55 protein-coding genes and 3 pseudogenes (1 of these 58 running past the window's edge) are annotated in these 57,671 nt (G+C 40.8%); 3 read left to right on the forward strand and 55 right to left on the reverse strand.

Translation table 11 applies throughout. The annotated features are described in order from the left end of the window. The 35 genes from PGW42_RS05050 to PGW42_RS05220 all read right to left on the reverse strand — a co-directional run. Positions 1–574, reverse strand: a 574-nt coding sequence (locus PGW42_RS05050) for a contact-dependent growth inhibition system immunity protein (RefSeq protein ID WP_270235122.1), incomplete at its 3' end; no start/stop codon positions are given. A 66-nt stretch (positions 575–640) separates the two neighbouring features. Beyond that, positions 641–9,997 carry a DUF6531 domain-containing protein gene (locus tag PGW42_RS05055; protein ID WP_270203442.1) on the reverse strand — a complete coding sequence of 3,119 codons (9,357 nt, stop codon included), beginning with the start codon at positions 9,995–9,997 and terminating at the stop codon, positions 641–643. A gap of 191 nt (positions 9,998–10,188) precedes the next feature. Further along, complete coding sequence (locus tag PGW42_RS05060; protein WP_240142694.1) at positions 10,189–11,313, reverse strand: sensor histidine kinase; 1,125 nt, start codon at positions 11,311–11,313, stop codon at positions 10,189–10,191. A gap of 145 nt (positions 11,314–11,458) precedes the next feature. Continuing rightward, positions 11,459–12,172, reverse strand: a complete 714-nt coding sequence (locus tag PGW42_RS05065) for a LytR/AlgR family response regulator transcription factor (RefSeq protein WP_015513340.1) — start codon at positions 12,170–12,172, stop codon at positions 11,459–11,461. 403 nt (positions 12,173–12,575) lie between these two features. Beyond that, positions 12,576–13,136, reverse strand: a complete 561-nt coding sequence (locus PGW42_RS05070; RefSeq protein ID WP_006426967.1) for a hypothetical protein — start codon at positions 13,134–13,136, stop codon at positions 12,576–12,578. A gap of 80 nt (positions 13,137–13,216) precedes the next feature. Beyond that, complete coding sequence (locus PGW42_RS05075) at positions 13,217–15,478, reverse strand: glycoside hydrolase domain-containing protein (RefSeq protein ID WP_007884642.1); 2,262 nt, start codon at positions 15,476–15,478, stop codon at positions 13,217–13,219. A 170-nt stretch (positions 15,479–15,648) separates the two neighbouring features. After that, positions 15,649–17,340, reverse strand: coding sequence for a lysozyme family protein (locus PGW42_RS05080; RefSeq protein ID WP_006426969.1), 1,692 nt, complete (start codon positions 17,338–17,340; stop codon positions 15,649–15,651). A gap of 29 nt (positions 17,341–17,369) precedes the next feature. Then, positions 17,370–17,720: a hypothetical protein gene (locus tag PGW42_RS05085; RefSeq protein WP_006426970.1), complete on the reverse strand. Its 351-nt coding sequence runs from the start codon at positions 17,718–17,720 to the stop codon at positions 17,370–17,372. Beyond that, a complete protein-coding gene (locus tag PGW42_RS05090; protein ID WP_199596345.1) occupies positions 17,720–20,050 on the reverse strand; it encodes a VirB4-like conjugal transfer ATPase, CD1110 family in 2,331 nt (776 codons plus the stop codon). Before PGW42_RS05090 ends, PGW42_RS05085 begins: the two co-directional genes overlap by 1 nt. Beyond that, the gene (locus tag PGW42_RS05095; RefSeq protein ID WP_007884640.1) at positions 20,043–20,483 is read right to left on the reverse strand and encodes a PrgI family protein; all 441 of its coding nucleotides are present in this window, start codon (positions 20,481–20,483) and stop codon (positions 20,043–20,045) included. Before PGW42_RS05095 ends, PGW42_RS05090 begins: the two co-directional genes overlap by 8 nt. Positions 20,484–20,486: 3 nt before the next feature. Further along, complete coding sequence (locus PGW42_RS05100) at positions 20,487–20,918, reverse strand: DUF4313 domain-containing protein (protein WP_007884639.1); 432 nt, start codon at positions 20,916–20,918, stop codon at positions 20,487–20,489. Between the two features lie 4 nt (positions 20,919–20,922). Next, positions 20,923–21,765: a hypothetical protein gene (locus PGW42_RS05105; RefSeq protein ID WP_172590441.1), complete on the reverse strand. Its 843-nt coding sequence runs from the start codon at positions 21,763–21,765 to the stop codon at positions 20,923–20,925. Between the two features lie 87 nt (positions 21,766–21,852). Next, the gene (locus tag PGW42_RS05110) at positions 21,853–22,170 is read right to left on the reverse strand and encodes a glutamyl-tRNA amidotransferase (protein ID WP_044927371.1); all 318 of its coding nucleotides are present in this window, start codon (positions 22,168–22,170) and stop codon (positions 21,853–21,855) included. A gap of 87 nt (positions 22,171–22,257) precedes the next feature. After that, positions 22,258–23,982, reverse strand: a complete 1,725-nt coding sequence (locus PGW42_RS05115; RefSeq protein ID WP_154301185.1) for a VirD4-like conjugal transfer protein, CD1115 family — start codon at positions 23,980–23,982, stop codon at positions 22,258–22,260. Between the two features lie 23 nt (positions 23,983–24,005). After that, complete coding sequence (locus PGW42_RS05120) at positions 24,006–24,260, reverse strand: DUF4314 domain-containing protein (RefSeq protein ID WP_080543130.1); 255 nt, start codon at positions 24,258–24,260, stop codon at positions 24,006–24,008. 40 nt (positions 24,261–24,300) lie between these two features. Beyond that, the gene (locus PGW42_RS05125; RefSeq protein WP_007884627.1) at positions 24,301–24,645 is read right to left on the reverse strand and encodes a hypothetical protein; all 345 of its coding nucleotides are present in this window, start codon (positions 24,643–24,645) and stop codon (positions 24,301–24,303) included. A 49-nt stretch (positions 24,646–24,694) separates the two neighbouring features. Continuing rightward, on the reverse strand, positions 24,695–25,669 hold the full coding sequence (locus PGW42_RS05130) for an ArdC family protein (RefSeq protein ID WP_044927355.1): 975 nt from the start codon (positions 25,667–25,669) through the stop codon (positions 24,695–24,697). A 5-nt stretch (positions 25,670–25,674) separates the two neighbouring features. Beyond that, positions 25,675–26,481 (reverse strand): PcfB family protein, encoded by an 807-nt coding sequence (locus PGW42_RS05135; protein ID WP_007884625.1) that lies wholly within the window; start codon positions 26,479–26,481, stop codon positions 25,675–25,677. A 2-nt stretch (positions 26,482–26,483) separates the two neighbouring features. Further along, the gene (locus tag PGW42_RS05140; protein WP_007884624.1) at positions 26,484–27,773 is read right to left on the reverse strand and encodes a relaxase/mobilization nuclease domain-containing protein; all 1,290 of its coding nucleotides are present in this window, start codon (positions 27,771–27,773) and stop codon (positions 26,484–26,486) included. A 6-nt stretch (positions 27,774–27,779) separates the two neighbouring features. Next, a complete protein-coding gene (locus PGW42_RS05145) occupies positions 27,780–28,088 on the reverse strand; it encodes a plasmid mobilization protein (RefSeq protein WP_024852688.1) in 309 nt (102 codons plus the stop codon). Beyond that, positions 28,067–28,237: a DUF3789 domain-containing protein gene (locus PGW42_RS05150; RefSeq protein ID WP_117482321.1), complete on the reverse strand. Its 171-nt coding sequence runs from the start codon at positions 28,235–28,237 to the stop codon at positions 28,067–28,069. Before PGW42_RS05150 ends, PGW42_RS05145 begins: the two co-directional genes overlap by 22 nt. A gap of 138 nt (positions 28,238–28,375) precedes the next feature. Further along, positions 28,376–28,699 (reverse strand): DUF7768 domain-containing protein, encoded by a 324-nt coding sequence (locus PGW42_RS05155; protein ID WP_015513330.1) that lies wholly within the window; start codon positions 28,697–28,699, stop codon positions 28,376–28,378. An 81-nt stretch (positions 28,700–28,780) separates the two neighbouring features. Then, entirely contained in the window at positions 28,781–29,584 is an 804-nt protein-coding gene (locus PGW42_RS05160) for a DNA-methyltransferase (protein WP_226793175.1), read from the reverse strand. Between the two features lie 20 nt (positions 29,585–29,604). Next, the gene (locus PGW42_RS05165) at positions 29,605–30,351 is read right to left on the reverse strand and encodes a hypothetical protein (RefSeq protein WP_007884619.1); all 747 of its coding nucleotides are present in this window, start codon (positions 30,349–30,351) and stop codon (positions 29,605–29,607) included. Between the two features lie 6 nt (positions 30,352–30,357). Beyond that, complete coding sequence (locus tag PGW42_RS05170) at positions 30,358–31,335, reverse strand: DUF3991 and TOPRIM domain-containing protein (protein ID WP_006426986.1); 978 nt, start codon at positions 31,333–31,335, stop codon at positions 30,358–30,360. Then, positions 31,335–32,495: a methionine adenosyltransferase gene (gene metK / locus PGW42_RS05175; protein WP_270203441.1), complete on the reverse strand. Its 1,161-nt coding sequence runs from the start codon at positions 32,493–32,495 to the stop codon at positions 31,335–31,337. Before metK ends, PGW42_RS05170 begins: the two co-directional genes overlap by 1 nt. A gap of 88 nt (positions 32,496–32,583) precedes the next feature. Then, complete coding sequence (locus PGW42_RS05180; RefSeq protein ID WP_055247154.1) at positions 32,584–36,960, reverse strand: SpaA isopeptide-forming pilin-related protein; 4,377 nt, start codon at positions 36,958–36,960, stop codon at positions 32,584–32,586. 73 nt (positions 36,961–37,033) lie between these two features. After that, positions 37,034–37,516 (reverse strand): gamma-glutamylcyclotransferase family protein, encoded by a 483-nt coding sequence (locus tag PGW42_RS05185; RefSeq protein ID WP_006426989.1) that lies wholly within the window; start codon positions 37,514–37,516, stop codon positions 37,034–37,036. Positions 37,517–37,528: 12 nt separating this feature from the next. Then, positions 37,529–38,485 carry an amidoligase family protein gene (locus tag PGW42_RS05190; RefSeq protein WP_006426990.1) on the reverse strand — a complete coding sequence of 319 codons (957 nt, stop codon included), beginning with the start codon at positions 38,483–38,485 and terminating at the stop codon, positions 37,529–37,531. 2 nt (positions 38,486–38,487) lie between these two features. Next, entirely contained in the window at positions 38,488–39,783 is a 1,296-nt protein-coding gene (gene dcm, locus PGW42_RS05195; protein WP_055247004.1) for a DNA (cytosine-5-)-methyltransferase, read from the reverse strand. A gap of 70 nt (positions 39,784–39,853) precedes the next feature. Continuing rightward, positions 39,854–40,405: a hypothetical protein gene (locus tag PGW42_RS05200; protein WP_007884604.1), complete on the reverse strand. Its 552-nt coding sequence runs from the start codon at positions 40,403–40,405 to the stop codon at positions 39,854–39,856. Positions 40,406–40,559: 154 nt separating this feature from the next. Then, positions 40,560–40,850: a hypothetical protein gene (locus PGW42_RS05205; RefSeq protein WP_006426993.1), complete on the reverse strand. Its 291-nt coding sequence runs from the start codon at positions 40,848–40,850 to the stop codon at positions 40,560–40,562. Continuing rightward, positions 40,847–41,755 (reverse strand): ParM/StbA family protein, encoded by a 909-nt coding sequence (locus PGW42_RS05210; RefSeq protein ID WP_044912250.1) that lies wholly within the window; start codon positions 41,753–41,755, stop codon positions 40,847–40,849. The genes PGW42_RS05205 and PGW42_RS05210 overlap by 4 nt, the downstream gene beginning before the upstream one ends. A gap of 187 nt (positions 41,756–41,942) precedes the next feature. Beyond that, positions 41,943–42,275, reverse strand: coding sequence for a DUF5720 family protein (locus tag PGW42_RS05215; protein ID WP_005341391.1), 333 nt, complete (start codon positions 42,273–42,275; stop codon positions 41,943–41,945). A gap of 40 nt (positions 42,276–42,315) precedes the next feature. Next, a complete protein-coding gene (locus tag PGW42_RS05220; RefSeq protein ID WP_227084812.1) occupies positions 42,316–42,612 on the reverse strand; it encodes a hypothetical protein in 297 nt (98 codons plus the stop codon). 225 nt (positions 42,613–42,837) lie between these two features. On the opposite strand from PGW42_RS05220, the gene PGW42_RS05225 reads away from it, so the two are divergent. After that, positions 42,838–43,074, forward strand: coding sequence for a helix-turn-helix domain-containing protein (locus PGW42_RS05225; protein ID WP_005341369.1), 237 nt, complete (start codon positions 42,838–42,840; stop codon positions 43,072–43,074). 328 nt (positions 43,075–43,402) lie between these two features. Here the strand turns inward: PGW42_RS05225 and PGW42_RS05230 are convergent. The 5 genes and pseudogenes from PGW42_RS05230 to PGW42_RS05250 form a co-directional block, all read right to left on the reverse strand. Beyond that, a pseudogene (locus PGW42_RS05230) lies at positions 43,403–43,654 on the reverse strand (flavodoxin); the annotation flags it as partial. 126 nt (positions 43,655–43,780) lie between these two features. Then, entirely contained in the window at positions 43,781–44,659 is an 879-nt protein-coding gene (locus PGW42_RS05235) for a LysR family transcriptional regulator (protein WP_055214918.1), read from the reverse strand. Positions 44,660–44,735: 76 nt separating this feature from the next. Continuing rightward, positions 44,736–44,882 carry a hypothetical protein gene (locus PGW42_RS05240; RefSeq protein WP_270203440.1) on the reverse strand — a complete coding sequence of 49 codons (147 nt, stop codon included), beginning with the start codon at positions 44,880–44,882 and terminating at the stop codon, positions 44,736–44,738. A 98-nt stretch (positions 44,883–44,980) separates the two neighbouring features. Beyond that, positions 44,981–46,015, reverse strand: coding sequence for an alcohol dehydrogenase (locus PGW42_RS05245; RefSeq protein ID WP_270203439.1), 1,035 nt, complete (start codon positions 46,013–46,015; stop codon positions 44,981–44,983). 55 nt (positions 46,016–46,070) lie between these two features. Continuing rightward, positions 46,071–46,814, reverse strand: coding sequence for a TraX family protein (locus PGW42_RS05250; protein WP_008369111.1), 744 nt, complete (start codon positions 46,812–46,814; stop codon positions 46,071–46,073). Between the two features lie 214 nt (positions 46,815–47,028). On the opposite strand from PGW42_RS05250, the gene PGW42_RS05255 reads away from it, so the two are divergent. After that, complete coding sequence (locus tag PGW42_RS05255) at positions 47,029–47,979, forward strand: helix-turn-helix domain-containing protein (RefSeq protein ID WP_270203438.1); 951 nt, start codon at positions 47,029–47,031, stop codon at positions 47,977–47,979. Positions 47,980–48,087: 108 nt separating this feature from the next. Here the strand turns inward: PGW42_RS05255 and PGW42_RS05260 are convergent, their stop codons facing one another. The 12 genes and pseudogenes from PGW42_RS05260 to PGW42_RS05315 all read right to left on the reverse strand — a co-directional run bounded on the left by PGW42_RS05260 (position 48,088) and on the right by PGW42_RS05315 (position 55,252). Then, entirely contained in the window at positions 48,088–48,786 is a 699-nt protein-coding gene (locus PGW42_RS05260) for a cytidylate kinase-like family protein (RefSeq protein ID WP_270203437.1), read from the reverse strand. Between the two features lie 2 nt (positions 48,787–48,788). Then, a pseudogene (locus PGW42_RS16240) lies at positions 48,789–48,836 on the reverse strand (class I SAM-dependent methyltransferase); the annotation flags it as partial. A 27-nt stretch (positions 48,837–48,863) separates the two neighbouring features. Continuing rightward, a complete protein-coding gene (locus tag PGW42_RS05270; RefSeq protein ID WP_015527132.1) occupies positions 48,864–49,565 on the reverse strand; it encodes a transglutaminase-like domain-containing protein in 702 nt (233 codons plus the stop codon). Then, positions 49,555–50,223: a class I SAM-dependent methyltransferase gene (locus tag PGW42_RS05275; RefSeq protein ID WP_270203436.1), complete on the reverse strand. Its 669-nt coding sequence runs from the start codon at positions 50,221–50,223 to the stop codon at positions 49,555–49,557. Before PGW42_RS05275 ends, PGW42_RS05270 begins: the two co-directional genes overlap by 11 nt. 14 nt (positions 50,224–50,237) lie before the next feature. Then, positions 50,238–51,149 (reverse strand): ketopantoate reductase family protein, encoded by a 912-nt coding sequence (locus tag PGW42_RS05280; protein ID WP_270235124.1) that lies wholly within the window; start codon positions 51,147–51,149, stop codon positions 50,238–50,240. Between the two features lie 19 nt (positions 51,150–51,168). Continuing rightward, positions 51,169–51,951: a ZIP family metal transporter gene (locus tag PGW42_RS05285; protein ID WP_044998575.1), complete on the reverse strand. Its 783-nt coding sequence runs from the start codon at positions 51,949–51,951 to the stop codon at positions 51,169–51,171. A 482-nt stretch (positions 51,952–52,433) separates the two neighbouring features. After that, complete coding sequence (locus PGW42_RS05290) at positions 52,434–53,300, reverse strand: TrmH family RNA methyltransferase (RefSeq protein ID WP_008369093.1); 867 nt, start codon at positions 53,298–53,300, stop codon at positions 52,434–52,436. Between the two features lie 44 nt (positions 53,301–53,344). After that, entirely contained in the window at positions 53,345–53,617 is a 273-nt protein-coding gene (locus PGW42_RS05295; RefSeq protein ID WP_270203434.1) for a hypothetical protein, read from the reverse strand. Between the two features lie 28 nt (positions 53,618–53,645). Beyond that, positions 53,646–54,158 (reverse strand): HD domain-containing protein, encoded by a 513-nt coding sequence (locus PGW42_RS05300; protein WP_270203433.1) that lies wholly within the window; start codon positions 54,156–54,158, stop codon positions 53,646–53,648. 108 nt (positions 54,159–54,266) lie between these two features. Next, positions 54,267–54,548, reverse strand: a pseudogene (locus tag PGW42_RS16245) (zinc-ribbon domain-containing protein); the annotation flags it as partial. A gap of 7 nt (positions 54,549–54,555) precedes the next feature. Further along, positions 54,556–55,098 (reverse strand): hypothetical protein, encoded by a 543-nt coding sequence (locus tag PGW42_RS05310; RefSeq protein WP_117558437.1) that lies wholly within the window; start codon positions 55,096–55,098, stop codon positions 54,556–54,558. A 13-nt stretch (positions 55,099–55,111) separates the two neighbouring features. After that, positions 55,112–55,252: a hypothetical protein gene (locus tag PGW42_RS05315; protein WP_181974551.1), complete on the reverse strand. Its 141-nt coding sequence runs from the start codon at positions 55,250–55,252 to the stop codon at positions 55,112–55,114. A 155-nt stretch (positions 55,253–55,407) separates the two neighbouring features. On the opposite strand from PGW42_RS05315, the gene PGW42_RS05320 reads away from it, so the two are divergent. Next, complete coding sequence (locus tag PGW42_RS05320; RefSeq protein ID WP_044998574.1) at positions 55,408–55,923, forward strand: helix-turn-helix domain-containing protein; 516 nt, start codon at positions 55,408–55,410, stop codon at positions 55,921–55,923. 50 nt (positions 55,924–55,973) lie between these two features. Here PGW42_RS05320 and PGW42_RS05325 read toward each other — a convergent pair whose 3' ends face one another. From PGW42_RS05325 to PGW42_RS05335, 3 genes are all read right to left on the reverse strand, one after another. Then, complete coding sequence (locus PGW42_RS05325) at positions 55,974–56,390, reverse strand: hypothetical protein (protein WP_008369083.1); 417 nt, start codon at positions 56,388–56,390, stop codon at positions 55,974–55,976. 22 nt (positions 56,391–56,412) lie between these two features. Further along, the gene (locus tag PGW42_RS05330) at positions 56,413–56,628 is read right to left on the reverse strand and encodes a hypothetical protein (RefSeq protein ID WP_055248899.1); all 216 of its coding nucleotides are present in this window, start codon (positions 56,626–56,628) and stop codon (positions 56,413–56,415) included. A 507-nt stretch (positions 56,629–57,135) separates the two neighbouring features. Beyond that, on the reverse strand, positions 57,136–57,671 hold the end of the coding sequence (locus tag PGW42_RS05335) for a hypothetical protein (RefSeq protein WP_117824752.1). The gene runs 982 nt beyond the window's last position; the window shows 536 of its 1,518 coding nt (coding positions 983–1,518); its start codon lies beyond the right edge, outside the window — the gene reads right to left on this strand; it ends in the stop codon at positions 57,136–57,138.

Genomic DNA, 57,671 nt, shown 5'->3' on the forward strand with positions numbered 1-57,671 from the left:
TATACAACTTATCATAATCTTCATTTCTATATGTCATATAAGAATCTGTATGACCATCACCAATATTTTTATAATGCTCATTTGGAATCGAATAACTAATTATTTTCCCCTCTAATGTTTCAAATCTTTCTGTTTCATCAATTCTAATTTCACATGGTTCAAACATTTTTTTTATAAACAAGCCCAATTCATAATCCGACATTTCTATAAAATTAATATAATCTTTTTCTTCCGTTTTTCGCGAATATCCCCCTCTATTATTCCGTTCCCATCTTCTAATTTCTAATTCATCTCCATTTTGTTTCAAATCAATTCTTTGATAATTCTTGGAAAATGTTGGAAAACTTTTATATTTTGTTTGTTTCCAAAAATTGTTTAATTGAGATTCGTCTACTTTTGGGGAACTTTCTGCAATTTTTATTCCTTTTCTAATTGCACAGCCTATCTTATCTATTGTTTCTTCAGCCATAATTTCAATTGTAGGTTCGATAGAAATATAACATCCCATAAACCTTTCAATGGCATTAGGCACAATTAAGAAACCATATTTTTGATTATAATATACAGAAATCATATCCGTTTTCTCCTCTCTATTACTTAAGGGGAATAAAATATTCCCCTTAAGCTATTTACTTTGCTATTATTTTCCTACTGTAATAATGAGTTTAACACCTTTATCAATACCATGTTTTGTAGCATTATTAACTGCATTTATCTGAGCTTCGCTTAATGTTACATTTGGAACAACTACTTGTAATTGTCTACCCACTATTTCTTCCGCATTAACAAATTTACCATTAAATGTTTCTCCTATAAATCCTGAAACTTTATTAATGTCCTTGACAATTACCTTTTCCAATTTATTACCATTTTGATAAGTCTTTGCACCTAAGTCTCGGCTTTTAACACTAGTCACAACACCATTTTCTACTTTATCTATGGTCGGGAAATTGTGTCCCAAGTTATTTCCCATAGCTTTGTCAATAATATCTCCTCGCTCTAATGGTGGTTTTTCCCAAGTGCCTTCTGGCAATTTTGTTTCGGTTACTTCTGCAACTAATTTTTTAAACGATTTATCAATCCCATCATTATGGGTACTTCCTGCACTCCTTACTACATTCAAAAGTTTCCCAGCCCCATAACTAAGGCCACCCATAACGCCACCTGTCACTGCTCCTGCAATACCACCGACTAACGTATCTTTTGCTACTTGTTTCAGACTATTTCCAGACAAACCTGAATTCACTGCACTATATGAAGCTCCACCAATAGCTCCAATAACTGCTCCTGAAACCATCGCCGTTCCTAAGCCACCCATTGCTGGCAATGCTGCCAGAACTGCTCCTGCAGCCAAACCGCCTGTTGCAGCAACTACAAGACCAGAAACTGTAACCGCAGTTATACCAATGGCTACTTTTTTCACCGCATTCCAGTCTACTTTTCCAAGCTTATCTGTAATACGATTTGTTGTCGTACACATATGTCGTACCACTTCTGAGCGGATTTCTGCCGTTCTTTCTGAAACATAGGATTTGAAAGATGTATAAGTTTTTCCAATTTTCTGTACCCCATTGCTTACAGAACGAATAAACTGACTTCCTCTGGATGTGATCTTTTGATATGTACTGCTACTGGTTACACGATTTTTCACAGATTGATATGTCTGTTTTGCATGTTTAGCTGCATTTTTGGCAGTTTTTGCTACCCCCTTCACTGTGTTAACAATAGTTTTTGCTGCTTTCTTAGCTGTATTTACTACTGTTTTGACTACCTTTTTCGCAGTATTAACGATTTTCTTGCCGACACTCTTGACTGCTTTCGCTGCTTTTTTAGCTGTACTCTTAATCCTGCTCCACAATGAATGTCCTGTCGGATCACTGTAATTCAGCGGATTATTGGTCGTATAATCGTAGCGGTTTCTGGTCAATGGATTTTCTGTCGTTCCAAGGTCACTATCTTCAGTTGTAAAGGTTCCGTTCTCTGCGTTATAGTATCTTGCCCGCAGATACTGAAGTCCTGTTTTTACATTTGTGGACTCCCCATTGTAACCGTAGTAATTGACACCGTCTGCTGTTCCTGATGTAAGGTTACCGTATGAATCATACTGATAACTGTTCGTCAGATTAGCTGTTTCGGTCAGGATTCCGGTCACGCTGTTTCTTCCGTCATATAAATAATAACTGCTTTCTTCCGATTTATCAACGCTTACCCGTTCTCCGATTCCACTTTCTCCATAAGTATAAGCCTGACGTACTTTCTCGTCTGCTCCATACTCTGCAAGGACTTCTGTATTCTCGCGATTGATATCGTTGATATACTCTGTCAGTGTGCATCCTTTGGCATTGGAACCGCCTTTTACCAGAGAGGCAAGCTGCTCTTTCGGGCTGTTTCCATCTTCGGTACGCTGGTTCGCCGGGATCAGGACTTCATCGCCATAGCAGTCTTCCCATTTATAGGTGTTATCAAGTTCGAATACCCGGTTGTTATCTCCATCGTACATGGCTGCCATCAGGACTGTTCCACCCTGTTTTACTACTGCCAAACGATTCTCTGCTGTGTATTCATAAGTAACCGGATCTGCACTGTTTGTCTTATCACATTCCTGGATCAGATTGCCATCTTTATCATAGCTGTAGGTTGTTCCCGGATCGCCCCAGATCTTTGCATTGGTGCGTTTGATGAGCTGGTTGGAATCGTTGTACTTATAGTTATATTTTGCTTTGCTGACACCATCCTCGATCTTCTCGTAAGAGGTCCGGTTTCCAATCTTGTCATAAGTATAATTATGGACTGTCTTTTTACCGCCCTCTGCTTTTTCTGTACAGCGTGTCAGTTCCCAGTTGTCATCGTATTCATAGGTACGTGTCGTCTGGATCTCTTTTTCCTGATGCTCACAGTCTGCTTTGTCTGTCTCTTTCTGTGTATCGCCCCAGTTGTACCAGTCTTCCCAGCTTGGCGTCTTTCTTGTTCCAGCTTCCAGTTCCGTAGCTGTTTCTCCAACTACATATCCCTGATCATTGTACTTGTACTCATAAGTACTGATTACTTTGCCGCAGGAACCACAGGTATTCACAATCTTTGTGATATGATCTTCTGCATCGTAAGATACTTCCGTCTTTGTTCCATTACTTCTAGTAACTTCTGTCACACGGTTCAGTGCATCATGCTTGTAAGTGGTTACTTTTCTATTACGGTCTGTCAGTTTTACCAGATTATCATTTAAGTCGTATTCATAGCTGATCTTTGTCCCATCCGGGTATACGATTGCCTGCAGATTATCTGCGTCATCATAAACGTAGCTGACATCCTTTTTCGAACCGCTTGTCACTTTGGTGATTCTTCCAAGTGCATCGTATTCGTAGCTGCTCTTGCCTGTCTGATCCTTCATGGATACCCGTTCCCCGGCACTGTTATATGCGTAGGTCACGTCCTTTTCGGATGTCTCGCCTTTTGCGTCCTGATAAGATTTCTCCAACAGGTCATTCAGTTTGTCGTAATCATACGTGGTTTTCTTGCCGCTTGCCTGTGTATGTCCGGTCAGTCTGCCTTTTTCATCATAGTCGAATTTCTCCGTTCTTCCTGCCGGATCTTTGATGGATGTCAGGTTGCCTTCTAAGTCATAAGTATAATTCGTTGTCTTATTTGCTGCATTGGTGAAGGTCACCAGGTTATCCATGTTGTCGTAACCATAAGTTGTTACACCGCCAAGGGCATCAGTTACTTTGGTCAGGTTGTCATTCTTGTCATATTCCAGATGGCTCTTTAATCCGGTCTTATCTGTAACAACCTGAATATTCCCATGTGCATCGTAATCAAATCCCGTTGTGAATCCACGCTTGTCTGTAATAGAAGTTACCCTGCTGTCCTTATCATAGGTATAGGATTCCTTCTGCCCCAGTGCATCGGTCTCTTCTGTTACACGGTTGTCTTTATCGTAGACTGTCTTTGCAACATAGCCCATCGGATCTGTTACAGATGTAACATTATAATTCTTATCATATCCATAGCTGGTCTTTCTTCCACCCGGTTTGGTGATCTCAGTAATATTTCCTGCCGGGTCGTAAGTGTAAGCAGTTATCTTACCAAGCGGATCAGCTGCAGAAGTCATCTGACCTGCCAGGTCATAACTGTAGGTATTGCTCCGTCCAAGCGGATCTGTCTCCTTCACCAGATTGCCATACTTATCATAAGAAAAGCTGGTTGTTCCATCCAGTGCATTGGTAGAAGACTTCATGTTATGGAGCTTATCGTAAGTATAAGTAGTGGTACTCTTTAAGCTGTCGCTTTCTTTTACCACGTTGTCCACTTTATCATAAGAGAAATTTTTAGTATAACCCAGTGGACTGGTCATACTCTTCAGACGTCCGGCTTTATCATAACTATAGGTATACTCTCCACCATTCGCCTGTGTCATCTTTGTGACATTGTCATTCAGGTCAACACTGTACTGTGTCTCATTTCCCTTTGCATCCGTTACAGAAATGACATTGCCATGCTTGTCGTAATCATATTTGGTAACTGCTCCCTTTGGAGAAATCTGTTCCGTCATGTTACTCAGGCTGTCATATTTGTATTCGGTAATGAGTCCCATCGGATCTTTTGATTTGGTAAGATTTCCAATGGCATCATAACGGTATTCATTTGTTTCTTTTAACGGAGAAGTCTCACCGATCTTGCGGTCCAGTTCATCATACTGGTAGGTTGTCGTATTTCCATTTCCGTCTGTCTGGGATACGAGATTGTCATTTTTATCGTAAGCATACTTGGTAACCGTACCGTTTTCATCGACAGCTTCCGTCACATTATCATTTCCGTCATACTTAAAGGTGCTGGATGCTCCCAGTGGATTTGTCTGAGAAATAACCCGGTCTTTCTTATCGTAAGCGTATTTATATGTGGCTTCCTCTTCTTCTGTCATGGATAACTGGTTGCCGACTTTATCGTAGGTAAAGGTTGTTTTATGACCTTCCGCATCCGTTACCGCTGTAATGCGGTCCATAACATCATATTCATAAGATGTGATACTTCCGTCTGCTTCAGTAAGTTTCAGGAGTCTGCCGTACTGATCGTACTTGTATGTTGCTGTCCTGCCAAGTTCATCGGTCTGTGTCAGTACATTTCCGGCACCATCATAAGTATAATCCATACTGTTTCCACCATTGTCGGAGGAATGGATCAGGTTGCCTGCTCCGTCATATTGATAGGTAATTACGAGTCCCTGTGCATCCGTACATTTTACAAGCTGTCCGATGGCATCGTACTCCATCAGCACCTTGTCCCCTGTCGGCAGTATTATGGATGTGTTATTTCCCTCTTTATCATACACATAACTATACGCATTGCCGAGGGCATCTGTCATCTTTGTGCTGTTGCCCTGTGAATCGTATTCGTAAGTGGTCTTTCCTTTCAGGGCATCCACCGTCTGTTCCAGATTGTCGGTGGAATCATATTTCATTGCTGTAATGTTGCCCTTTGCATCGCTTACCGATGTCATGTTTCCATTACCATCGTAAGTCATGGTACTGGTATTTCCATTTTCATCGGTAGAGGATACCAGATTTCCATTTAAGTCATACTTCATGGATACGGTATATCCAAGGGCATCTTTGGATGTAGTCAGATTTCCTGCCTTGTCGTAAGCATAAGTATCTGTTCTTCCCTCTTCATCGGTAGAAGATACCAGATTTCCTGCTTTATCATAAGTATATGTGGTAGTTCCACCTTCTGGGTTGGTTTCACTTAAGCGGTTTCCTGTATTATCGTAGGTATAAGTCCAGGTTCTTCCACTGTCATCTGATTTTGATACCAGATTGTCTGCCGCATCATAAGTATATGTGGTAACTGCACCTAATTCATCTGTCTCTTTAGCGAGTCTTCCGCAGTTATCATATTCCTTGGAATGGCTGCTTCCATCTCCATAAGTAATCTTGGTTTCATTTCCTAATGCGTCATATTCATATTTGGTTATATTACCAACTGCATCTTTGGACTGAAGCACCTGTCCAAGAGAATCAAACTTGGATACGGTTGCATTTCCATTTCCATCGGTATATTTTTTCAGATTTCCTGCTTTGTCATATTCATAGAGCTTTGTTCCAAAATCTTTATTACTCTCTTCTATGACACGTCCCATGCTGTCATACTTATAAGTAATTGTATTTCCTTTTGCATCGGTTGCTTTGACCTGCTGATAATTCTTATCATAAACGTAGCTGATCTGATTTCCTTTCGGATCTGTACCACTGGTCATGTTGTACATCTTATCATAAGTATAAGTGGTGGTATTCCCCAGTGCGTCAGTACTTGCTGTAATATTTCCCACACCATCCAGCGTATAAGCGGTCACACCGCCATCGGCTGCTGTCTTGGAAGTCAGATTGCCATTCGCATCGTAACTGTTCGAGGTTACATTTCCAAGTGGATCTGTCATGGTAACTGCACGATTCATCGCGTCATACGTGAATCCCCATGCTGCTCCATTTCCATCCACATATCCGGTCATGTTCGGTCCGTCATACGAATACGTTGTTGTGACACCTCTGCCGTCTGTCTGGGATACCATACGATGTTTGTCATCGTAAGTATAGGTAATGGCTGTTCCATCCGGTTTTGTAGATGTGACCATATTTCCATTACCGTCATAACTGTAAGTAACCGTTGCTCCGTTATATCCAGTTGCACTGGTCAGCTTATTCTGCTCATTATAAGTATAAGAGGCTGTCTTTCCATCCTCTCTTGTCTCCGTTGCTACATTGCCAAATGTATCATAAGTGTAAGTTTTTGTTCCGGCTGCTGTCGTTTCGGAAGCAAGCTGATTCTCTGCATTATAAGTCTTTTCACAGGTTGTTCCATCCGGATATTCAATGGATGTTGTGCGGTACTGATCATCATAATGATAAACGGTCTTATTTCCTTCGTTATCCGTTGTTGTAGTAGAACTCTTTCCGTACTTGAAAGTTGCCGTTCCTTTTTCTGCATCAGTCTGCTCTACAACTCTTCCTTCTTTATCGTAAGTATTCTTTACAACCGTATTGCCATTCTCATCTTTCCAGCTTGTCATACGGCTGTCATCATCATATTTGTACTCTTTTGTTGTTCCATTCGGATCTGTTACAGATATCAGATTTCCCTGCTCATCATATTTGTAAGAAACTTTTCCACCATCTGGAAGAGACAGTTCCTTGATATGCCCGAATTTATCCTGTTTTACCCCGAATGTTTTTCCGGATGGTGTTGTAATCTTACTCAGATTATAATCATCGTCATAATCTAATACTGTCTTAAATCCATTCACATCCGTTACATAACGTAAAATTCCATATTTATCAAATGACCAGACGCTCTGATCCGCATCTGTCAGTTCCCATCCGATGTAGTCATGGTCTGTATCTTTATAGCTGACTGCTTTTAAATCATATACATAACCATCCGGAGTAGTGTAGCTTCCATCTTCATTCTTATCAAAGATCAGATAACTTCCGTCCCCTCTCATATACAGAAGACTTCCGTCCTCCATTTGAGAAAGTGACTGGTCATAGTTAAAGCTCCATCCACGTCCGAACATGGAATGCTGGTCTGTTCCTTTGGAATTGTAGCTTCTTGTAATGGAGAATTCTCCATTCAGTTCATTCATCGTCGCATCGGACTGATCCATGTAGAAGTTACCAGTATTTAAGTTGACTGGTTCAAATCCAAATTCACAGTGCAGGCCTCTTCCCATCAATGCTCCGTCAATCCGCATCTTATCCTGATCGGTAAGCGGTGCAGGACTATATGGAACATTTGTCTGTGGGTTACGGATAAAGATCGTGTTATTTGCGACTACCAGTGCGTCCATAACCTGATTGTCTTTCATAATGTTCTTAAGCGGAACACCATAATATTTTGCAATCTTCGGGAATGTATCAAACTGCTTCACTTCATAGATCACAAAGCTGTCACTGGTCACTTCTTTTCCTGTTTCCAGCTTTCCATCAATCTCTTTCGATGCTTTTGCTTTGATCTTATAAAGCTTGTCCTTCGTCAGCCCTGAATACAGTGCACTCTGCCAGTTGGAATCTTTGCTGTAATACTTATTCGCCTCCGGGAACTGCTTATTGTATTCAGTACTGTCTGGATAGGAATACAATGGTTTTGCATCTGTTTCGTGATGTTCTTCATTTTCCTCATCTGGAAGCAGATAATATTCTACTGTAGATTTGCTCTTTGCAATTCCGTCTACAAATACGGCATCAAACTTCAGCTTTCCATTTGTATTCTTTTCTGTCATCGGGCGAAGCAGGATCGTTGTTTCATCCAGTGACATATCTCGCAGATATGGATCTTCAGCCGGTGACCACTGGATGCTGAGTTTCGGTCCATAAACGGATGCCCTGTTATTCAGTACCTCACACTGCATAGAAGCTCCAAGGTTATTTGCCTCGGCAATGGCTACCAGTGCAAATCCGTTATTCGCATGAGTTCCCTGCACCCAGTCATTGACCAGATCTTTGACGTCATAATTGATATAGCTGTTCCTGCTGGTACTTGCATTCTGTACATCCTGAAACGTAAGATTTACTGGTTTTGTTTTCCATGTGATGGAGGTGTTCCACGACTGATCTACACGATAAAGTCCAAACTGGGATGCACCACCACTGTATGCAGTTTTCTGACTGACTGCAAATGTTGCACTGTCAATTTTGGAATCTTTCGGAATCTGACTAAAATTTGAATTTACTTTGATATAAGTCCGGCAGTTCTGGTGTGCAGTACCAAATCCTGCAAGGTTCCCAGACTTAATACCATCATCAAATCCGACATACGGATAATTGTTGTCACCAATCTGACTGGTAGGACTTCCCTCTTCCACACCGATCATGTTAAAGGAACTCTTCTGAATCTCTACTGGTGTCGGATCGATCCTGACCGGATACTGACGTTCTTCTGCCGAAAGCCAATCCCTATCTGGTTTTACGGTCAGGATTGTTTTTCCATCTTCTTCCCGAAGTTCCAATGTGATCAGGAAACTGATTTCCCCGGCAGCATCTTCCATTGATGGCGTCTCCAGAAGATACTTCGCATCTTTGATTGTCTTCCCTTCCGGATAGATATAGACCTGATTGTCTTTTACTTCTGCCTGATACCCCGGAATCTGCAGCTCGTATTCATAGACTTCCCTGTCTGTTGGCTGCTGAAGTACGATATCTTCCTTAATGCTGGAATCCAGTACTGTATACTGAACATCTGCGCCCTCGTAAACTTCATTATAAAGGATCGCATTGTCTTTAATAACGGAATGTGTATAATCTCCATCTACCGGAATGATCCCGATTCTGGTCTTTCCATTTTCAATCGTTACACCATTCTCTTCTGACATCTGTTCCGGAAGAAGGATAGCATAATCGTTTGCCTTGTTCTGATAAACTTCTGTTTTCTCTTCCTTTTCTTCAGTTGCCACTACACTGCTGGCTTCCTGTGCTTCTTCGGATGCCGGAGTATCTGCTTCTTCTGGTTTTACAAGTGTATTATCAACCAGCTCGGTATCTCCATCCTCATTCTTATAAGTTCCGACATAACCTCCATAAACGGTTGTATACTGCTTGTCCCCTGTCTTATAAGTCTTGGAAATGGCATCATAATCAATCAGTTCACCTTCCGGTTCTTCTGGAATCGGATAGTAATCCTGTGGTTCTTTCAACTCCACTTCTTTTTCCTGCGGATTTTCTTCTGTTTCTTCCGCTGGAGTTGTCTGTTCTTCCTGCGTCTCTGTATCTTCTGATGGCGTCGTTTCATTTTGTACGTCCGCATCAGACTGCTGACTCTTATCTTGTTCTCCAGATGTGGAATCTGTAATCCCTGCTTCCTCTTCCGTCAAAGCCTCTGGTCTGGAGAAATCTGCATTCTTCTGTACATCCTCAATGGCCTCTTTTGCCTGTACAAAAATAGGCTCTGTTCCCTGTAGTGCCATCAGGAGTGCAAGTACTAAGGCTATAGCCGACTTTCGAAATCTCTTCATAGTCTCTTTCTCCCTCTTGTAATCTTTTTCTATAATTCCTTTACAAAATAACCGCTACCCTCCTTTTTTCTGACTTTGGCACTACTATAATCTAAAAAATCACAAAATTTTCATAAATGGTAAAAATGCCCCTTGAGGTGGCAAAAATAGACGAAATCGGTCGAAAAAAATAGTAAGACACCATCGCCTTACTATTTTTCATCTAATTTCATATATAATAATATTTTCACTTGAAAGGATTTCTCCGTATGGCAGATCTCCATCTGACCATGATATTTTTCTACTACGAGTTTCACATTTTGTAATCCTATTCCATGTCCTTCTTTCCTGCTTTTCGTTGTCAGATAAATTCCATTCCGCACTTTTGGTGTATCTTTTATGCTATTCTCAATCTGGATATTCATGATTCCTTTTCCATAATACATCTGAAACGATAATCTCCTTTCATCTGAAGCTGCTGTCCCACGAATAGCATTATCCATAAGATTTCCCACTATTATACTTATATCAAATAATTCTTCCCCTATATGATTCGGTATTTCTACAGAAATCTCCGGATTTTCAATTACTGATTTCGAATCTTCCAAAATATAATTCAGCAGATTATTCATATTACGGTTTTCTGTATATAAATGATGACATAAGGCTGTTCCGGCTATATTCTCCATTTGTTTCAGATACGATAGAATCTCTTCATTTCCTCCCGTTTTTGCCATTGCCCCTATTGTTGTAAGATGGTGCTTGTAATCATGATGTATCTTATTCAGCCTGTCCTGTGATTTCATCATCATCTCCAGTTCTTTTGCATACTGGCTCATCTGAATTTTCATCTCTTCCTGTTTTGCTGTTTCAATATAACTTTTCTGAACCTCATCGTGCAGATAGAAAATAAACACATTGATAAACAGTAAGAATAATACAATCGTAGACCGCACACCTCTTCTGTCTGGCAGCAATATCCTGATACAGACTATAATGCTGATCACCGGGACAGAAAGCATAGCAAGCCAATGACGGTTCTTTATATAATAACTTCTCTTTACACCTACTTTTCTTTCAATAATGACTTCCAGTAAAAAGAATATAAAATTTCCCATTACAATAGTTCCCGGTCCCATGTGATGATGCACCGGATTTCTTGCTACCGCATACCGTTGAAAGAACACGATTGGAATCCCATCACATAAAATTCCCATAATATATACCATAAGTGTATTCCAGACATGATGTTGCCAGTCTGCCTGATATGCCACTGTTATAATTAACAGAGCTATCAGCTCAAAGATCAGATCTCCGTACATCGTTCCCCACTGCATGCTTCCCCAGCATGAAAGCAGATATGCACAAAAATATGCAAATAGCTTTTGTGTATCCTCATTTTTGGATACAGGATGGTATTGTAACGGAACACAGTATAAATCCAGAATAATTTACTTGTCAGATAAGTGATCAAATGGATATTCATAATCTTTTCTTCTCCGTTTGTAATAGTCTTTCCCTGACCTTCTTGCGATTTGCTTTACTGATACTGAGACGTGTCTTGTCTTTCATAACCACGTTGTCATATTCGTAATGCTCCACGTGTTCCATATTGATGAGATAGGACTTGTGAATCAGTAAGAAATATTCTTCTGTTACATCCGCTACATCCTTTAATTTTCCTCGATATTCATATTCTTTTTCCGATGTCACGATATGTACTCTTTTTCCCAGACTATAAAAATACAGGATCTTGTCATAAGAAATCTTGTGGATTCCTTTTGTATCCGTATATTCAAATATTTTCTTCCGTTCTTTTAACAGTTCCCGTAATTCACCTATCACCCGGAAAAGTTCTTCCTCTCGGATTGGCTTTACAAGAAAATCAAATGGATGAATACGGAATAATTTCATAGCATATTCCTGATATGTTGAAATATAGGTAATCCGCAGTTCTTTTCCATAATTTTTCTTTCGTATCTCCGTTCCGATATCAATTCCATTCTCATGTTCCAGACAAATATCAAGGAATAACATATCGTAGGATTCTTCTTCCAGCCTGTTAAGAAGCTGCTCCGCAGAATAGTATATTTCTATAGATATCTGACAGTCATTCGCTTTCCCATAATGGAGCAGCTTCTGTTCTAACCAATTACATAGGATGATGTCATCATCACAGATTGCAAGTTCTAGCATATTTTCTTACCCTCAGTCTTTCGTAACACGACAAATGGGGAAAAGAATCCCCTTCAATTCTTTTCCCGAATGGACATCACTAATTTTGTGTCATTTTTCCGATGCAACAGCACCACTTCCTTTGCTGTCTTATTTTGTCCTCTATATAATAAACACTTGAACAAGAAAAAACTGTCGCCATTTTATAATTTATTTATATTTTTTATGTTTTATTTATATTTTATCCAAATATTACAGCGATAACTAATAATGTCACCCCCTGCATTATTCTTTTTATTTTTAGCGTCATTTGATAAAACATCAACGTTTTTGATGGCAAAAAGGGAACCTGCAAAACCAGATTCCCTTTAAAATACATGCTCTTCTCTAAAAGGATGATAAATCCACCATCCTCTGCTTATTTTTAAAAACTTTTTCCTTTTTTACAATACTTATAAATATTAAATGGTTTTTCTTTTTTTTCAAATAAAATCCCTGTTGTTTTAATAATTTTTATAAGTTCATCCGACTCCATATCTGTCGTTTTAAATATAAATATTTTCTTTTCATTTGTTATGAAAAAAAAGAAGTTTTTATATAAGAACATTCTATCAATATTTTTAAATTCATAAATTTGATCTTCATCTATTTTAATTGCGTTTTCATCGATATCCACCGTTTCATATCCTGATCTACCCCAGACAAATTCATGAACATTTTTTTCAAAATTTTTACCAATCATTTGATACCAAATAATCCAAGCCACACAAGCCACACAAGTTCCAATCCCTATTCCAAACATCAAATAACTTTCCGACAGATAACAATTAATCGACAGTAAAAATTCTACAGGTGTAAAAATATAGATAATCATTCTACTTTTCTGTCTTGTTTTAAATAATTGATTAGGAATTATAAACCCAAGCGAAAGCATTCTTTCTAATTCTTCCCTATCCTCATCTGACACAATTGATTTAATATGCATTCTTCTTAATCCCCCTTTTGCCAGAGGTCCTCTTTATAAAATCGAACCTCTGGCCATTGTCTCTTTTATTCTTTTACAATTTACAGCGCTTGAATCAACAAACCAAAAACAGTACCTGCTCCAGCTGAAAATAAAGCAATAATTGACGGAATTGCATTTACAACTAATGCACCCGCAAGAACTAATATTACGGCTCCTGCCAGTATATTACTATGCTCTTTTGTGAATTCTACAACATTAAATTCAAGACCACTATTAGAATTTAATGTCATTGTAAAAATCAAAGCAACCGATATTGTCCACTCTTTTTCCTCTTCTGGCAGCAAATCTGATGTACTAAATACAATGGAAAACTCTACACTATTGGCAAAAACATTATTTATTTCAAAAGCAATATTACCAGATTTAACCGATAAAGCAATTTTTTCTATCGTATTTCCAAAGTTATCTGCTCCCTCTATACCTGTATCTGATAAATTTGATGAAATCTCCATAATTTGATTTTTGCAAGTTTGTGTCAATTCTCCATCATTTCCTATATCCACTTTTATATTATATATTTTACCAGTTGAACTTTCAAGCGATGTGGATATTTTAGTAGAAATATCAATTGCTCCTTGAGGACTCATCATTGTTCCCAGTGAAATTTCCTTATCATACTCCACACCCACATCCATAATTTTATTCAGATAACCAAGCGGCTCCATTACATTATAGACATATTGATTTCGTGCTATTTTTACCTTTGCCCGAAGATTTTCTTGCGCTATTTCCTCATCTGTTTTTGTCGATACGGCATCGAACTTTTTAAATCCAGTATCTCTCCCTGAATATGCATCTTTATCCAGTGGGAACGAAGGTGATGAAGAAAATGAGTTCAACTCACAAAATTGATCAAATGCCCAGTTCTTCGGCATCGAATATCCCAAATTACAGCTAAATCCAGTTGACATATCTGCCACAAATGATTTACTTGCCAATCCTGCTTCATAAACTTTAGTACATACATATCTTGGTGCATAAATGCCGACTTTATAATTTTTATCATTTGTCGAACTGAAAAAGATCATGTGAATCTGTTCAAAATAAGGTATAATAAATGTATCAATCTGATATGAATAACAATCAAAATCCACTGCAAAGTATATAGTCGTTCCACTTGGTATACCGATTCTCTCGGCTGCTAAAATTGCTGTCTGTGCATCAACACTTCCCTGGGACGGATCCTTAAAATAGTTTAATTCATATCCTCCATCCTGATATATCGGAAATACCGATAATCCTGCATTTTCAATGTTTTTCACTTCTGTTGATGTCAAATATTTCGGTGTATGTTCTTTTCCAACAGAACCTGTCAGATAACGTCCTACATGAGTATACCCTGCATTTTTTATATCTAATGCCTGTTGTTTATTTAATACTGTTGCACAGTCACACGCTTTTGCTGCCCTGTTTGTATCGCCTTTACTCGTAAGCAATGATTTCATAGTAGAAACATTTACTTTTCCTTTTGTTACAAGTCCAATTCCTGTCAGACCATAAAACTCCTGAAATTCTGACACCTTTGACTCTGTAGTCGAATCAAACACGCCATCGAATCTTCCCGGATTATATCCGTTAAAATATAGTCCGTATTGAGCAATCTTATTAAATGGAACATATTTCGTCGAGTTCTGTCCGTTCTGTAATGTACCCGGAAACGCATTTGTTGTTGCATCGCCAAAATTAACTGAATTCAAATCTGTAATTAATTCAGTTGTAACTCCTTCAGCCGCCTGCAATGCACCAACTAAAGACAAAATTGTCTGTCTTGAGGCAATTCCATCACAAGGTCCAACACCAATAACATCTGACCAGTCACTATTTAATTGCTGTTGAATAAGAACAATATTGGAATCCCCACCAGAAACCTTTGTAAACCAGTTTAGGGATAACAATCCAGACCAAACTTTCCAATCAATTTTGCCCGTAACTTCCAGTCCTGCATTTTCCTGCATCTTTTTAACTGCATTTACTCCTGATGTATAATAAATTCCAGTAATTCCTCCAGCAGCATATCCTTTGCAAAACAGAGCACACTGAATCAAGCATACATTAACCTGCGGAGTATCATTCGGATCCATTTTTGTAATAATGGCTAACTTCTTCATGGTATTAATAGTAAGTGGTCCAACCGTTCCTGTAATCGTTGAGATTCCATTCTGAATCTGAAATGCACGAATGATTCCCTGCATCACGGCTGTTCCGGTCTTTCCATCTTCATCCAGTTTTACCCAATCCTTATGTCCACCAAACATCGCATTTAAATATTTTTGTGCTGCTTTTACATTCTGATCACTCATATTCACTACCTCCTAATTCAAGTCAATTATAAAGATTTCTAACTCTTTATATGTCTATCACTAAAAGTTACAATAACAATTTATCAATCAACTGTGCCTATTTTGTGACTATTTTCCAAAGGATTCATTAACTCCCTTATAAAATCCTTAACAAATTATGAAAGAAACCATCAATTTATCACCCCATATCCCATTATAGAACTGTAATCTACTGCATAATTTCTCTGCCGTACCTGATCACTGGAATTTCCCTCAATCGTGTAAACTCTTCCACCTTCACACTTTTCTACTATTCCTACATGATCCGATGTTCCATCATGATCCCAGTCAAAAAAGATGATCATTCCAGCTGTCGGAGTTGTTCCGCCACTCTGCCACTTATTCTTTCCCTGAAACCAGGACACTCCATCACTGCACAATGAGAATTTAGGAACATTCCCACTTGCAATCAGACCGCTCTGATCCGCACACCAGCTTACAAAACAGGCACACCATTCTACCCGACTGTCAAATCCGTACCAGCTCCAGAACTTCTGACCGCCACTGTTTCCAAGCTGCCCCATTGCAACCGACACAATCTGCTGATTACCAAACAAACCAGCAAACAGGCTGCCACCGGAATAATACCGCATCACATGGGGAACGTATTGGGGATCTCCGTAACTGCTCCATCCATGCGAAGCTGCCTGTTCCTGTGAAAACTGCAATGCATTGGCTTCTGTATAACCGCCTCTTTGCAATGCCCATCCTATGTAGCCATTTCCATAGTTATATCCCTGCCATGCAAGTTTCAGCTTGTCCAGATCCTGTGGACTGCTGCATCCTGCCTGTCTGATACAGTCTGCAAAGGTCTGTACTCCAACCTCTATCGAATAATCCGGATCAGTAATAGAACCAGGAGTGTGTGGGAATCTTGTATTATATGGACTTTCCGAACACTGCATCGGGTCTGTTCCCCTGCCTCCAGATTCCTGCATCATGATGGCCTGTATCGCAGACACATATTCCGGAATGCCGTATTGGGATGCATACTGCTGTATCACAGAAGTATACGCAAGCACTTCTTCACTTAGGGATTCGGAGCTTTCCGAATTACTGCTGAAAGCTGCTCCTGCAATGATTCCCACAATCAGAATAAATACCAGAAGAAATGCACTACCTCCGGCAGCAATCCATTTTCCCATTTTTTCAAGAGCTACTACCCCTTTTTGAATCGCTGCTGTAATTCCCTGTACGGATAACTTTGAACCCTTTCCAGTTACCTGAAGGACTGCTTTTCCACTTTCTGCCGATGCCTGTGCTGACTTTCTTGCCATCTGGGCTGCTCTTGCTTTCTGCATCGCCTGAAGACTTTTTTCCATCTGCTGTTTCTGCATGGATGCCTGTGTCTTTATTTTTTCTTGAGACAGACCGGATACTTTTACCACTCTCGGTGCTGCTTTCACCTGCCGTTTACCATTCTCCTTGGCAAGTGCTGCCTGCTCCGGTTTCAACTTGATTAATTTCTTTCCGCTTTCTGCCCCCTGCTCCATTGCTTCTTCGGCAGCTTTCGCTTCTTCCTGTCTGCTTTTTCTTTCCTTTATCTTCCTGTAGGTCACTCCAGCAAGTTTTTTTCCACCTTGATATGTGGTTTTCCCTATACTTTTTCCTGCCACACTCGCCGCTCTGTACTGTACGGATTCTATTTTTTCAGTTCCATACTGTGTTGGGGATTCTGACTGCCCACTGCTTTTTTCATGTAGTTCCCTTGGCTTTTCTTTTGCTTCCAGAACCGCTGAGCGAACCAGTTCTTTCGGAAGTCGGGCAGCCGGATTTCGAATCTTCGGATTCTTATCCCTTACCCGTTCCTTGATATCTTTCATCCGGTCACCCTCTTTCCGTATCTCTTATCTCATCGGGCAACATCCCGATGTTTCTTTTTTTCCTGCTGTTTCTGCAACTGCTCCACCTGTCTGATTGCCTCATTTACCAGTGGATGTTCGTTGTAATATGGCACAAGTTCCAAGTCTCCCCTGTCTTTTGATGACAACGGTAATGGATATTCCATGTCTGAATAAATTGATTCTGGATCATGAATAGAAAACTCAATAGCCGGACACATATTGGCAGATGTTCTACAATATTTCTGGTACTTTTTATATGCCTCTTCCAGCGTTCTGCATTTTGTATATTCTCCTAAATCATGGAACTCACCGCACTCTGCAGCATAAAAAGTTATCGTTACTTCTTCTTTTTTCTTCATTATGATTCTCCCGGTTTTGTTGTCATTAGTTTATAAAGGTCTGTATTCTTTGGGAACGTATTCTCAAATGGTACGATATTCCCAGAGCAACGGATTAGGCCACTGCCAACCGATACATTTGTAATATAGGACAGTTGGTTTTCGGAAATATTCAAAAGAGCTGCCAATTCTTCCCTGTCTGTACTTGCCTGATTCAAAAGAATCAAAAACTCACTGTTTGCCAACATCAGTCTTGCAGTGTCCGATTTCAGAAGTTCCTCAACATTTTGGGTTAAACCTGTCACGAATCCATTGTATTTTCTGATTCTCTTGTACAGTCGGTAGAAGAAATTTGCACTGTATTCATAGCGGAATAACAGATAGAACTCATCGGCAAATATCCATGTCGTTTTTCCTTCTTTCCAGTTCTGAATTACCCTGTTGAAAATACTGTCTAAGGTAACCAGCATTCCCAGTGGCATAAGCTGTTCCCCCAGTTCCCGGATATCATAATCCATGATCCTGTTCTTCTTATTCACATTGGTCGGCTGTGCAAAGGTGTTCAGGCTTCCATTGATAAAAAGTTCGGATGACAGTGCAAGTCCCCTTGCCTCTTCTTCCGGCTGTAACATCAACTGTCGGTACATATCTTTCAATGTCGGAACTTCTCCGGTATAACCACTTCGGATATAATCCCGGTACACATCTGCAGCACAGCGGTCCAGGATTGACTTTTCTTTTGCTGACAGGTTTCCTGCTCCAACCAACTGTTCAAATACAGACAGAATAAACTCCGATTTTTCAATCAGTGGATTCTTTTCATTGCCGTAGGCTGCGTCCATATCCATTGCATTCAGGTGATTGTCTGATGTCGCAGATACTTTTACAACCTGTCCACCCAGAGCCTCTACTAATTTTGTGAATTCGGACTCCGGATCAAGAATCAGGATATCGTCATCGGTACTCAATGCCAGATGCACAATCTCTTCTTTTGCCGAAAAGCTCTTTCCTGATCCACTGACGCCCAACCGGAAACTGTTTCCATTCATCAGTTTCTTCCGGTCGGCTACCAGAAGGTTCTTGCTGACTGCATTCTGCCCATAATAGATACCGCCCGGCTGCAGGATTTCCTGTGTATGGAACGGGATTAAAACAGCCGTTGATTCCGTTGTCAATGTACGCAGGGCATTGATCTTTCGCAGTCCGTAAGGAAGCACTGTATTGAGTCCGTCCACTTGCTGCCACTTTAATGTTGCCATCTGGCACAGATGCTTTCTTGCTATCGACAATAATAATTCCGTATCGGAATCCAACTGTTTTTTACTGTCTGCCAGATGTACCATTGTCAAAATTCCGAACATCATACGCTGGTCTCTGGTTGTCAGATCATCGAGCATTTCCTTGGTTTCTTTTCTCTGAAGTTCCATATCGTATGGTACGATTGCCGAGAAGTTATTATTAGCGTTCTGCCTTCTCTGCCAGTTGGTCACGTTGGTTTCCACACCAAGCAGTCGGTTCTGGATTTCCCTTACCGCTTCATCCGTAGGGACTGGCAGGATATCAATCGACAATATCAGATTCCGGCTGAAGTCACACAGTTCTGAAATCATGTCATCTTTAACATAACTTGCATAATCCTGCATATACAGGACTCTTCCGTACCTGTCACCGATTTTAAAATGGTCACGTTCAAATTCCATAGAATCCGGACACATCCAGTCCTTGAAACTTGTTCCCTTCTTGGCAAATTGTTTCAGATCAAACGGAAATGCCTGTGGGACATCTCCCTTGAAGAAGTCCCTGAAAATCTGGAGCCGGCTCTCTGCGTCCAGTCCTTCTGCTGTGGACGATAACTTTGCCAGATGTGTTACGATGTCTGTTCCGATACGTGCAAAATAGGTTCTTGCATCGTCAATCGATCTTTTATGTACACTGACAGTCAGATACCGTTCCTGATAGATGCTGTTGTTTGTTCCTGTAATCTTAGACAGGAGCATTTCGTTGTATTCTTCCCGATAGTGGTCCAGTCCATCTTCCTTCATTGGAAGCAGGATTGATTTTTCAAATTCTTCTTTATTGATTCTCCGGTTATTGATGGTAATTTTGGCAGAAATGCCGGAATCCAGTGAATTTAAGAGTTCGGAATAATCCAGAAACATTTCTGTCTTATTGTCCTTACTCGCAATATAATAGTTGATATCTGTAAAACGATATGTTTTTGAGAATTTCGTTCCCTGTTGAAAAATTCCATCCGGCCAGATTCGCTGGATGGGAATTGCCTGTTGGACTGATTTCGGAACTTTGAAGCGTTCCTTATCCATCCGAAGTGCCTGACTTAAGGTTTTAATCAAAGGCATCACTCCTTCCCTTGCGTTTCTTTCTCTGTTTTGCTTCTGCTCTTTGCTCCCGCTCTTTTATGATTTCCGCTCCATCCTTTTGATTCTTTTCTCCCAGCGAGATGGTCTCCTGCATGCAGGAGTAGTGGATATCTTCCGACTGAAACACCAGTTTCTTCGGATACAGCAATTCGGATTTGATCACTGCCCATAAAAACTGTTCGGCTGTCATACCATGATATTTGAAAAAGCCACAGGCAGCAAATGGAGTAGCACCAAGCACACACAGCCATCCGGTTATTTCCTGTCCGGTAATTTCACGCATTCCAAAGTAAATTCCGATTGCTGTAAGAATCGCAAGAACAGAACACACACATTGTCTCAGGTCCAGTCCCATAAACATGGATTCCTGATAGTCCCGGATTTCTTTATTCATCTTGACTTCCATAACTTATCGCTCCTTTCCTCTGCTTTGTTTCTTCGTTTTCTGTGGTTTTTCTTTCGGTACTTCTATCCCGGCAAATCTACAGTGTTCTGCAACGCCTTCCGGATCAAATTCCGCAAGTCTTGCTAGATCAAACGCTACCTTCTGATAGGTTGCATATCCTGATCTTCCTGTTTCATTCAACACTTTTCCTAGTTTATGTTCCTTGATAAAATGAAGCATATCCTTGGTAAAATCTCCTGTTATAAAAGCCTCATTTGGCTCTAAGAACTGATAGGGCAGATTAATGGTTACATCTCCAAAATCTTCCCATTCTCTCCCTTCCTTATGGCAGAGTCCTACATATAAATTTCCATTGTTCCGATAAGAGCTCACTCGTATTGCTACTGTCTCACGTCCAAATTCCCAGTTATATCTTAATGTTTTCTTTATATCCATATTTTTAACCTCCAAGTCCCATCATTTCTCTGACAATACGGTCAGATGCCTTAATTGCTCCAACCAGCACCAGTAAATTAAATACCAGTTCTCCGACATAGTTCCACACGATTGTAACTGCACTCAACTCCGTATCTCCGACAGCCGGAGGGCTTGCTGCATAAGCAGAAAAGATAATACATGCCAGTGCAATAATTGCCCCTTCCAGACATACGCCTACATAAGAACGGATAAAGTTCTTTCCAATGGACTGCGTGGGTTCTCCTGCAAATGAGGAAATCGGAATCGGGGCGATTGCCGTATACATATAGATTTTGAACATTCTGCCATACACTGTCAGGATCATTACAAATGACAATACAGTGATCAGCAGACTGCCAAGCAGTGTAACAATCCACAACGGAATGGATTCCAGCATTCCCACGCTCTCAATCTTATCTACAATCTCCGTTGGCAGTTCCGTCACGCTTCCTGCCATACTGGAGCCACTCATTACGGTTGTCACGATTCCCTGCACAATGGAAAACAGTGCCTGCATAAGTTCCATCCCGTATGTAATTGCTCCCTGAGCAAGTGCAAACCGGATAAATGCTTTTAGCACATGTTCCGGCTTTTTCAGATCTGTAAAACTGCCACACGTTTTAATGATTCCGGCTGCGAAAAATAATACCAGTAATCCATAAGCAATGGCTGTCAGTGCATCATTAATATTTACCATAATCCGCCAGATGCCGCCGCCCTTAAAAGTTGCCGGATTTTCGGTCAGCAGAGTCCACAGTTCTGCCATCTTTTCACTCCATGTGGATAGTGCTGAGTTTAGATTCTGTACAATCCAGTTATCACTCAAAAACTCTCACCTCCTTAAACATATTTTTGAATACAGGAGTACCTTCCGGCACTCCTGCTGTTTCCTGATATATTTTTTCAAAGAGGCTTACGCCATAATCAAATCGAGGATTTCTTTGGCGAACGTAATAATTACCCCTCCGGCCAGTGTCAGAAATCCATTTGCCCTCTGGCTTGGATCATGGCTTTTTAAAGACAGACCAACCTGCACAACACCAAATCCAAGCAAAATCAAACCGATCGCACGAATCAGAGAAAAAATAAAGGTAGACAGGTTATTGATAACGGACAACGGATCTCCGGCTGCGAATGCGGTCGTTGCTCCAACCGTTACGGTCAGTACCAGTGCCATATAAAGGCTCATCCACTTTTTCTGTTTTCTCCCCATCGGCATCGGGGTTATCATTTTTTCAGTTGTATTCTTTTTTGTTCTATTTTTTTCTCCTGTGAGAAGTTTCTTCAATACACATCACTCCAATCCATCAAAAAACTGCTATTCACCAAGGATGTCCTCGGTAGACAGCAGTTCGTAATCGTCTAATCTGTTAATGTCAATCTTTAGGTCGTCGTGAGCCAGTGGTGTTTTCGCATAATCATAAGGCGATGCACCACCGTCCTCTGTGTATCTGAAATTCACATGCTTTTTTAAATCATATTTATCGTCCATGATCGGACGCTCCCCACGAATAAACAAAATCGCTTTGCGGTTATCTAAAAGCCGTATTTCATCCGGTGTTAAAAGTTCCCTTCCTGTCTGCTGATAATTCACCGAATAGCTGCCGCTACGCCCTTTTGTCTGTCCGTAGGTATTGGTATCCAATGTCTCTTTTCCCAATAATTCCGAGACATACTTATGTCCTTCTTTTTCATTTCCACCCAGATATAAAAATTCATCGCAGTTGCCGATCAGACTCTCATACGAGTCTTTAAATAAGGCTTTCATCTGTGCAATGTTCTGGATGATGATACTGCAGGAAATCCCTCTGGAACGCATGGTTGCCAGAATCTTGTCAAAATCATCCGGCAAGGCTACGTTTGGCCATTCATCCATAATGCAGTGTACCGGAATCGGAAGCCTTCCTCCGTACTTCCGATCTGCCACATAATACAGTGTCTGAAACAGATTACTGTAAATCATGCCGACCAGATAATTCATGCTGGTGTCTGCATCCGGAATACAGCAAAACAGTGCTACTTTTTTCTCCCCAATACTGTATAAGTCCAGTTCGTCCGTACAGGTCAGGTTGGCGATTTGTTTCAGATTGAACGCTGCCAGACGGACACCAACCGATATCAAAATAGACTTTGCGGTCTTTCCGGCCGCCTGCTTATAAATGGCATACTGCTTGACCGCAATACTCTCTGGGTCCCGCATTTCCAGTCTTTCAAACAAAATGTCCAATGGTGACTGGTAATCCTCATCATCTTCTTTGACCTGTGCGCTTCCAAGCATTTCCATAATCATCGGGAAGTTCTGTTCTTCCGGTGGAGCTTCATGCAGTAAATACAGCATAAGTGCCTGTAAAAGTGCAGTCTCTGACTTTTCCCAGAACGGGTCCGAGCTTTGTGCACCTTTCGGTGTCGTGTTGCGGATCAGGTTGTTAATTAGTTTCAGCACATCCTTGTCATCCCGGACATACGCAAACGGATTATAACACCAGGAAGTCTCCGGATTGATCAAATCAAAAACCCGGACTTCATATCCATTCCGTTCCAGAACACCTCCTGTTTTGCGCAGAAGTTCCGCTTTCGGATCTGTGATCACCATCGAGCAGTTGCACTGCATGATGTTCGGAATCGCATAGGTCCGGCTCTTTCCTGCCCCGGAACCTCCGACTACCAGCACATTTAAATTTCGTTTATGCTTATATCCATCCAGTCCCATGCGGAAATGCTGTGTCAGAAGCAGATTATTCGTGTACTGCTTTTCGCAGTAACGTCTGCAGATTTCGGACACGTTGCCCCATTTTGCGGAACCATGTTCCACGCCTCTTCTATAATTTCTTTTTTGGGATTCATAAATACCAATGCCTAAGAAATAGGCTGCTGTGAATATCAGAATACATTTGAACGTATACGGTGTATACGTGATAAAAAACGGCTGTTCGAGTTTTTCGCTCAGCGTTTCTAAGATTTGAATAAAATTCTTATCCGGTGTAATGGCACAAGCGGTAATCGCTGCCGCCCACCAGACAAATGGCAGAAAGACAAGATACAGAACCCAGTCCTGCTTTTTTGTACTTATCTCTGCAAGTCAGATTCTCTTTTCTTGCGTGGCTTTTCTTCTGGATGTCCCTGTCCTTCTTTCTTATGAAAGGAATCCACTCCCGGTATCAGTGAGAGACTTCTGCCGTTGTCCCACTTAACACCAAGCTGGCCTGCATCATCCACATACTGCACAGTTCCTTCCAGTCCCTGCGGCATACCCGCTTCTCCATCCATCGAATTCAGACAGATTCTTGTTCCTGCCGGATACTGTTCTCTAAGTCTTGCCACTTTTTCTCTTGAATAAATGACCAATCAACCACTCCTTTCTCTACCAGAACATGTGTCTGCTAGTATTCGGTTTTGCAACCTGAATAATAACTTTATCTATTCCATCACTGTATCTTCCGGCTGCAAGATATTTACTTCTGAGTCTGTTCAGTGCCTTACGGATCTGCCTTTGTTCCCCGGCTGTAATCTGCAGTCGTTTCTGAGCGAGGTCGTATTCACTTACTTTTTTCAGAAGAGCTTTCGTTTCTTCCAAACATTCATCCTGCTCACTCTGCGCCTGTAGCTCATCATTCAGTGCCACCACGAACATATTTTTCATAATGTTATCCATCTTCAAATAGTATTTTGTCATCTGGCTGACCTCCTTTTTTGTTACACCAACCATATCACAAGACCTCCGTAATAGCTACTCCAACCGTCCAACTTTTTCACTTTTATCGTTCCGGCTGGTTCTTTGCTTTTTTCTCTTTTCCAGATGCTTTTTCATCCTTGGTTTCCGGTGTTTTTACAGGGTCTCCGATTGCGAACTCATCGGTTACATACTCCTGTTCCTTTGCACCAAAATTCCGTTCGATATGGTTTCGGATACTATAGGAAGCCTGACGGACATCATTTAAAAAGTCTCTCAGTTCCTGTGGATCTTTCTTTCCACATTCATTTCTCTGTGCAATATACTCCAGATTGAATCCGGTAACATCCACACCATAACGTTTCGCAATCACATAGGCTGCACAATAAGCCTGTGCACTGACTTTCTGTCGGCTGTAGGTTCCGGTATGCTGGTCCAGTGCTGCACACGCCAGTTCTCTGTTCAGTGCATGGAATGTCGTTACTTCACTCATTCCGTTGCGGATATAAATGGTACGGTATCTCGGATTGTACTGGGCCTGCACTTTGTCTGGCAGATCATCCTCAATCTGCACACGTACCGACTGGTCTTTTAAGACAGTTCCTATCAGTTCTGTCAGACTTCGCTGAGGGCGTTCTTCCAATGGCTTTCCAGACATCTGACTGATGTCAAATCCTTTTCCAATCGTATACCCTCTCCGCATTTCTCCGTCTTTTTCGTATTCAGTGGAAATCATATAAGTAATGCCATGTTCCCCGACTTTGACCGAACGGTGTTCTTCTCTCCAGCGTTCATAAGACCTTACCACCTTAAAATCTGGATGCTGTCCGTAAATCAAAAGCAGATTCGGTGTTCTCTGGGTATTACACTCTGCCATAAAGTCCAGAAAGCCTTTCAGTTTTTCTCCATCCTGAAAAACTCCCTGTGCCTGTGAATCTACTTCAGCCCATACCTCTTCTCTTTCCTGCTGTTTTTTGGCTGCATATTCTTCTTTCGTCAATTTCTGTTCAGGAACCTGCTGTTCTTCCGTTCCCCCTGAAATCATATCTGTTAAATCCATATACATTACCTGCCTTTCGTTTTCATATTCTTACGTTTCTTCCGGCTCTCTCTGGCATTTTTCCGTCTGTCCGGCCTCTTACGTTTCTCTTCCTGTTCCTTGCGGATATCTCCGAGTTCTTTCCGCACAGATGGTTTTTCATTCTTTTCTTTCCAGCTAATTTCCCGATCGGAAGAAGTATTTCTGTTGCGCGAGAAAGGTTCGGATGGATTCTTTTCTTCCCCCTCCTGCGCCTGTGTAAAATTTCCTTCCGGGAAAGCCTCATCCCCGATCTGGAACATTTCTTCCGCATCGTCCAGTTCAAATTCTATCTTGCCTTCCGGCAGGACAACGGTCTCTGTCCGTACATTCTCCCCGGTTTCTTTTTCCATCTGGTTTTCTGCCTTTTCCGGTGCAGTCTCTTTTTCCACTGCTTCCGTAACCATAGAGCCTGATTCTGCTTTTACAAAATCCAGATTCATCCGGTCTAATACCCGATTCATCTTCGCTGCATCATCTGCAAATACCATGACCTCTGTCTGGTCCGGATTCACCTTATCTTTGATGACTACATATAAGATACCTCTCGCCTTGGCTTCTTTTGCAAATTCTTTTAAACGGTCACCCGGAACGGTAAAAAATTTCATCGGGCGCTGTTCCTTTAACATTCTGGTAAGTCTTGTTTTCCCTCTTGTCTTTTTCTGGTCCTTCAAGGCGGCAGCAATAAAGACTGCCACATGCTTTGCTACATTCCCGGTGATCTTCAGCGAATACTCCATCCCTTCCAGACTGTACCGTACCACCTGATCTGCCGGTTCTGCTCCGTAATTCATACTTATCTCACCTCCTGACTTTTCTGCATTCTTTCTTTATCTTCCACACGTTTTTCATTCTGGCTCTGTTCTTCCGCTTCCTGAAGTCTCGCTTCGATTTCCAAGGAATGTTTCTCAATCTGAACGGTCATACGAACTTCCTTACGGAGTCGCTTCAATTCCTCATTGATTTCGGACAATCGTTCTTCCCCAGTCTCCCTGCCCCCATTCCGATACAATCTTCTGCGTTCTTTCATAAGTTCCGCAATCTGCTTTTGCAATGGCTCTCGGTACGCGGCAAGCTGCTCTCTGGTTATGATGTCATGTTTCAGTAGAAATTCAATCTGTTCAATCCTGCGGTCCAGTTTCCGGATATCCTCTCTGACAGCGTATGGACTCCTTTTCGGTCTTTTTGGCAGTACCCCCATTTGATATAAATAGGAATAATACAGTGCCTGAATCCCGGTCAGTTTCTTTTTGGGATGAATCTGTACTGCCTTTTGATAGACTCGTTTCACCTTTGGCTGTAGTATCTGCCCACGTATTTCCTCTTCGGAATAGTTTTTTCCGAGAGAACGCAGACGGATATACCGCTCCATTCCCGGAGCTTTTAAAGAAATGTATTTCCTGTTCAGTTTCCATGTATAACCCCGCTTTTCCATCTCTTTTAGGAATTGTAACCAGGAGTAGCTTTCCTGTACCGATTCCCTGATATCCAAACGGATCGCCATTCTCCATGTCGGTTTTCCTTCCTGTTCTGCTTTCCACTGTACATAAGGGATTGATTTTTTCTGATTGGATTCAATGATAGACAGACCATATTTTCTGCACAGGTCATCGGAAATCTTACGGATCTCCGTATAATAACTCTTAGCATTACTATGGTACTTATGTCCGTCCACCATGCTTACAGAATTCCAGACAATATGATTATGATAGTGTCTGGTATTAAGATGTGTTGTTATGACTACTTCAAACTGTCCTTTTAAGAGCCGGTCTGCCAGTTCCTGCCCGATGAGATGTGCCAGTTCCGGTGTCACCTCACCTTCTGCAAAACTCTGTACCAGATGGTATCCTTCCACACCGCCCATCTTATGGAATCTCTTTTTCGTTGTCAGCATATCTTCATACGCATTTTCATTGGTGCATCCGATGGTATCTTCGAAGACCGCCTGTTCCGTCTTTGTCCGGTTCATGGCATAATCAATGGCAGCCTCCAGAGAGTCTGCTTTCTGTGTGGTTTTTTCTTTGTCTTTCACATATTCGATGGAACGGTCCAGGCGGTGGACGGGGATAACACTTGTATAAGCCATCTGTCATTACCACTCTTCCTTTACCAGATGCCATGTCTCTTTGGTAAGCCGGAGCATTTCCTGTACACTCTGCTCACTTGCCATTCCCGAAGCATTCGCAACATGGGCAAGCTGGTTCGCATTATTGCACAGACCCGCTATCTTCCTAAGCAGTTCCGGGTGATGTTCACAAGGTTTTGCGTGTACCTGTGCTCCTAAGATCAGCGAACGCATAAACTCTTCCCGACTCAGTCCGCTTTTTTCCACCTGTTCCTCCAATTCCCTGAGTTCCCTTGCATTTAACCGCACCGGGATCACATGGTTTCGTTTTCGCATTGCATCACCGTCCCTTCTCTTTTCTCTTTCATCATATCGCCAAGCTCCTCATCGGATTTTTTCGCTGCAACCATGCAACAGGTCACTATCACTCCTATAAATCCTCCGCTCATCAATGCGATTACAATCATTACTCCATTTCTTAACATGACTTGATCCTTCCTTTCCATTTCCGTCTGTGTCCGGGGGATTGGGGTTCTCCCCAAAGTGCGTTTGGATATCCAAACGCTATGCTTGCAAAACGAGTACCGCCAGTTTCTGTAGCACCGGATTGACTCGATTCTGATTTATTTTGATTCTTTTATCTGTACCAGTCCATCAAGTGTCGTACAAATGATATGGAGTCTGTCTGCCATACTGATTTCGGTATTCATTGTTCCTGTCACTTCTTTCCCACATACGACTACCATCCGGCATCTCCGTAAAAGGATATGGGACATTCTTCCATATCCCTGCATATCTTCTGCATCAGACTCTTCCAAGAATGGTGAGAATACAAATCTCGGACAGATTGGTACATACCCAAGTTCATAGATTTTTCTGCAATATTTCTGCACTTTTACCCGGCTTTCTTCTGCTGAACAGCACACATAAGCCAGCGCCTGTTCCATACGCTCCATCTCCTTCCTGCATCCAGTTGGATGCCACTCATTTTCTCTATAAAAAACAAGATGTCCAATTGGACATCCCGGCTACTTTTCATCCTCTTTCTGCTCTGCTTCTAATGCAATTTTCACTCTGTCACTTCCCAGTTTGTAGTAGGCATCTGTTACCTCAATTCCCACTGCACGATAACCTGTCATAACCGCTGCAAGGACAGTTGTTCCTGCTCCGACAAACGGGTCCAGGATCAGCCCTCTCGGTTCACAAATCTGGATAACATCTTTCATAAGCTGCAACGGTTTCTCTGTCACATGAATCCGGTTCTGCGGATTGCCATATCGGAAGACGCCCGGCAGACAAGATACCGGACGGTTGATCGGCATCGGTCCGTTACTGCCCCACACAATATATTCAGCCTGCTGGCGGAAACGGCCTTTCTGTGGACGGGAGTTTCCCTTATCCCACACCGCTGTTCCTCGCCAGATCCATCCTGCCCACTGCAATGCATCGGTAATCGATGGATACTGACGCCAGTCAATGAACAGACAGATCGGAGCACCTTTCTTGCAGGCTTTCCGCACATCATAGAGCCATTCAGCCATCCAGTGCGTCCAAGATCTCTGGTCTTTGTTATCCCCATCGAAATCCGGAAGTGCATTGGCAGCACTCATACTGCTGTATTTCTGATTTGTAGTACGATTTCTTTCATTCTGTTTTGTTCCACCGGATGCATACGGCGGATCGGTAATAACTGCATCAAAGATTCCCGGCTGGAATGCTTTGACCAGTTTTAATGTATCTCCATGTAATATTTTCCAGTTTTCCCCTTCAGTATATTCCTCCGGGTATGTTCCCTCTTTCATAAGTTCTTCCAAACTCAGTCCATTTGTCATAGGCATCATCCTTTCTTTTCTCAGCGTTCCGGCTGATTTTTCTTCTTTGTCTTTTTATTTTCTTTGGGCGGCGGACTCAACTCAGTTTCTACATATTCGCTGATAATCAAAAGTGCTTTGTAATAGTCCCCACTTTCCAATACCCTTTTACGCATTTCTTTTGCTTCTGCTGTCTGTTTATTCTTTTTCAAAAGAGTTGAGGCATCGCCCATAATGGAAAAAATATTCCCATCATGTCCAAGGAGCTGTAACTTGGGACGTTGTTTCTCAGGCTTTGTCGGAATCTGCTCTGTTTTCTTTTCATACATTTTCGGCTGTTCCATATTAGGATGCCAAAAATGCACATTCATCGTTCCACCATCTACCTTGATATCCCTCTGTTCAAATCCTTCACCCCACCCGTCACTGTACTGCCCTGTAATGTATTCGGTGAATTCCTGTAGTTCTTCCTGACTTAAAAATTCATTTAATTCCAGTTTGGTACAGCCGTACAGGATTCCGTCTTTGTTTTCTATCGTAACAACTGCACTTTGTATCTTTTCCTGAATGGACTCACTTCCGTCAAAATACTGCATGAGATCATCTTCCCCATAGCGTTCCAGTTCTTCTCGGATGACTTCTTCATAATCGGCAAGTTCTGTTCCATCTAATGGCATTCCATATTCATCACTCTCCGACCACTCTTCTTCCCATTCGGATTCTTCTGAATAAAGATTTCCAGTCAGCTCCGTCAACAGATGTACGTGCATCGTTCCTTTTTCTTCCATTCTCTATCACCTTCTTTCTAATGGTCTGTCCCTGCATTTATTTGTCTGCTTTTTTTCTTTCGCAAGGTCTGCATAATCTGCCCCTTCTTTTTCCGGCAGATTGCAAATAATCTGATACGTTCCCTCGTAATGTTTTTTCATCTGTTCTTTCGCCCATCTCCCGGCAAAGTCATTATCGGTGCAGATTTCAATTTCTTTGATTTCCGGATGGTTCTTCAGAAACTCTTCCAGTGCATCCGGCAGCTTTTTAAAACGTTCACTCTGTATCTGTGTGTTTTCTTTCGGAGCAGCGATTCCTCCAAGGGAAAGACGATATTTATCCCTCTTTCCTTCTTCCAGTGTCATGTGGGCCAGTGCATCAATACACGCTTCATATACGACAACTCGTTTTGTTTCTCTTTCAGGTGGAATACAAAAGCTGTACTTTTTTTCACTCCCGGTCTGCTCCATCTTGAATCCTTTCCCGTTTTTTTCATAGATTCCTCGCAGGAATGCATATCTTGCTTTTCCGGATTCATCTTTTCCAACAAAAACAGCGTTATGGTACGGGACACTTTCATAAAGGATTTCATGCGAAATGCAATACGTGATCACTTCATCGCTGATTCCTCTGTGGTTTAAATAAGCCCTGATTCGTCTGCAATTACAATATCTCTCCGGCAGCTTAAAGGGTGGTTTTTCCTTTTTCGCAGACTGTGTCGGAATAAAAGACGGACTCTCTTCGCACAACAGTTTTACGGCATCTGTAAATTTCATTCCATCTACTTCAATCAGGAACCGCAGTGCGGACACGCCACCGATATCTCTGGATTTCCAATGCCATTTGCTGGACAGTTCATTGATTTTAAAACTGTCATGGTCCGTCAACTGCCATTCATTTCTGGTTCTTGTCTTTTGCAACCGCTGTGCCTGATGCGTCCGCAAATACTCATACGCAGTCATATTTTTTGCTGCCTGAATCTCTTCTTCCGTTACCCAGGGCATTACAGAATTGCATCCTGAAGATCCAGTACCTTATCCGTCCGCTCCCAAGGAAACTCCTTTCTTCCAAAATGACCAAAAACTGCCGTCTGCCGGAAAATCGGACGGTTCAGTCGAAGGGATTCCATGATCTGAACAGGTGTCACTCCAAACACCAGTGGGATTGCTGCCGCCAGACAATCATCCGCACACACTTTCCCTGTATCAAAGGTATCCACCTCAATCATAACCGGCTCTGCTACTCCGATTGCATAAGCCAGAGACACCTGACACTTGCTTGCAAACTCAGCAGCTACTATATTTTTTGCGATATACCTTGCCATATAAGCTGCCGAACGGTCTACTTTCGAACAGTCCTTTCCTGAAAATGCACCGCCGCCATGCGGAACCATACTTCCATAAGTATCCACCATCAGCTTTCTTCCGGTCAGTCCGGTATCTGCATCAAACCCTCCACACACAAATTTTCCTGACGGATTGATCAGAATCTTCGTATCCTCATCCGGCGGCAGTAATCTGAGTGCTGAGCGAAGCACTTTCTCTCTGATTTCGGCATCTAACTTCTTCAGGCTCTTTTCTGCACCATGCTGGCAGGAAACAACAACACTTTCCAGTCTCACTGGCTTTCCATCTTCATATTCTACGGTTACCTGTGCTTTTCCATCCGAAAAGATATCTTTGATATATCCGCTTCTTCTGCAAGCCGAAAGTTCACGTGTGATCCGGTGTGCCAGAACAGTCGGCATTGGCATAAGCTGCGGAGTATCATCACACGCATATCCGACCATAACACCCTGATCTCCAGCTCCCCTGCTTCTATCTCTTAATTTTGCGCCGATATTATCCCGAAATTCTTTCGACACACTCACTGCTTTCGCAATATCTGGACTCTGCTGGTGTACAAACGTATCCATTTCTATCCCATCTGTACAATATCCACACTCTTCTAAAACTTTTCGGATCACATCAAACACTGGTGGTTCATATCCGCTGGTGATTTCTCCTGTTACAAACACATTTCCTCTTGTAGCAAGGACTTCACACGCCACTCTCGAAGATGGATCGTAACGCAGACATTCATCTAAGATTGCATCTGCTATCTGATCGCATACTTTGTCTGGGTGTCCTTCTGTTACTGATTCTGCTGTATAAAAACGTCTCATCATTCTTCTCCTTATATACAGACAGGGCAGAAGCTGCTTTATGCACATCTCCTGCCCTGTCAGATTGGTTTATCCTGTAATTCTTATTTTATTTTTCTTCTGTTTCTTTTTTGTTGTCTGTCATTTTTGACTTCTTTCTGCGGTATACAGTCACTCCTGTAGCTGTTCCAGCAGATGCCAGTGCAAGCAGAACAAACGCCCATATTTTCTGGTTATCACCTGTTTTTGGTGCATTTGTTTTTTCTGTTGTTTTCTCCGGTGTTCTGGCATCTTTCATTTCTACTTTCTGGACTTCCATTGTATCTTTCAATGTAAATGTGACATCTTCCGCAATCTCGTAACCATCCGGTGCTGTGATCTCACGCAGAGTAAGTTCTTCATTGACTGGGAGTTTTTCAACGGAATGTGGTTTTCCATCTGTAATCCACTCTTCCAGAACAGTTCCGTCTTTGCGGATAATCTGAAGCTTTGCCCCTTCCAGTTCTTTTCCGGTTGTAAGGTCTGTTTTTGAAATTTCCACTTTGGAATATTCATCTTTCATCTCAACCTTTGTCACACTGCCATCTTCTTTGACTTCAAACATCACATCGCTGGCAGACACATAGCCATCTTCATAAGGAGCCAGTTCCTCATGTAAGGTATAACTTCCTTCCGGCAGTCCGTAAATGACATGTTCTTCCTTACTGCTTACCCATTCTTCCACAACATTTCCGTCTTTATCAATGACCTGCAGTTTGGCTCCTTCCAGCTCATTTCCGGTAGTTGCATCTGTTTTTGTAATGCGTGTTTCTGTCGGCTGATTCTCAACTTCTTTGTTCAGTTCAATCTTTGCAAGATTCTGATTTTCGTAAGTTGCATCTACATTCCATACTTCCTCATTTGGAAGATATCCAGCTTTTCTGACTTCCTCTTTGACATAGTATTTTCCATGTGGAAGATCACTGTCGAAAGTAAGTGTTCCCTTTGCATCCGTTGCTTTCTTTTCCAGCAAGGTATCTTTCTCTACGAGAACCTCTCCCTGATTAGAAAGAATATCTTCTGCAGCATACAGTCCAAAAATAACACCTTCCAGCTTTTCGCCTGTGACAGAATCTTTCTTTTCTACTGATACGAAAACTTTCTGTCTTTCATTTTTATAGGTAACGCCTTCATAAACAACTGCCTGTGTATCATCCTCTGCTGTCAGGGTAAATTCTTTCTGTTCTGTATTTAGGACAAAATTCTCTCCTGCTACAACTTCTTTCAGATAATACGTTCCCAGTGGCAGATTGTTGATAACTGCTGTTCCATTTTCATCTGTAGTCAGTTTGGCTACCAGGTCATCTTTCTCATATCGGACAACTGGATTTCCTGCTTCGTCCTTTGCTCCGTCCGGTGAATAGATGGTATCTTTGGCATATATTTCGAATTCAGCGCCTTCTACTCCGGTTTCTTCATATTTAAAGCCTTTATAAATACCTGTTTCTTCTTTTCCAGATACGGCATTTCTTACTTTTGAAACCAGTGCTTTTACTTTTGCCAGAACAGAATCTCCGGTTACTTCGGTAAGCTGTTCTCCCTTTTTCGTCAGGAGCAGGCTTCCTACCTGTTCATCGTTTTTCTGTTCTACCTCTACAATCGCAGCTCCTGTATCTGGATCAATCTGATGTGCAGTGTTTGAGGATACTGTAATTACAATACCACTCTGTGGATTTTCTTTATATGTTCCTTTTGTAGTCTGTTCTAATGGTGAAATAATCGTTGTTCCATCATACAGGGACTCCTCGCTTCCCTGTCTTACAAATCCTTCCGGTGCTTTCACTTCTTCGATTCGGTAGGTAGAGCACTTCAGTTCCTGCGGTGTGATCAGATATCCTTCCTCGTTTGTTTCGAATACACTGATCTTTTCTTTCTTCGGATACTGAACAACCTGTTCCACATATTTCTTATTTGTCACATCGTAAATCTTATAAGAAGCACCAGCCTTTAAAACAGTATTTCCAGTCTGTGCATCCTTCTTTACAATTTTCAGCAAAAATTCAAACGGGCGGTCATCAAATACTCTCCACTGCATTGGCTCTCTGCTGTCATTTTCCACATTTACAACAAATGGATCAATGGTTTTCAAATTCTCAGGGGTAGTACTTTCCACTACAACATAACTTCCATACGGCAGTTCCGGGCTGACTGCATATCCTTTTGTATCAGTGATCAGTTCTGGTACTGGTACGGCTGTTCCATTCTCGTAAGTAACTGCAACCTGCTCTTTGCTGAAGTCATAATTTTTGAAATCGCTTGCTGTATAGCTTTCTCCATTGGCTGGCTTCAGTTTTCCATTTTTTACCTGTGTCAGGTCGCTGATCAGATATACCTTAAATCCTGCTCCTGCAACCAGGTCTGTTTCTGTCTGCTCTCCATCTTCACTGATTTTGATTAACTGGAATGCCTGTTTCTTTACCTGCTCTTTTACCGTAAGGTCTCTTGTCACTTCGGCAACATCCTGACCTTCATAAGTTACTGATACCTCGTATTTGGTAGTATCCAGTGTATATCCTTCCGGTGGAGTGATCTCTTTTACATACATTTCTCCAAGGTATAATTCTGAAAATTCCAGTGTTCCGTCATCTCCGATGACTCCCTGTGCAATCAGGCTGTCCTGTTTATACAGAACCCCTGTTGTGCCATCCGGATGCACGATGTCCTCTTTTGCATACAGACCATACACAGCACCACGAAGAACACTGTCCCCCTGCGCTTTAAATGCAAGTGTTTCTTTATCGATCTTTGCGATTTTCACCTTTCCGGTGACTCTCTCATCTGTTGCTGTTACAGTCATTGTCTTTCCGGCAGTAACAGCCACTTTATATACTTCTGTATTCAGTTTGTATCCTGTCGGAGCAGTGATCTCTTTCACGTACACTGTTTTCAGTGCAGAATCAAAATAATCGCTGACTGCTTTTCCGTCTGTTCCGGTTGCTGACATTGTCATCAGCAGATTTTCACACTTCTTATCAGTATAAATACCATAAACTGCTCCTGACAGTGGATTCTGTGTATTGACATCTTTCTTCATAAGTTCAATGCGTGTCATATTCAGCCACTGTACACTGAAGCTTACCGGCGCTGCTGTTTCGCTTTCAAATACACCGATATCCTGCTTGGAATCTCCGGTTGTCAACACCAGTGTTCTCCATGTCTTTCCGACAGAACCATATAAGTTGCCGGAAGCATAACTGCCTGTCAGTAATAAATCTGCGGACAGATAGAATGTATCTCCACCATAAATCTGGATTTTTCCATTTGTAACACTTGTTCCTTTGGAAAGATTATGTGCTGTCACATTTTCTGGTACACTCAGTGTCACATAGTTTCTGTGATCTCCAGACAGTGTGATATTTGGTGTTTTCTGGATGTTTCCATCCCGTACTGCATTCAGCTTTGTGCTTGAAAGGCTCAGTTCACCTTTTGGCGGTTCTTCCTGTCCAAACAGATAATTGATATATGCGATAACCCCTGCATTTACAAGGTCATTATAATTACACCCTGTAAATCCGGCTTCTCCTGCATAAGCATAGCTGGCTGCAATGTGTGTATACACATACTTTTCATCTTCCGTTTTTCCAGACAGATAACTTCCTGTCAGATCTCCTGCCCCGCCATAACCATAATAAAGGACTTTCTGCAGATTTTTATTGCTGTCCAGTACCTGTGCTACATAACTTCCACTCGGTGGGGATGCTTTCTGGGACTGAAGGCAGTATGCAATTTTTCCATTGACTGTAAACAGGCAAGTAAGATAATTTCCAATATAACTTGGATAATAAATAGTTCTCCCCTTTGTCAATGTAACTGTGGAACCGCTGCTTGTAGCTCTTTCAGCCGCAGACAATACCATCACATTTCCCTCTTCGATGTCCTCTTTCAGTTCTTTGATTGCCTGTGCAGATGCATCTTCTTCGGATGTTTCAATTTCTACATCTGTGTAGTTCTGCACAGGCGAATCCGAATCATCTTCAGATTCTGTATCTGACTTCTGTTTCTCTCCACCATTTTCTTCGGAATGTGCCTGTCCTTCGGTATCCGTCAGAGTCACTTTACGGGTGATGGTATAGCTGTCACTCTTATCTTTTGGAACGACCATATAAGTGGCAATATATGTTCCTGCTTTGTCTGAATGATACTCTCCACCATTCTCATCTTTGATACTTACAAGCGTAACATCTTCTTTTTCTGCATCATAATGGATTCCTTCCATACTGGTTTCCACTGCAAATGTATCATCTGAAACTGCTTTTGTGATATCATCTGCTGTAACTGATGTATCTTTCTGGCTTGTTACCGCCTGTTCAGATGCCTGTACTTCCGTCTGCTGTTCCGAGCCTGTCTGTTCGGCCGCAAACGCATTCGCACTGCTCAAGGTACTGATGCCCATCAGGACAGCCAGTCCAAAAGCAGCAATTCTGGTCTTTAATTTTCTAACCTTCATGTGCTTTTCCTTCCTATTATAAATAGATTTTTTCAGTAAAATACCGCAGAAGATGTTTCCTCTGCGGTACGTTTTATCTTGCATATCGATTTTTTTCTTTTTTTACTTCCTGTCTGGTACGTTTTACCGCTTCCATGACAGACTCCGTTGGAATCTGGTTATCCTTACATCCTTCCAGAATTCCATCCAGATAAAATTTCGATGGCTTTGCCGGAACATCTTTGTGCGGAGCGTTCATCATATATACAAACACTTCTTTCTCCACACCATCCTGATTTTTTACCCGAATCGATTCTTTCCCATAAAAACTTGGGAATCCTTCATAAAAATCCAGACTCTTCTCACACGCTTCTGTGATTTTCCATAAGACTCCTTCGACATAGCTTCCTTTTTCCGGCAGAACCGTTGCTACCCCATTGCCCGGAGCCCTTCCCCGAAATGCCAGCCGATAATTTTCAAGCCGGACGTTTTCCACAACTTCCGCAGCCGGACACCTGTACTTCATCTGCTCCAGATTCATGTTGCTGCCATAAGCGAAGTAATATCTATCTTTCATTTTTTCTCACCTCTATCTGACTCCTTCTGTCCTTTGATTTTTCTTCAGACACTCATACGTGCTTTTATCATATCTCCACGCAAGATCACCATCCAGATTTGCCAGCAGATGTTTTCGAACATTTTTATATTCGTCTCCAATTAACCCAAGTCTCAATAAAAATGTACGAAATGTAAATGCCGGGTTTTCTGATATCAGTGTCTTTTTCATCTGTGTCGATCTCTGATTGATTGCCTGTGCGGAAATGGCTAATGCCAGTGTAATATTTGCTCTCACCTTTCCTGCATGTAGTGTGCTTTCAAAACAACGCCATTCCAAAGTTCCCTTGGAAAACACAGCATGAAGATTCAGAGCATAATAACGGGTATGATCATAATGGGTATGACTTCCATCCCTGCCTCCATACCAGACATTTCTTACTCGGTCCATTGTGATTGATTTATTTGGTATTTTTCGGATTTTCTCCAATACCTCCGGTCGCACCCTCTGACAATAACTATTTGCTCTTCTCTCCTGCACTTTCAGTGCTTTGAACAGGATATCTTCCTTTGCATACATAATTGTCAGTGCATTTTTCAGACTCTGCGGTGTATGATTCGATGCATCTACATGAACATGCTGACCACAGGACTCATTTACAAAACCTCCATGCTGTCGCAGACATCGTACTACTTCCTGTAACTTTCCCATTTCATCATAGGATAATTTCGGTGATACCATTTCTGTTGAATATTCTCCACCTGCGTCTACAATTCGACCGTATACTTTCCGTTGTGTATAAATGCTCCCATCAGACATAAATTTCCACTTTTTTCCTTCCAGATCTATCACTGACCAGACTCCATAAGTAGTGCCGTCATAATATGCTTCTGTTCCAAACATTTCAGCAACAACTTCTGCAGCACGTTGTCTGGTAATCCCTGTCATTTCGATTTCTGTGCCAAAGTATTGGTCTTTTATTCCGATCATGCCTAATGGATTCCTTTCTCAGACACTTTCTGTGTGTTAAGTTCGGAGTCTGCCTTTTGTAACAATCTGCCAATTGCCTCGATAACATTGACAGTTACTCCGTTTCCAGCCTGTTTATAAAGCTGTGCGTCAGAAGTGCTGTCTATGATCTTATCAATCTGCCAGTCGTAATAACCCTGCAGTCGCAGACATTCCCTCGGAACTAACCTTCTTATTCTGCCGTGATACAAGATGCCATGACGATCGGTTGCAGTAATTGTAAACATCGGTTCTTCGGGTTCTTTCATACGTCTGCCGTTCTGACGAACATTCTCTTTTGCTGGTGTTAAGACTGCTCTTGCTCCATCCTCTGCTAATACACCAGAACATTCTCCTTTGTATTTGTGGACACCGCATTGTCTGGTATTCAGGCTTCTGCATTCTTCCGTTACCACCGGCGGAGGTGAAAGATCGACAAAGTGCAGCGTTCCCTGTTGAACACCTGTTGTCAGGGTATGTGCGATCTGGTGTCCGACTCTTCCTCTCCTGCTGTTGAGATTCGCATAACCCAGATCGATGCTGTCCCCTTCTCTTGCAAGTTTGTAGCCGAGCTTTGTATTCTCTTTGATTGGAACACCTACATCATATAATCCTGTCTTGCCGCCCATTCCACCTGCCTGTGATGTCAGGGTACAGCTTAGTCCTTTGGGACTGTAGACTCTTTTCCCCTGACTTCCTGCCCGGACTTGAACAAGAGCTGCTCCATTTGTTTCTGGTTCAGGTAATACTTTTCCGGCACATCGGAAATCAAAATATCCGACAATATACACCCGTTTTCTTGCTTGGGGGACTCCGAAATCCTTGCTGTTAAGCACTTTCCATTCGACATGGTACCCCAGTTCAGAAAGCGTACTGAGGATGGTGCAAAACGTCCGGCCTTTGTCATGCGATAACAAACCGGGAACATTTTCAAGGATAAAATACGAGGGTCTTTTAGCTTCAAGAATCCGGGCAATTTCAAAAAAGAGAGTTCCTCTTGCATCTGCAAATCCTTCTCGCTTTCCGGCGATAGAGAATGCCTGGCAAGGAAATCCTGCACAGAGTAAATCAAAATCTGGCATTCGTTCTGGTTCGATTGTTCTTGCGTCATTACAATACCACTCCCCTTCCGTATCAAACAGCAATCGGTAGTTCTTATCCGCATAAGTATCCACCTCGCAATGTCCGACACAGACAAAGTTTCCTGCCCGTCTTAAGCCTTCACGAAATCCCCCGATTCCGCTAAAGAGATCAAAAAATTGAATGGTTGCGGCTATCAACCTCCTTTTTGCTGATAAAAACAGGCGGCATGATCTCTCATACCGCCCTTCGTTATTCTGTATCAATTGGTTACCATTCTGTTGGTTCTTCTGCTTTGGATTCTTCCGGATCAGTCTCTCCTTCTGGTTCAGTTTCCTCTTCCGGTTCACTTTCCCCTTCTGGTTTGTTTTCCTCTTTCGGTTCACTTTCTCCATCCGGTTCGGCTTCCTCTTCTGGTTCACTTTCCCTTTCCGGCTCAGTTCTTTCTTCCGGTTGAGTTTCTTCTGTTCCCAATTCTCCAGTTGTCTGTTCGGATTCTTCAGGCTGCTCTTTGCTTTGCCATTCGACCTCTACCTTTTCCAGTGCTTCTTCTATAATCTGAATTAAGAAGTCTTTCTGTTTCATGTGTTTCTTTCCGATGACTACTTTTAATCTCTGGAATAATTCCTCTGATACCTGTACTGCTACTGTTCTTACTGCTCCCATGCTTATTTCTCCTTTTCCTTCCACTCTGTTGAAATGTTCTTCAATGACCTGTTGTAAAAATTTTTGTGTGCTGCTTTCTGTGAGTTCAATCTCTTCTCTTACTTTCTCATGTAAGTCCATCGGGATCTTTCCGCAGATATTTTTCATCTCTGCCATAACCTTTCTCCTTTCACTTTTGCTACACACAACATACTCCAAAGCCGCATGGAAAGCTATTCACAATACCCACCAAAGATATCGATGCATTTCTTGCCTTACCCCTAGCAGATCCAACAATGTATGTATCGTGCAATCATAGGCCTCACCCCCTTTACAAATTTTCCATTTGAGATAGAAAATCCATCATCTGATCTGGTATTTCTTCCGATGATGGTTTCGTTTTCAATTGTTCCGTAGTGCCACATATTCCTAATTCCCGAACACTTTCTTTTATCGTCTTTTGAATGACTTCTTCCATCCATTTCCGATCCTCTTTTTCCAGAATTGCCTGAACCAGATACTGGCTTTTCTGCCCTTCTGGAACACTTTGAAATTTCTCCCATGCCCTCTGGTGTTCTGGATTTTTCAGGTTCGGGCGGAACGAATATACCGGGCGTGTCATCTCGTCCACATCTGCTCTACAATCCGTTCATACCCTGTTGCGTTGGCATGGACGTCCTCTATAAAAACGGGGCGGCAAATCGCGTCCTGTGCGGTCACGTGGCGTTTTAAAATTGCGGAGCCTCCCCCCATAAATACGGTGGGTACTGCCCGGAGATCAAACCCGGATTCTGTCACCGCAGACAGTATTCTTTCTATATATTTCCGTCCGTTTTCCTGTATGATCCGTCTGGCCTCCTCTGCCATACTGCAAGATTCCCTCCGAAGCACACGCTCAATTTGAGTTTCTGTCACAGACAGTCCGGTATTTCTACGCACTTGTTCTGCTGTCTCATCAATACATCGGATTACTCCAAGTTCCAGACTTCTGCACGTTGCTGCATTCGGAACAGCATTGTCCAGCCTCATAAGGTCAACGGTCCAGCCACCAATATCAACAAGCAGAACAGACGGTTCATTCTTCAGATACTCTGGATGCAGAGCAAGCGCAGAGTATCCCTGTGGGAACAGTTTCACATCTTTTATTGTTATCTCATATAACTCACTTTCATATAAAAATCGCACTGGCTGCTCTTTCCGCAACAGATACTCCCTGAATCCCTGTTTCTCTCTTCCAAAACTTGAAAGCGGAAGTCCAACAGCCAGAATTACCTCTGTCTTTCGTTCCGCTTTCCGATGCTTGATTTCTTCTGCAATGGCTGCCAACGTCAGCAGATAATAATTATCATTGGACGTTTTATTTTTTACCAGCGTCTGTCTTCCCGTACCGCAGACATAATACTTTCCTTGATATTGCAGAACATTCTGCATGGTATACGGCTCGTAATCATACCCAATAATTCCACTTGGGAAAGACACTTGTCTTGTTTTAATGGCATAATAGCCATGATCAATTCCTATGATTATCGCAATCACATCCTTTCATTTTTTCTGTTTAACGTAAGGTCAAAAATGTTGTCACTGCTGCAACGGATCGTTGCAAAAGTGCCATTCGTGAACACTTTTCTATGTTCCAGCGTCCCAAAACCTGCGGAAAATCTGGTTTTTTTATACCACTATCGCCAGAGGAACACTACTGTTCCTTCCCAGCCGGTTATAAAAGATCCCTCTCCCGGCGGCGGTCCAGCCTGTCCGGGGGAGGGATATATCGCAAGTTTCCTTTTTGAACAATTGCCTGTCTTTTTATTTTTATGAGATGTTTTTCCTGCTTTTGTAAAATGGGAAGATACTCCGGTTCTGTCAAAAACTTCCGTATATAATTGCCCTTTTTTCCCAGCTTGTTATCATTTTTCAGCAGTTCTATTTCTACCATGTAATGGGTATCTGGATGAAATCTCTTCTCACACAAAATGCTGTCCCCTTTTATATAATCAGATTTAGCCGATTCTCTTGCTGCCGCCAAGAGTTCATAAATACTTACTTCCACCTCTTATCACCTCCCAAAAGACCAGAAAAAAGCAGACCTCTTAATCGAAGTCTGCTCCTGTCGGATATGGTAATCCTCTTTCTTCATATTTTTTATCGATATAATTTCGAATCCATTCCCTGTATTCTTCCGTTAATGCCAGTTCCTGAAATTCTAACAACCACTTTTCCCCTTTTGCTTCGTCATCAAGCCATCGATCTTCTATGCACTCCGGCTCATCTAACATTTTCATCATCGCTTCAAATGGCTCTTTTACATCATCACCAAATTCTTTCCATAAGGCGATTCCATAGTTCTCCAGTTCAAAAAATTCTGTCAGATATGTCAATCGTTCCATATCCCCCAATGTCATTCTTTTTTCACCTGACAATAATGCTCGATCTCTTTTGCCACATAGATTTAAAAATTTTCTCTTTTCCATCTCCACATCCATTATACTTTTACCTCTTCCTGTTAAAAATAATTCCTTATTACGAAACATTATAAAATTTAAATTCTTTAGAATCAATATATATATTTCTGTATTACGAATCTTTTTATTTTATAAGGGGAGTTCATCATTATGCAAAAGATTAGACCAGATATGGATATTGGTAAAAATATCCAAGCAATTCGATATAAAAACAATATGACTCAAGACCAAGTAGTTGCAAAATTAAATCTTATGGGTATCTCCATCACCAAAAGTACCTATGCCAAACTGGAAACAAATCGCATGAACATTAAGGCATCTGAATTAGTTGCACTTGCAAAACTCTTTCATACCGATATCAATGCTTTCTTTTCCGGCTTGCTATAGTTCGACATTCCCCGACTCCCTGTGTATATAATAGCATATTAAAAATAAGAACCAGTCTATATTCTTATCGGATATAAACCAGTTCTTTTTTCTTATCAAATAATATAAAAGTGACAGGGAATTCAGATTCTTATCTTCTGTCACTCATGTAATTATTATTCTATTTTAAATTTAATGAATTTACCCATTCTTGAATTTCTTTTTCAATGTTATTTTCTATATAAACGTCATACACATTTTTCCACATTATCTGTGTATACTGTTATTTTCAACCCCATAATTATAACTTGGTACACGCTATACACTACTATAAACTGTACTCCATTTTAGGGAATCCCAGAAGGATCTCGTCATAAGAACTCATATCCATCTCTTTTTTCATAATCGCCGGTCTATATTTTTTATCACCCATTTCCACACTGCTTCTGGATTTTTTATTCATCCAGTCAAGATCAAGCTTTGTATATGGAACTTTCGGCTCAATCTCAAACAAATCCGCTTTTGCTTCCTCTGCGATCATCTGTGCTACTTTTTTTGTTGTTCCGCTTGCACTGAAAAATGCCACTAATTTTTTACTCATAATAAAAAGCCCCTTTCTATACGTATTTTTCACAAAAAAATAGATGTATAAGATTTACATTCATCTTACACATCTATTTTAAGCTCTATCGCTTCATTATGTCTAATGCTTATATTGAATTTTGTTTTATGCCTGAAAAGCATTAATCTCCTCGATCATTTTACGGACTGCCAAAGAATATGGGATATTCCGTCGCCAGGCAATCACCGTACTGGTCGTGATTTCAGGAGAAATTCTTCGCTGTACAAGAATATCCTCTCGCCAATACTTTGCAGCACCCTCAATTGATATTGGATACCCCAGTCCATTTGCCGCCATAACTCCGGCATTCGTTCCAAGATTACTCGTAAAAGCAATCTGTAATTTTGAAAAGTCTTTCCCAAACCAGTTGGCAAGTTCACTTTGAACGTTCATTCTTTCCGGCAGGATCAAGGGTTTTCCAATAAGATCTTCTTTTTTTATAAACTCTTTTTCTGCCAGCGGATCATCCGGCCGCATTCCGACACACCAGTGATCGCAATCTGTGATCCGGATATAATCCAGACCTTCGGTGTCCACCGGCTCCATGAATAATGCAATATCTACAAGTCCTTTGTTCATCATCTCATACACTGCATCTGCTGTTGCAGTATGCAATACAATCTGAACCAGCGGATATTTTTCTTTATATGTTTTACATATCTTCGCCAATGTCTCCACTGCTGCAAATTCACCGCATCCAATGGTTATCGTGCCCTCTACAACCTCTTCTTTTCCTTTCAGTTCCTCAAGCGTCCTTTCCTCAAGATTAAGAATCTCCAAGGCACGCCTTTTTAATAAAATTCCTTCATCAGTGAGCGATATTTTCTTCCCGTTTCGAATAAATAATGTTATTCCCAGGTCCTCTTCAAATGCCGCCATTTGTCTGGATAGCGTTGGCTGGGTAATATGCAATTGTTCTGCTGCTTTTGTAAAGCTCTGTTCTTTTGCTACTGTTAAAAAATAGCGTAATAATCTTAATTCCATATCTTTATATTCCTACAAATTTTTCTTGTAACCATTCTATCATATTGCGTCCCAGACATCATCTATATCTTTACCTTTAATAATAAATCGCACACAAATCAATTATATCAAGAAGTAAATTATACTGCTTCTTTGCTGTATCGTTCATTCCATGATTCATCGGTGCGTTCTGTGAATACAACGTTGCTTCCGAAAGCTTTGACGGTGCTGAATGATATAACATCAAGTCTTCTACATGAATTTTCATTCTATTTCTGATATATCAAATTCAACCGCTTTCATTAAAATCTTACTCTGTGGCATCTTTTATTTCTATTATATTTAACATTCTACCGCCACCTTGATCACGCCGTTCCTCTTATTTTCAAAAAGTTCATAGGCTTCTTCGATTCTGCTAAGTGGATAGGTGTGTGTGATCAGTGGTTCCGTGTTGATCTTACCTTCCGCGATCAGTCTCAGCGTTTCTTCACAATCACAACCGTCTACTCCTCCTGTTTTAAAAGTCAGATTCTTTCCATACATATCCGGCAGAGGTAACGTCTGGGCTTTATCGTAAAGTGCCACCACCGTCACGATTGCATTTGGCCTTGCGCATTCCCATGCAAGACGGAAAGTAGCTTCTGCTCCTGCAACTTCAAGAACAACATCCGCTCCACCATGCTCGCTGTTTGCCTGAACAAAATCAAAACATTCTTCCGGCGAAACTGTAAGAACTTCCGGATAATGTTCCCTGATAAAGTGCATACGCTTTTCGTCTTTTTCACACATGATGATCCGCTTCGGATTTTTCAGCATAACAGACAGTAAGGTACAGATACCTGTAGGACCGGCTCCAATGATCAGCACCGTGTCATCCTCAGTGATCTCGGAAATACGTGCTGCCCAGTAACCGGTGGCAAGTACATCTCCTACAAATAACGCCTGTCTGTCCGTAACTTTATCCGGAATCTTATTCAGCCCCTGATCTGCAAATGGTACACGGACATATTCTGCCTGACCGCCATCGATACGGCATCCAAGAGCCCAGCCGCCATTTTCATTGGTACAGTTATTCACATAACCTTTCTTGCAGAAAAAACATTCTCCACAAAAAGTTTCTACATTTACCGTCACCCGGTCTCCTGGCTTCACATTCTTCACAGCAGTTCCGACTTCTTCCACAATTCCAACCATCTCATGACCGACTGTAATCCCCGGCACTGCCCGTGGAACGCTTCCATGCTTAATGTGTAGGTCACTGGAACAAATGCTGGCAAGTGTCACCTTTACAATGGCATCTCTTTCATGCATCAGCACAGGCTTTGGCTTTTCCATTAATTCAAATTTTCCTTTTGAAACATAAGTATAAGTCTGCATTCTTTTCCCCATCACTTTCTATAATAATTTATCCAGAATTTCCGCTGCTGATCTATTACCGAATACGCCATTGCCAAATAACAACCAAGATAAGAAGGTGCACCGGATAAAACGCATAACAGAAATACTTGAACCACTTGCTATGGTACCCCTGCTCTCCATGATATAACCAGATTGGAATCAGTGCCAGCAGTGCAAAGCTCTGCTGTGCAATCTCAAAATGATGTCCCAGAATCGTTACCGGATAATACAGATTTCCCAGCATAACTACATTCAAATAATACAGACCGACAAGCTGTGCCGCAAAAGAAATCCAGGTTTTCTTGCGAAAAAAATAAAAAAGCAATACCGTCAGTATTCCTGCAGCATTGTAATCTACCATGGTTATGGTTCCAAGCAGAAAATCCATCAAAAGCACGAGGCAAACCACAAAAAACGATATCCATTTCTTTTGTTTCTTCTTTGCCTTCTCAATGATCTGTATCGATAACACCCCTAATAAAAAGGTCCATAGTACATTTTGATGAAACGGGTAAAATACAGAACTTCCCATAATCAGGTTAAATGGTATTTCTGAAATTATGGCAAATAGAAAAAGACGTAGCATGTATTTTTTCACATTCGAAGTATAATAGCATCCTTCTGCGATCATAAATGCGAAAATCGGAAAAGCAAGTCTTCCTACGCATGTCATCCATTCCTGTGCTGGAAATAGTGTCGCCCACAAATGATCACATAACATAAACAGCATTGCCAGAATATGTAGTGTAAACGAATCAATTCCTCTTTTTTTCTCCATAGGTTCTTCTCCATCTATCCAGGCATAGATATCTGCCTTTTACTCTTTTCTTTTCATTATATTATGGAGCATTATCCAACGTCAATCAACTCTTGCGTCCTAATCTATCACTAATTCAGCCAAAACTCAAATACTCAACACATTCTACTCATAAGGGGTGTTCATTTCTTATAATTTCTATTATGCTTAGATTAAACAGAAGGGAGTGGATTATATGGATTTAATCAAAATCGGAAAATATATTGCAGAAAAAAGAAAAGCTCTTGGACTGACGCAGAAGCAATTGGCAGAAAAACTGAATATGAGTGACAAATCGGTTTCTAAATGGGAACGAGGCATATGCCTGCCGGACGTGTCAATTTATATGGAATTGTGCAGCATACTTAGAATCAGCATTAATGAATTTTTTGCAGGTGAAGATATCGGTGCTGAAAATGTAATTGAAAAATCAGACAGCAATCTTATTCAGATTACAAAAGAGAGTAAAAAGAAACAAAAAAATTTAAAAACAATTCTTGCTGTAGTAACTGTTTTTGCAGTAATTGTCTCTGCGATCCTTGGCACTTTATTCTTTCACAAACTGATACAGCCAAAAAATTATATTACCGCAGTTGATCAGACAAGTACTGAGATGAAAACAGCAGAATTATTATCCGGAACAGACGGCGCATATCTTTTTCATTATTTTACAAAAGATGAATTTAAAACACTCACCATTTATGTATCTGAATATCAGTCTGGGACACTGATCAGTAAAAGTAAAGTGGCTGATTTGGACTATGACGGAATCGATTCCCCTTCCAGAGGCGTCATTGCTGTTGTGCCGGATTTTGAATCTTTTAAGGTAAAATTAATTGTAGCAGATGATTATGCAAAATATTCTACGGATTTTCCTATTTTAGAAAATATAGAAAACAGAGAATATTATGGCAGAAGTGCAAGCCAGATAAAAGGGAAGATTCCGATTCAGATTCATTCAGCTTCGACAATAGAAGGCAAGACTGCTATCCCTTCAGACTCTGAGCAGGGATTAATGGCTCTAATCTATGGAAAAGACGGGCTGTCAGGGATTCCTATCACGGAAATGGAAAAAGGAATCGTTGGTGTGGAAAATGATTATGTATATTATCTTTCCTTCCAATTTGGGGGTAATCAAAGTTTTTGAGGGGATGTCTTTTTGAGGGTTTAGATTGACATAGGACCAATTTTTAGATTGACGATTCCTTAAGGGTCTATATCATTGACAACAAATATTATAAGGCTTTCTGTATTTTTACAGTTTCATAGCACTGCGGATGCAGTTCTCAATAAATTCTTCTCCAAAATCTGTATTCAGGCTGAGATCAAAGTTTCCGGCTGCATCCCACATACGTCGGATGTAATAGCGATAGTTATCTGCACGCAGTTTTTCATTTTTCTGAACCGTAGCTTTGGCTTCTCCCTCAGAGATATTCTGTCTCTGTGCCACTCTTCTAATTCTGCTCACAAGAGGTGCTGAAAAAAATACTTTCAAACAGTTTCCGGAATTTCTGAGAACGTAATCTGCACAACGGCCTACTATCACGCAATTGCCTTTTTTCGCAAGATTGCGTACAACCTGGCATTCTGCCTCGAAAATTTTATCCTTCGGCGCTTCATCCTGTCTGTCTGTATTCAGATACATCTGATTGACCAGATCATAAAGAAGGCTGTTTGTCATGATCTCCTCGTTTTTCTTAACGAATTCCGGTGTGTATCCGGTGGTCCCTGCTGTCTGTTCTTTTGCTTCGTTCTTGTTTTCTGCAGATACGCTTTCCGGGAAAATCATATCTTTCAGGAATGCAAGTTTCTTACCGATGAGTCTCGCGATAAAGCCTACCAGAAGGGCAGCAATAACAGTACCTTCTCTTATACCAGCCAGACTGTCCGTTGCGATTTTCCCCTGATATAAAAGCAGGCAATGAAATTGCCGCCCGGTTTCAAAACACGCCATATTTCATGAAATGCTTTTTGCTTGTCCGGAAATGCATGAAAACCATTCATACGGACAACGTATCTAAAAGCTTAAAACTATCGTTCTCTGATCTTTCTGACATTACGATTCATGAGGTGTCTTCCAATATGTCTATAAGCAAATGCTTTAAAGGCTGAAATTTCTTGATGATGTTCCTTCAATAGTTCATCTGGACAATCATAAACACCAAAATCCTGATTGATTCCCTCGCTCTGAATATAAGTATTGTTCCTATCAAACTCAATAATGAGGTTTCTGAAATCCTTGACTGCTACTCCATAACCGCAAAATGCACCTGTACATTCCGAATTTTGTTCCTGTAACTTCTTTATGTAGGTTTTATCCAAAATGAAAGCTTCCAGTTCGTACCACTGATTTTCGAAATTAATTTCTACCCAGCTATGGAAAATACTTTTTGGAGCATTACGGTAAACAAACCCGGTCATAGCCCCTTTCTGCAATCTTTTATCAATCGTAAAACCATGTACTCTGCATGGAATATTGCAGGCACGTAAAAGTGCCATAAATAAAGTTCCTTTTGTATTACATTGTCCATAACCATCTGCAAGTACTTTTGAAGCTGAAATTCCGTCATCAATATTATATCCAAATAAAACATCATCTCTTACATAGTTGTAGATTGCCTTAATCCTTTCAAATTCACCCATTTCCTTCCATTTCATATTTTGAATAAGTTTTTGAATTGCCGGATTAGAAAAATCAACCATTCGTGTTTCCCTAAGATACTTATCTTTCATTTCCTATCGCCTTTCCCATAGGTTTTCTCACAACACAATGCATTCGCATACCTTTACGAATTTCAAATTTTTCTACTTTTAATCCTGCTTTTTTGCAACATTTTATGACCACATCTCTTGTTGGCACTTGGACATCTCCATGTCCGCATATATTTGCCAACGGCATTTCCAATGTATTCATTAGCCATACCAATACTTTATTGTCACTGATCACATCTCTCAATATCAATCTTCCATTTGGGCGAAGACATCTTTTCACACTGTCAAAAAATGCCTGTGGATCCGGATAATGATGGAAGCTCATAGAACAAATAATTGCATCAAATGAATCCTTTTCAAAAGGAAAGTTCTCACAGTCTCCTACAACAAATGTTGCATTTGAAATATTTTTCTTTTTTGCCTGTTCAATCATGGCAGGAGTCAGATCCAGTCCTGTATAATGTCGGTCTGGATATTTTTCTGCTAATAAAGAAATCATCGGAGCAGGTCCGCAGCCTGCATCCAATAAATCTCTAAATGGCTCCTTCTCTAATTCTTCCAGAATATCCGGATAATCCTTCTTGCACATTTCGTAAATACCAGCATGGCTACTTTCATATCTTCCTGCTGCTTTTGTAAATTCTTTAATTGACAATTTTTTATATTCTTCATTTTTCATGCTTTTTTCTCCAATCACTGTGCCTTTTTCGCCTTGCATCCGCATTTCTTCATTCTTTTCATATAAGCATAAAACTGCTTATGCAATTCCCTCATTTCATCTGGTGCCTTCATAGCATGTTGATACATAAATTTATCTCCAAAACTACTTCCAAATGTAACTGCCAGCATAATCGTCAGAAATGACAATGGCAAAAAGCGAAAAATATTCATTTTCCATGGTGACAGTTTACCCTTTTGTTTTCGCAAAAAGTTAAAATTTCTTTTCAGCCTTTCCGCTGTTTTCCTCATAATTTTCCATTCTTTTTCCACTTTCTCCGGATCGTCTGATTCATAATACGCATCCGCAATCGGTACCACCATAGCAAGATGACAAAGCTGCCATAGATGCATATCCGTTACTTTCTGGTATGGTATATGAGCATGCCTCAATATCTCTGAAAACTGCTTAGTTCTTTCGGATTTATTTCCTGATATTTCTGCAAATGTTGTCGGCTGAATCAACCTTGGAGTGAGTGCTGCATCAAGGATACCATCATCATTTATACTTCCGCCTGCTCCTGGAAAAGCCGGTAATATTCTTCCTTTTCCGACAATGTCTTCCCATTTATTGTAACTGTCCAGTGAATTTATCATTGTAACAATCGTATTACTTTTATTATTTTTCAATTCAGTAAGTGCTTCATACAGCTGGTTTTCCCGGACAGTAAGCAAGACAAAATCATAAATATCATCGTTTGGTAGTTCTCCAAGAATCCTAATTTCTGCCTTTATTACCTCCTGATTTTTCTTATATAGCAATCCATTATTTCTTAAAGCCTCAAATCTTTTTCCTCTGGCATAAATACTTGTATCATAACCGGCTTCTGCAAATAAAGCTGCATACAAGGAGCCGATCACACCAGCACCATAAATCAATATTCTCATAAGAATCATTCCTCTCCTCTTACCCCAGTGCCACATCCAAGATCATCATCAAACTAAATCCAAGTGCAAAGAAAAGCGTACCGATATTCGAGTTCTGTCCCTGAGACATTTCCGGAATTAGTTCTTCAACCACGACATATAACATGGCTCCTGCTGCAAAGCTGAGTAAATATGGTAATGCCGGGATTACCAGCTGTGCGACAAGAATCGTCATTACTGCTCCAATCGGTTCAACGACTCCTGAAAGTACACCTCCCAGAAATGCCTTTCTCTTACTTTCACCCTCTGCCCTAAGCGGCATGGATATAATCGCTCCTTCTGGAAAATTCTGGATAGCAATTCCAAGTGATAAAGCAAGTGCACTTGTTGCTGTAATCTGTGCATTTTCAGCAAGAAATCCAGCATACATTACACCAACTGCCATACCTTCAGGGATGTTATGTAATGTAACTGCCAACACCATCATCGTAGTACGGCCAAGTTTGCTTTTCGGTCCCTCTGCCTGATCACTTCCAACATGAAGATGCGGAATCAAATGATCAAGTGCGAGTAAAAACAATATACCAATCCAGAACCCAGCAACTGCAGGAACAAACGATAAAGTTCCCATATTCTCAGATTGTTTAATTGCCGGAATCAGAAGACTCCAGATTGAAGCCGCAACCATTATACCTGCTGCAAACCCTGCAAGTGCACGTTGCAGTAACTTGCTAAGTGTTTTTCTCATAAAAAACACGCATGCTGCACCTAGCGTTGTTCCAACAAACGGAATCAGTATACCTTCAAAAATATTTATTCGCATTATATTTTCCTTCCATATATGCTCGAAAAAATTCATTGGCAAAAATAATTATCTTCAGCGGTATAGTATTAGTTCTATAGCTTATTGATTATATTGCCTAATACCTAATATATGTTATTCTATAATCTTTCATACTTTCATCGTGTTAGTTTTAACTAACCGTCTAGTATAAAGAAAACCGTGTAAAAAGCAAACTGTAATTTTACACGGTTTTCTTATGCTTAAGTATATCACTTACGTAATCATATAACAATATATTTCTTTCAACAATTTACAAAACTGGGCGGTGGAATTTACTCTTTCACACAATAATGTTATGGTTGTATCTCCTTCTGACAGCAGTACTGTAAAAATATCATATCTTCCAAAGGTGTAAATTCTACGTTTTTGCATTCGACTCTACGATTGCTGCATCAATCTTCTGAAAACGTTCTGTCAAATTTCTTTCCTCCTTCGTGTCATCTGATACAATACGGTTACCATTACAGAATTATTTTCCCAAGCTGCCAGAATGCCACCGCACTCGCCGCTGCCACATTCAGCGAATCAACGCCATGTGTCATCGGAATTTTAACCGTATAATCACATAGCGCTATTGTCTCGTTTTCCAGTCCTTCACCTTCATTTCCAAGAATAACTGCCAACTTTTCTTCCTTCATCAGTTCCGAATCATCGATGCTGACCGAATCATCAGTCAACGCAAGTGCTGCCGTCTTATAGCCAAGCTTTTTCAATTCTGCAATCGCCTGTTTTGGCCAGATTACTTCCCGCTTGCACCGCATTTCATTGCTATCCCGGATAAATGTCCACGGAATCTGAAATACGGTTCCCATACTCACCCTGGAAGCCCGTCTGTAAAGCGGATCACTGCATCCCGGACTCAGAAGTACCGCCTCCATATTAAGAGCCGCTGCAGACCGGAAAATTGCTCCTACATTTGTCGGATTCTGCACATTTTCAAGAATCGCGATTCTGTTTATCCCATCACACAGATCCTGAAATTTTCGAAGCGGTTTCCGTCTCATTGCGCAAAGCATTCCTCTGGTCAGTTTGAAGCCTGTCAATTTAGTCAGCACCTCAAAATCCGCTGTAAAAATCGATACTTTCGTATCATCAAATCTGTTCATAATCTGACTTGTTTCTTCATTCTCTTCCATCTGCTTCTTTTCAACAAGAACAGACAGTGGCTCATAACCCGCATCCAATGCTCTGCCGATCACCTTCGGACTTTCCGCAATGAACATTCCCTCTTCTGGGTGATCTTTATTCAGAAGCCGTGCTTCTGTGTACCTGGCATAAATATCCAATTCCGGCGCATTAAAGTCTTTGATTTCTATTACGTTCAGCATTTCTTTTCCCCTGTTTTCATCCGTATATTTAATCTGATCACCTTTTACAGACCTTCGCGATACACCTTATTGATCGTTGCCTGCGCATGTTCCAATTCTTTTTTCTGGATAATTGCATTCCGATCGCTTAGAATTGCCAGCATCTCATCCACCACATCTTCCGGTCGCGGATCTGATATGCGGTACAGATAGCCGAGCATTCTTGTTGCTGTATAATCTGTGTTCATCTGTTTATAAGCAATTTCCCTGCAAAGGCTGTCCGGATAGCCTTTCTGTTGCAGTGCTTTGTATAGTTCATTCTGTTTTGATTGTGCCATAAATTATTCTCCAATATAATGCTTTTTATTATTCTTCTCTTAAAAATATTGATTCCAACAATCTGCATCCCGCTGCCGTCTTAAAAATACGGGATTTCGCATTTTCAATCGACACTTTTGAAAAATTACTCTCACTTGCATTTACAAGAAAATCTGCCTCTATTAAAATCTGATAATCTATCCCATCTATATTGGTGTATGTATGATGATGTGTGACCAGCCAGATAATGCGCTCCACTTTCTGTTCTGATACAGGCATTCCTTCAAAAAACTGCTTTACCAGCGGTTCACTTTCAAGTTCCTGATTTTTACCATTTGTGTTTCCATATTTTTCACGGCAAAGCGGACAGGATATATCATGCACCACAGCTGCAAGTTCAAGAATTCCCTGGGTGTTTTCATCCACACTTTCCTGCTCCCCTATCGTCTTTGCATACGCCCATACTTTCAGGAAATGTTCGATATCTCTCAAATTCCCCTGATAAAAATCAATCATTTTTTCAATGGCAACTGCTGTTATTTTAGATTTTTCGTCTTTCATTGCATTCTTCCTCCTGACTTCTTCTGATTTATCTTTTATAACTATAGCACACTTTTCATTCGCAAATCTATTTTTTGTATTCTAGTCTTGCACCTGCTGGAGTGCACCCATACCTTTTTGCAAGTTCGTATAATTTGCACGGACAAGTGCATTTCTGAAATACCACGCATTTTCTGCAAAAATATCATTGGTTGCATAGAACCCAAGCGTCCTTAAATATTTGATGAAGAACACTGCCGTTGTTGTCAGCAAATCATTAAACTCTTTCAGGAATATGTACCCACTGCAATACAGGCATTTACTCCCACCGGAACGGGTAGAAATAAGGGTGTTCCACTCTCTGACACAATCCTTACATTTCCACCAAGCCTTACGATTGGCAAAGACCGTAAAGCTATTATGCAACATTCTGATTCTCATCATCTAGTTGAGGTAAATCTTCATCACTGCCAATTGCTTTTAAGCCTAACATTGTTACTGTCACTCCCAAAGCTAATGTTACAACTCCCCCAATCGTCTTTAATACTCGCTCATGAAATTTCTGCTGCTGTAAATATAATTCCGTTATTTTATCAGCTTCTTCAATCATTTTTTCAGAAAAGTCCCTTCTTTCCTCCTCTGTTAAGTTTTCTTGTTCCAGCTGATTTGCGAAGGTCTCAAGAACATACTGATGTGCATGAACTGCTTGTTCATATTCTTCTTTATTTGTTTCTAAAATTGTTTTGCATAACTGTGTATAATTTTCTATTGCTGATTCCACAAACTCTACATATACTGGGAACTGCTTTATTATTTCAAGCGCCACTTCCTTTTCCATATATGGAATCATAGATGTAAACTCCATCACTTTATCCTTTGTTAAATTTCGAAACGATTCAATTTTTAACGCTTTTTTTACAGCTTCTTCTGAATGATATCTTTTTCTTATTTTCTTTTCCATGATTATGTTCCTCCTACTTTGCTTCTTTGCGAATGGTGCCAATTTTTTTGTCACTTCTGGTATCTCTTCCATTTTTGTTTCTAATAGTCCCCGGTGGAAGACCATGCTTCTTTTCAAATGTTCCTACTCTACAATCACTTCTAGTTTTCCTCATGTTTTTTCTTCCTTTCATAATTCCGTATCAACAATGCGCTTGTTGTTTTTTTATGCTTCAAGTATAATGAAATTCATAAAGGAAATACACGTACGGCATGTGGACTTACCACCCGATAATCCTCATGTTTTGCGATATACAGGGAGGTTATTCTCATGGGGAAACAATCTACGAGAGAAAATAAGACAATTTATCAGATTTGCCGGGAAAAAGCCGGTCTCACCAGATCAGAAGCCAGTGAAAAAATGACTGCTGTTTCTGATTCTAAAATTGAAAAGTTTGAATATGAAATGCAGGAACCCACACCTTACGATATCATCCAGATGGCTGATGCTTACAAGCGCCCGGATCTCTGCAATTATTACTGCTCTCATAAATGCGAAATCGGTCATCGTTATGTCCCGGAGGTCGAAGTTTCTGATTTGTCCAATATAATCCTGGAAACCATTGCCAGTCTGAATGAGATTAATCCTCTTACCACACGTCTGATCCAGATTGCCCGTGACGGTAAGATCAGCGATGATGAGATCAAGGATTTTGCTTTTATCAGTAACAAACTGGATGAAATTTCTCTGGCAATAGATTCCCTGAATCTCTGGGTTGATAAAACGGCCGGAGAGCAGGGACTAAACATCGAATTGCTCAGAGAAGAAAAAAAGAAACAGAAATAAGTATGAAAAACAAGGCAGCGAACCTATTTATGGTCCACTGCCTCTTTCCTTTACATATACTGTAACTGGTTTATGATGTATTCCGTTCTGCGGATAGCTTCTTCCACCTGATGTCTGGCATTATTGATTCGATCCTGCACCATCCAATCCACAACAAATCCATCAAAAAAATAATCTGCAAAGGATAAGAAATCTCCAGTATTGATGTTCAGATTACAAGCCATGTTCACATCATTTAATTCCCTACTGAAATTACGAAGATCATATTTCGCCTGTTCCATATTTTGTCTGGCCTGATCCATCTTGGAGTGTTTCAACATCGTAGAAAAGAATCCACCGCCAAACATATCCACCAGTCCCCAATTTTTTGCACTGTTCAGGTTTTCTTTTGCTGTCCGAAGACTACTTAACGCTCGTTGTCCTGCTTCAATCGCTTCTCGTTTCTCTTTTTCTATATCATATCCCATAATTTCTTCCCTCCTCGTATTTTTATGAGTTAGATGATATAAGTGCAATGATTCCGCCGATGATCAACAATGGAAATGCAATATAAATCAGTCCACCAACAACCATTCCTATCAAAATCACCGGAAAAAATACAACTGTACAGAGCAACTTTAAGATTCCCCAGGATGCTTTTACACCAAATATAAAAAATTTTCCAATAAACCAGATCATGCATATAGTAAATAGTAACGATAACATATTCTACTCCTTCTGACTCCTGTTATGATTTGAATCATTCATTTTTTTGATTGTTTACTTGATATAAACTCAGATGTATTTCTCACACCGATTTTACTACTGAATTCTGGGTTCTTCTCTATTTTTTCAATTATCCGAATTAACCTTATTCTCTGTGCCGTATCCATCTGCTCACCTCATTCTAACAGTTCTGCCTTTTGATATTTTCAGTATAACCGGACAACTTTTCAAAATATATACCTAATACAAAGAATTGAATATATGTAATTCTCAATTTTCGAGGAATATTAAAAAAGACCCAGAGGGAATTATTCCCTGCTAAGCCTATTGGTTATATAGCAGTATTTTTCATATTTGCTCTGATTTACTTTTTTTGTAATTTCTTCTCTGGAAATCTTCGAACCAAGGTGCATTCCTCGTTGCTTACACATATACGCTTTCATTGTTTCTATATTCTCATCAGCACTTCCTGACTCAAGTGAGCACATTTGCGAATTGTTTTCCTCATTATTTACATGCCACACTTCCAGAGCAGAAATTTGCATATGTTTTATGCATAACTATTGTTCCATTTGAAAACTTAATATCAATATCATTTGCAGAACCATATCTAACTATTTTAGCTTTCATTCCATTTCTCATTATCTTCTCTGTCCATAACCGTTCATTTTTCAAAGTACGCCTCAGTTGCGGAATCCCAGGTTTACCTATAGCTCCGTGAATAAAATCCTCATATTTTCTATCTTTCACAATAGTGCCATCTTTAAATTTAACGGTGATATGATTTGCATCTTTTACTTCAATAATCTCCGCCTCCTCATTACCTCTGTTTTGAATTTTTTTATCCCCTATATGATTTCTTGCATAACAGGAAGGCACTGCTACACTACCTGTACTAAATCTTTCCCATCTTGTTTTTACTATTTCTCCATTATCAAACTTCACTTTGATATCATTACTCAAATTATATTCAATCACTTCTGCCATCATCCCGTTCTTCATTTGTTTTCGTAAATTTAATCTTTGATTCTTTTTTGCCAGAC

The organism is Coprococcus sp. TM115-187, from assembly GCF_027679115.1.
GTDB lineage: Bacteria > Bacillota > Clostridia > Lachnospirales > Lachnospiraceae > Allocoprococcus > Allocoprococcus comes.

What these genes read in the sequence shown, in the direction of transcription:
- PGW42_RS05055 (WP_270203442.1), bottom strand. Translation starts at nt 9,997, where the DNA reads ATGAAGAGATTTCGAAAGTCGGCTATAGCCTTAGTACTTGCACTCCTG.
- PGW42_RS05060 (WP_240142694.1), bottom strand. Translation starts at nt 11,313, where the DNA reads ATGCAGTGGGGAACGATGTACGGAGATCTGATCTTTGAGCTGATAGCT.
- PGW42_RS05065 (WP_015513340.1), bottom strand. Translation starts at nt 12,172, where the DNA reads ATGCTAGAACTTGCAATCTGTGATGATGACATCATCCTATGTAATTGG.
- PGW42_RS05070 (WP_006426967.1), bottom strand. Translation starts at nt 13,136, where the DNA reads ATGCATATTAAATCAATTGTGTCAGATGAGGATAGGGAAGAATTAGAA.
- PGW42_RS05075 (WP_007884642.1), bottom strand. Translation starts at nt 15,478, where the DNA reads ATGAGTGATCAGAATGTAAAAGCAGCACAAAAATATTTAAATGCGATG.
- PGW42_RS05080 (WP_006426969.1), bottom strand. Translation starts at nt 17,340, where the DNA reads ATGAAAGATATCAAGGAACGGGTAAGGGATAAGAATCCGAAGATTCGA.
- PGW42_RS05085 (WP_006426970.1), bottom strand. Translation starts at nt 17,720, where the DNA reads ATGAAGAAAAAAGAAGAAGTAACGATAACTTTTTATGCTGCAGAGTGC.
- PGW42_RS05095 (WP_007884640.1), bottom strand. Translation starts at nt 20,483, where the DNA reads ATGGAAGTCAAGATGAATAAAGAAATCCGGGACTATCAGGAATCCATG.
- PGW42_RS05100 (WP_007884639.1), bottom strand. Translation starts at nt 20,918, where the DNA reads ATGGATATAAAGAAAACATTAAGATATAACTGGGAATTTGGACGTGAG.
- PGW42_RS05110 (WP_044927371.1), bottom strand. Translation starts at nt 22,170, where the DNA reads ATGATAACCCCGATGCCGATGGGGAGAAAACAGAAAAAGTGGATGAGC.
- PGW42_RS05125 (WP_007884627.1), bottom strand. Translation starts at nt 24,645, where the DNA reads ATGGTTGGTGTAACAAAAAAGGAGGTCAGCCAGATGACAAAATACTAT.
- PGW42_RS05130 (WP_044927355.1), bottom strand. Translation starts at nt 25,669, where the DNA reads ATGGATTTAACAGATATGATTTCAGGGGGAACGGAAGAACAGCAGGTT.
- PGW42_RS05135 (WP_007884625.1), bottom strand. Translation starts at nt 26,481, where the DNA reads ATGAATTACGGAGCAGAACCGGCAGATCAGGTGGTACGGTACAGTCTG.
- PGW42_RS05140 (WP_007884624.1), bottom strand. Translation starts at nt 27,773, where the DNA reads ATGGCTTATACAAGTGTTATCCCCGTCCACCGCCTGGACCGTTCCATC.
- PGW42_RS05145 (WP_024852688.1), bottom strand. Translation starts at nt 28,088, where the DNA reads ATGCGAAAACGAAACCATGTGATCCCGGTGCGGTTAAATGCAAGGGAA.
- PGW42_RS05150 (WP_117482321.1), bottom strand. Translation starts at nt 28,237, where the DNA reads ATGTTAAGAAATGGAGTAATGATTGTAATCGCATTGATGAGCGGAGGA.
- PGW42_RS05155 (WP_015513330.1), bottom strand. Translation starts at nt 28,699, where the DNA reads ATGGAACAGGCGCTGGCTTATGTGTGCTGTTCAGCAGAAGAAAGCCGG.
- PGW42_RS05160 (WP_226793175.1), bottom strand. Translation starts at nt 29,584, where the DNA reads ATGACAAATGGACTGAGTTTGGAAGAACTTATGAAAGAGGGAACATAC.
- PGW42_RS05165 (WP_007884619.1), bottom strand. Translation starts at nt 30,351, where the DNA reads ATGGAAGAAAAAGGAACGATGCACGTACATCTGTTGACGGAGCTGACT.
- PGW42_RS05170 (WP_006426986.1), bottom strand. Translation starts at nt 31,335, where the DNA reads ATGCCCTGGGTAACGGAAGAAGAGATTCAGGCAGCAAAAAATATGACT.
- metK (WP_270203441.1), bottom strand. Translation starts at nt 32,495, where the DNA reads ATGAGACGTTTTTATACAGCAGAATCAGTAACAGAAGGACACCCAGAC.
- PGW42_RS05180 (WP_055247154.1), bottom strand. Translation starts at nt 36,960, where the DNA reads ATGAAGGTTAGAAAATTAAAGACCAGAATTGCTGCTTTTGGACTGGCT.
- PGW42_RS05185 (WP_006426989.1), bottom strand. Translation starts at nt 37,516, where the DNA reads ATGAAAGATAGATATTACTTCGCTTATGGCAGCAACATGAATCTGGAG.
- PGW42_RS05190 (WP_006426990.1), bottom strand. Translation starts at nt 38,485, where the DNA reads ATGATCGGAATAAAAGACCAATACTTTGGCACAGAAATCGAAATGACA.
- PGW42_RS05200 (WP_007884604.1), bottom strand. Translation starts at nt 40,405, where the DNA reads ATGGCAGAGATGAAAAATATCTGCGGAAAGATCCCGATGGACTTACAT.
- PGW42_RS05205 (WP_006426993.1), bottom strand. Translation starts at nt 40,850, where the DNA reads ATGACACGCCCGGTATATTCGTTCCGCCCGAACCTGAAAAATCCAGAA.
- PGW42_RS05220 (WP_227084812.1), bottom strand. Translation starts at nt 42,612, where the DNA reads ATGGAACGATTGACATATCTGACAGAATTTTTTGAACTGGAGAACTAT.
- PGW42_RS05225 (WP_005341369.1), top strand. Translation starts at nt 42,838, where the DNA reads ATGCAAAAGATTAGACCAGATATGGATATTGGTAAAAATATCCAAGCA.
- PGW42_RS05235 (WP_055214918.1), bottom strand. Translation starts at nt 44,659, where the DNA reads ATGGAATTAAGATTATTACGCTATTTTTTAACAGTAGCAAAAGAACAG.
- PGW42_RS05240 (WP_270203440.1), bottom strand. Translation starts at nt 44,882, where the DNA reads ATGTTATATCATTCAGCACCGTCAAAGCTTTCGGAAGCAACGTTGTAT.
- PGW42_RS05245 (WP_270203439.1), bottom strand. Translation starts at nt 46,015, where the DNA reads ATGCAGACTTATACTTATGTTTCAAAAGGAAAATTTGAATTAATGGAA.
- PGW42_RS05250 (WP_008369111.1), bottom strand. Translation starts at nt 46,814, where the DNA reads ATGGAGAAAAAAAGAGGAATTGATTCGTTTACACTACATATTCTGGCA.
- PGW42_RS05255 (WP_270203438.1), top strand. Translation starts at nt 47,029, where the DNA reads ATGGATTTAATCAAAATCGGAAAATATATTGCAGAAAAAAGAAAAGCT.
- PGW42_RS05260 (WP_270203437.1), bottom strand. Translation starts at nt 48,786, where the DNA reads ATGGCGTGTTTTGAAACCGGGCGGCAATTTCATTGCCTGCTTTTATAT.
- PGW42_RS05270 (WP_015527132.1), bottom strand. Translation starts at nt 49,565, where the DNA reads ATGAAAGATAAGTATCTTAGGGAAACACGAATGGTTGATTTTTCTAAT.
- PGW42_RS05275 (WP_270203436.1), bottom strand. Translation starts at nt 50,223, where the DNA reads ATGAAAAATGAAGAATATAAAAAATTGTCAATTAAAGAATTTACAAAA.
- PGW42_RS05280 (WP_270235124.1), bottom strand. Translation starts at nt 51,149, where the DNA reads ATGAGAATATTGATTTATGGTGCTGGTGTGATCGGCTCCTTGTATGCA.
- PGW42_RS05285 (WP_044998575.1), bottom strand. Translation starts at nt 51,951, where the DNA reads ATGCGAATAAATATTTTTGAAGGTATACTGATTCCGTTTGTTGGAACA.
- PGW42_RS05290 (WP_008369093.1), bottom strand. Translation starts at nt 53,300, where the DNA reads ATGCTGAACGTAATAGAAATCAAAGACTTTAATGCGCCGGAATTGGAT.
- PGW42_RS05295 (WP_270203434.1), bottom strand. Translation starts at nt 53,617, where the DNA reads ATGGCACAATCAAAACAGAATGAACTATACAAAGCACTGCAACAGAAA.
- PGW42_RS05300 (WP_270203433.1), bottom strand. Translation starts at nt 54,158, where the DNA reads ATGAAAGACGAAAAATCTAAAATAACAGCAGTTGCCATTGAAAAAATG.
- PGW42_RS05310 (WP_117558437.1), bottom strand. Translation starts at nt 55,098, where the DNA reads ATGGAAAAGAAAATAAGAAAAAGATATCATTCAGAAGAAGCTGTAAAA.
- PGW42_RS05315 (WP_181974551.1), bottom strand. Translation starts at nt 55,252, where the DNA reads ATGAGGAAAACTAGAAGTGATTGTAGAGTAGGAACATTTGAAAAGAAG.
- PGW42_RS05320 (WP_044998574.1), top strand. Translation starts at nt 55,408, where the DNA reads ATGGGGAAACAATCTACGAGAGAAAATAAGACAATTTATCAGATTTGC.
- PGW42_RS05325 (WP_008369083.1), bottom strand. Translation starts at nt 56,390, where the DNA reads ATGGGATATGATATAGAAAAAGAGAAACGAGAAGCGATTGAAGCAGGA.
- PGW42_RS05330 (WP_055248899.1), bottom strand. Translation starts at nt 56,628, where the DNA reads ATGTTATCGTTACTATTTACTATATGCATGATCTGGTTTATTGGAAAA.